Origin of the sequence: Stenotrophomonas rhizophila, from assembly GCF_003651185.1 — a bacterium.
Classification (GTDB): domain Bacteria; phylum Pseudomonadota; class Gammaproteobacteria; order Xanthomonadales; family Xanthomonadaceae; genus Stenotrophomonas; species Stenotrophomonas maltophilia_Z.
In genome coordinates this window covers 57,279-114,559 of record NZ_RCDC01000005.1, presented here as the reverse complement: position 1 = coordinate 114,559, position 57,281 = coordinate 57,279, and the positions used below count along the sequence as shown (strand labels likewise).

The 57,281-nt window shown below is 67.1% G+C and carries 53 protein-coding genes (2 of these 53 cut by a window edge); 35 read left to right on the top strand and 18 right to left on the bottom strand.

The annotated features are described in order from the left end of the window. On the bottom strand, positions 1-559 hold the start of the coding sequence (gene asnB / locus BCL79_RS12125) for an asparagine synthase B (RefSeq protein WP_121041515.1). Its footprint begins 1,133 nt before the window's first position; only the first 559 of its 1,692 coding nucleotides appear in the window; the start codon lies at positions 557-559; its stop codon lies off the left edge, out of view. Between the two features lie 368 nt (positions 560-927). Between asnB and BCL79_RS12120 the strand changes: the two genes are divergently transcribed. Beyond that, entirely contained in the window at positions 928-1,806 is an 879-nt protein-coding gene (locus BCL79_RS12120) for a tetratricopeptide repeat protein (RefSeq protein WP_121042191.1), read from the top strand. Positions 1,807-1,893: 87 nt separating this feature from the next. Further along, entirely contained in the window at positions 1,894-2,577 is a 684-nt protein-coding gene (locus BCL79_RS12115) for a pentapeptide repeat-containing protein (protein ID WP_121042189.1), read from the top strand. A 63-nt stretch (positions 2,578-2,640) separates the two neighbouring features. Here the strand turns inward: BCL79_RS12115 and dapE are convergent, their stop codons facing one another. From dapE to map, 6 genes are read right to left on the bottom strand one after another with little or no spacing between them, the layout of a single operon-like run. Then, on the bottom strand, positions 2,641-3,768 hold the full coding sequence (gene dapE / locus BCL79_RS12110; protein WP_121041513.1) for a succinyl-diaminopimelate desuccinylase: 1,128 nt from the start codon (positions 3,766-3,768) through the stop codon (positions 2,641-2,643). After that, positions 3,765-4,127, bottom strand: coding sequence for an arsenate reductase (locus tag BCL79_RS12105; protein ID WP_121041511.1), 363 nt, complete (start codon positions 4,125-4,127; stop codon positions 3,765-3,767). Before BCL79_RS12105 ends, dapE begins: the two co-directional genes overlap by 4 nt. Positions 4,128-4,170: 43 nt before the next feature. Next, entirely contained in the window at positions 4,171-5,040 is an 870-nt protein-coding gene (locus tag BCL79_RS12100) for a hypothetical protein (protein WP_121042187.1), read from the bottom strand. Further along, entirely contained in the window at positions 5,037-6,116 is a 1,080-nt protein-coding gene (dapD, locus tag BCL79_RS12095) for a 2,3,4,5-tetrahydropyridine-2,6-dicarboxylate N-succinyltransferase (RefSeq protein WP_121041509.1), read from the bottom strand. The genes BCL79_RS12100 and dapD overlap by 4 nt, the downstream gene beginning before the upstream one ends. Further along, positions 6,116-8,737, bottom strand: a complete 2,622-nt coding sequence (locus BCL79_RS12090; RefSeq protein ID WP_428999460.1) for a [protein-PII] uridylyltransferase — start codon at positions 8,735-8,737, stop codon at positions 6,116-6,118. The genes dapD and BCL79_RS12090 overlap by 1 nt, the downstream gene beginning before the upstream one ends. Before the next feature lie 20 nt (positions 8,738-8,757). Continuing rightward, entirely contained in the window at positions 8,758-9,531 is a 774-nt protein-coding gene (gene map, locus BCL79_RS12085) for a type I methionyl aminopeptidase (protein ID WP_121041504.1), read from the bottom strand. Between the two features lie 271 nt (positions 9,532-9,802). Between map and BCL79_RS12080 the strand changes: the two genes are divergently transcribed. The 24 genes from BCL79_RS12080 (at position 9,803) to BCL79_RS11965 (ending at position 38,141) form a co-directional block, all read left to right on the top strand. Next, on the top strand, positions 9,803-10,327 hold the full coding sequence (locus tag BCL79_RS12080; RefSeq protein WP_121041502.1) for a Csu type fimbrial protein: 525 nt from the start codon (positions 9,803-9,805) through the stop codon (positions 10,325-10,327). Positions 10,328-10,336: 9 nt separating this feature from the next. Continuing rightward, complete coding sequence (locus BCL79_RS12075; protein WP_121041500.1) at positions 10,337-11,077, top strand: fimbrial biogenesis chaperone; 741 nt, start codon at positions 10,337-10,339, stop codon at positions 11,075-11,077. 13 nt (positions 11,078-11,090) lie between these two features. Next, positions 11,091-13,436, top strand: a complete 2,346-nt coding sequence (locus tag BCL79_RS12070) for a fimbria/pilus outer membrane usher protein (protein WP_121041498.1) — start codon at positions 11,091-11,093, stop codon at positions 13,434-13,436. Beyond that, positions 13,436-14,482 carry a Csu type fimbrial protein gene (locus BCL79_RS12065; protein ID WP_428999459.1) on the top strand — a complete coding sequence of 349 codons (1,047 nt, stop codon included), beginning with the start codon at positions 13,436-13,438 and terminating at the stop codon, positions 14,480-14,482. The genes BCL79_RS12070 and BCL79_RS12065 overlap by 1 nt, the downstream gene beginning before the upstream one ends. Before the next feature lie 132 nt (positions 14,483-14,614). Then, on the top strand, positions 14,615-14,830 hold the full coding sequence (locus BCL79_RS12060; RefSeq protein WP_226956597.1) for a hypothetical protein: 216 nt from the start codon (positions 14,615-14,617) through the stop codon (positions 14,828-14,830). Then, positions 14,830-15,546 carry a fimbrial biogenesis chaperone gene (locus BCL79_RS12055; protein ID WP_121041492.1) on the top strand — a complete coding sequence of 239 codons (717 nt, stop codon included), beginning with the start codon at positions 14,830-14,832 and terminating at the stop codon, positions 15,544-15,546. Before BCL79_RS12060 ends, BCL79_RS12055 begins: the two co-directional genes overlap by 1 nt. A gap of 214 nt (positions 15,547-15,760) precedes the next feature. After that, the gene (rpsB, locus tag BCL79_RS12050) at positions 15,761-16,630 is read left to right on the top strand and encodes a 30S ribosomal protein S2 (RefSeq protein WP_121041490.1); all 870 of its coding nucleotides are present in this window, start codon (positions 15,761-15,763) and stop codon (positions 16,628-16,630) included. Positions 16,631-16,757: 127 nt separating this feature from the next. Next, complete coding sequence (gene tsf, locus BCL79_RS12045) at positions 16,758-17,636, top strand: translation elongation factor Ts (RefSeq protein WP_088433310.1); 879 nt, start codon at positions 16,758-16,760, stop codon at positions 17,634-17,636. Between the two features lie 192 nt (positions 17,637-17,828). Then, positions 17,829-19,328, top strand: a complete 1,500-nt coding sequence (locus BCL79_RS12040; protein WP_121041488.1) for a GGDEF domain-containing protein — start codon at positions 17,829-17,831, stop codon at positions 19,326-19,328. 133 nt (positions 19,329-19,461) lie between these two features. After that, complete coding sequence (gene pyrH, locus BCL79_RS12035) at positions 19,462-20,190, top strand: UMP kinase (protein ID WP_121041486.1); 729 nt, start codon at positions 19,462-19,464, stop codon at positions 20,188-20,190. Positions 20,191-20,289: 99 nt separating this feature from the next. Then, entirely contained in the window at positions 20,290-20,847 is a 558-nt protein-coding gene (gene frr / locus BCL79_RS12030; protein ID WP_121041484.1) for a ribosome recycling factor, read from the top strand. 5 nt (positions 20,848-20,852) lie between these two features. After that, positions 20,853-21,623 (top strand): polyprenyl diphosphate synthase, encoded by a 771-nt coding sequence (gene uppS / locus BCL79_RS12025; RefSeq protein WP_121041482.1) that lies wholly within the window; start codon positions 20,853-20,855, stop codon positions 21,621-21,623. Next, a complete protein-coding gene (locus BCL79_RS12020; protein WP_121041480.1) occupies positions 21,620-22,444 on the top strand; it encodes a phosphatidate cytidylyltransferase in 825 nt (274 codons plus the stop codon). Before uppS ends, BCL79_RS12020 begins: the two co-directional genes overlap by 4 nt. A gap of 2 nt (positions 22,445-22,446) precedes the next feature. Next, the gene (locus BCL79_RS12015; RefSeq protein ID WP_121041478.1) at positions 22,447-23,637 is read left to right on the top strand and encodes a 1-deoxy-D-xylulose-5-phosphate reductoisomerase; all 1,191 of its coding nucleotides are present in this window, start codon (positions 22,447-22,449) and stop codon (positions 23,635-23,637) included. Positions 23,638-23,671: 34 nt separating this feature from the next. Beyond that, positions 23,672-25,030 (top strand): RIP metalloprotease RseP, encoded by a 1,359-nt coding sequence (rseP, locus tag BCL79_RS12010; protein ID WP_102789229.1) that lies wholly within the window; start codon positions 23,672-23,674, stop codon positions 25,028-25,030. A gap of 73 nt (positions 25,031-25,103) precedes the next feature. Beyond that, complete coding sequence (gene bamA, locus BCL79_RS12005) at positions 25,104-27,470, top strand: outer membrane protein assembly factor BamA (RefSeq protein WP_121041476.1); 2,367 nt, start codon at positions 25,104-25,106, stop codon at positions 27,468-27,470. A gap of 343 nt (positions 27,471-27,813) precedes the next feature. Next, complete coding sequence (gene lpxD / locus BCL79_RS12000; RefSeq protein ID WP_121041474.1) at positions 27,814-28,836, top strand: UDP-3-O-(3-hydroxymyristoyl)glucosamine N-acyltransferase; 1,023 nt, start codon at positions 27,814-27,816, stop codon at positions 28,834-28,836. Further along, entirely contained in the window at positions 28,833-29,288 is a 456-nt protein-coding gene (gene fabZ / locus BCL79_RS11995; RefSeq protein WP_019184406.1) for a 3-hydroxyacyl-ACP dehydratase FabZ, read from the top strand. The genes lpxD and fabZ overlap by 4 nt, the downstream gene beginning before the upstream one ends. Before the next feature lie 19 nt (positions 29,289-29,307). Continuing rightward, positions 29,308-30,099 (top strand): acyl-ACP--UDP-N-acetylglucosamine O-acyltransferase, encoded by a 792-nt coding sequence (lpxA, locus tag BCL79_RS11990; protein WP_121041472.1) that lies wholly within the window; start codon positions 29,308-29,310, stop codon positions 30,097-30,099. A 59-nt stretch (positions 30,100-30,158) separates the two neighbouring features. Then, positions 30,159-31,376, top strand: a complete 1,218-nt coding sequence (gene lpxB / locus BCL79_RS11985) for a lipid-A-disaccharide synthase (protein ID WP_226956600.1) — start codon at positions 30,159-30,161, stop codon at positions 31,374-31,376. After that, positions 31,373-32,035: a ribonuclease HII gene (locus BCL79_RS11980; protein WP_121041468.1), complete on the top strand. Its 663-nt coding sequence runs from the start codon at positions 31,373-31,375 to the stop codon at positions 32,033-32,035. Before lpxB ends, BCL79_RS11980 begins: the two co-directional genes overlap by 4 nt. Before the next feature lie 547 nt (positions 32,036-32,582). Further along, a complete protein-coding gene (gene dnaE / locus BCL79_RS11975; protein ID WP_121041466.1) occupies positions 32,583-36,164 on the top strand; it encodes a DNA polymerase III subunit alpha in 3,582 nt (1,193 codons plus the stop codon). Between the two features lie 31 nt (positions 36,165-36,195). Further along, positions 36,196-37,068, top strand: coding sequence for a hypothetical protein (locus BCL79_RS11970; RefSeq protein WP_121041464.1), 873 nt, complete (start codon positions 36,196-36,198; stop codon positions 37,066-37,068). Positions 37,069-37,181: 113 nt separating this feature from the next. Then, positions 37,182-38,141, top strand: coding sequence for an acetyl-CoA carboxylase carboxyltransferase subunit alpha (locus BCL79_RS11965; protein ID WP_121041462.1), 960 nt, complete (start codon positions 37,182-37,184; stop codon positions 38,139-38,141). A 115-nt stretch (positions 38,142-38,256) separates the two neighbouring features. Here BCL79_RS11965 and BCL79_RS11960 read toward each other — a convergent pair whose 3' ends face one another. Then, on the bottom strand, positions 38,257-38,712 hold the full coding sequence (locus BCL79_RS11960) for a CopD family protein (RefSeq protein WP_121041460.1): 456 nt from the start codon (positions 38,710-38,712) through the stop codon (positions 38,257-38,259). 159 nt (positions 38,713-38,871) lie between these two features. On the opposite strand from BCL79_RS11960, the gene BCL79_RS11955 reads away from it, so the two are divergent. Beyond that, complete coding sequence (locus BCL79_RS11955; protein ID WP_121041458.1) at positions 38,872-39,468, top strand: class I SAM-dependent DNA methyltransferase; 597 nt, start codon at positions 38,872-38,874, stop codon at positions 39,466-39,468. Positions 39,469-39,525: 57 nt separating this feature from the next. Next, positions 39,526-40,881, top strand: a complete 1,356-nt coding sequence (locus BCL79_RS11950) for a polyhydroxyalkanoate depolymerase (protein WP_183073770.1) — start codon at positions 39,526-39,528, stop codon at positions 40,879-40,881. Positions 40,882-41,028: 147 nt separating this feature from the next. Here the strand turns inward: BCL79_RS11950 and BCL79_RS11945 are convergent, their stop codons facing one another. Then, a complete protein-coding gene (locus tag BCL79_RS11945) occupies positions 41,029-42,009 on the bottom strand; it encodes a sensor domain-containing protein (RefSeq protein WP_121041454.1) in 981 nt (326 codons plus the stop codon). Continuing rightward, positions 42,006-42,371 carry a PadR family transcriptional regulator gene (locus BCL79_RS11940; RefSeq protein WP_121041452.1) on the bottom strand — a complete coding sequence of 122 codons (366 nt, stop codon included), beginning with the start codon at positions 42,369-42,371 and terminating at the stop codon, positions 42,006-42,008. The genes BCL79_RS11945 and BCL79_RS11940 overlap by 4 nt, the downstream gene beginning before the upstream one ends. A gap of 150 nt (positions 42,372-42,521) precedes the next feature. Here BCL79_RS11940 and BCL79_RS11935 point away from each other — a divergent pair, with 150 nt between their 5' ends. Further along, positions 42,522-43,421: a peptidylprolyl isomerase gene (locus BCL79_RS11935; RefSeq protein ID WP_121041450.1), complete on the top strand. Its 900-nt coding sequence runs from the start codon at positions 42,522-42,524 to the stop codon at positions 43,419-43,421. Between the two features lie 98 nt (positions 43,422-43,519). On the opposite strand, the gene BCL79_RS11930 is transcribed toward BCL79_RS11935, so the two are convergent. Further along, positions 43,520-44,401: a DMT family transporter gene (locus tag BCL79_RS11930; RefSeq protein ID WP_121041448.1), complete on the bottom strand. Its 882-nt coding sequence runs from the start codon at positions 44,399-44,401 to the stop codon at positions 43,520-43,522. A gap of 160 nt (positions 44,402-44,561) precedes the next feature. Here BCL79_RS11930 and BCL79_RS11925 point away from each other — a divergent pair, with 160 nt between their 5' ends. Both BCL79_RS11925 and BCL79_RS11920 read left to right on the top strand, forming a co-directional pair. Further along, a complete protein-coding gene (locus BCL79_RS11925; protein ID WP_121042185.1) occupies positions 44,562-45,512 on the top strand; it encodes a LysR substrate-binding domain-containing protein in 951 nt (316 codons plus the stop codon). A gap of 88 nt (positions 45,513-45,600) precedes the next feature. Further along, complete coding sequence (locus BCL79_RS11920; protein ID WP_019184421.1) at positions 45,601-45,894, top strand: hypothetical protein; 294 nt, start codon at positions 45,601-45,603, stop codon at positions 45,892-45,894. A 45-nt stretch (positions 45,895-45,939) separates the two neighbouring features. Here BCL79_RS11920 and BCL79_RS11915 read toward each other — a convergent pair whose 3' ends face one another. Further along, positions 45,940-46,710: a DUF4349 domain-containing protein gene (locus BCL79_RS11915; RefSeq protein WP_121041446.1), complete on the bottom strand. Its 771-nt coding sequence runs from the start codon at positions 46,708-46,710 to the stop codon at positions 45,940-45,942. Positions 46,711-46,866: 156 nt separating this feature from the next. Here BCL79_RS11915 and BCL79_RS11910 point away from each other — a divergent pair, with 156 nt between their 5' ends. Further along, positions 46,867-48,675 carry a DUF885 domain-containing protein gene (locus BCL79_RS11910; protein WP_121041444.1) on the top strand — a complete coding sequence of 603 codons (1,809 nt, stop codon included), beginning with the start codon at positions 46,867-46,869 and terminating at the stop codon, positions 48,673-48,675. Between the two features lie 84 nt (positions 48,676-48,759). On the opposite strand, the gene smrA is transcribed toward BCL79_RS11910, so the two are convergent. Together smrA and BCL79_RS11900 are read right to left on the bottom strand one after the other, a co-directional pair. Further along, positions 48,760-50,592 carry a multidrug efflux ABC transporter SmrA gene (gene smrA / locus BCL79_RS11905; protein ID WP_121041442.1) on the bottom strand — a complete coding sequence of 611 codons (1,833 nt, stop codon included), beginning with the start codon at positions 50,590-50,592 and terminating at the stop codon, positions 48,760-48,762. A gap of 89 nt (positions 50,593-50,681) precedes the next feature. Continuing rightward, positions 50,682-52,259, bottom strand: a complete 1,578-nt coding sequence (locus BCL79_RS11900) for a serine hydrolase (protein ID WP_121041439.1) — start codon at positions 52,257-52,259, stop codon at positions 50,682-50,684. Positions 52,260-52,370: 111 nt separating this feature from the next. On the opposite strand from BCL79_RS11900, the gene BCL79_RS11895 reads away from it, so the two are divergent. Further along, complete coding sequence (locus tag BCL79_RS11895; protein WP_121041437.1) at positions 52,371-52,808, top strand: VOC family protein; 438 nt, start codon at positions 52,371-52,373, stop codon at positions 52,806-52,808. Further along, a complete protein-coding gene (locus BCL79_RS11890; protein ID WP_121041435.1) occupies positions 52,805-53,623 on the top strand; it encodes a DUF72 domain-containing protein in 819 nt (272 codons plus the stop codon). Before BCL79_RS11895 ends, BCL79_RS11890 begins: the two co-directional genes overlap by 4 nt. Before the next feature lie 4 nt (positions 53,624-53,627). On the opposite strand, the gene BCL79_RS11885 is transcribed toward BCL79_RS11890, so the two are convergent. Beyond that, the gene (locus BCL79_RS11885) at positions 53,628-54,284 is read right to left on the bottom strand and encodes a Pr6Pr family membrane protein (RefSeq protein WP_121041433.1); all 657 of its coding nucleotides are present in this window, start codon (positions 54,282-54,284) and stop codon (positions 53,628-53,630) included. A 78-nt stretch (positions 54,285-54,362) separates the two neighbouring features. On the opposite strand from BCL79_RS11885, the gene BCL79_RS11880 reads away from it, so the two are divergent. Beyond that, positions 54,363-55,310 (top strand): DMT family transporter, encoded by a 948-nt coding sequence (locus BCL79_RS11880; RefSeq protein ID WP_121041431.1) that lies wholly within the window; start codon positions 54,363-54,365, stop codon positions 55,308-55,310. A 52-nt stretch (positions 55,311-55,362) separates the two neighbouring features. On the opposite strand, the gene BCL79_RS11875 is transcribed toward BCL79_RS11880, so the two are convergent. From BCL79_RS11875 to BCL79_RS11865, 3 genes are all read right to left on the bottom strand, one after another. After that, positions 55,363-56,433, bottom strand: coding sequence for a GGDEF domain-containing protein (locus tag BCL79_RS11875; RefSeq protein WP_121041429.1), 1,071 nt, complete (start codon positions 56,431-56,433; stop codon positions 55,363-55,365). 68 nt (positions 56,434-56,501) lie between these two features. After that, positions 56,502-57,224 carry a pseudouridine synthase gene (locus tag BCL79_RS11870; RefSeq protein WP_121041427.1) on the bottom strand — a complete coding sequence of 241 codons (723 nt, stop codon included), beginning with the start codon at positions 57,222-57,224 and terminating at the stop codon, positions 56,502-56,504. Positions 57,225-57,280: 56 nt separating this feature from the next. After that, a protein-coding gene (locus BCL79_RS11865; RefSeq protein ID WP_121041425.1) for a sensor domain-containing diguanylate cyclase crosses the window boundary here: on the bottom strand, position 57,281 shows a 1-nt sliver of it. It continues 1,634 nt past the right edge of the window; a 1-nt sliver of its 1,635-nt coding sequence is all that appears in the window; its start codon lies beyond the right edge, outside the window; only part of the stop codon is in view: it crosses the right edge, with 1 base visible at position 57,281.

The window sequence follows — 57,281 nt, the reverse complement described above, 5'->3', positions numbered from 1 at the left end:
CGCTGTCATACCAGTGCCCCGGCGGGAACTGCGCGGCGTCGGCGCAGATGTCCACCAGCGACTTCAGTTCGGAGGCCACCACCAGGCGGCCATCCTTGTCGTGGCCCCAGTACAGCGGCACCACGCCGATCGGATCACGGGCGATCAGTACGCGCTGCTCGGCGCGGTCCCACAACGCAAAGGCGAAAATGCCGTTGAGGCGGTTCAGGAACGAGGCCGGGCTGTCTTCGCGGTACAGCGCATTGATCACCTCGCAGTCCGAGCCGGTCTGGAAGGCGTACGGCTGGGCCAGCTCGGCCTTCAGCTCGCGGTGGTTGTAGATCTCACCGTTCACCGCCAGCGCCAGCCCGCCGTCTTCGGAGAGCAGTGGCTGTGAACCACCGGCGGGATCGACGATGGCAAGGCGCTCGTGGACCAGGATCGCGCCGTCATCGACGTACACCCCGCTCCAGTCCGGGCCGCGATGGCGCTGGCGCTGCGACAGTTCCAGCGCATGGCGGCGCAATGCGGCGAGGTCGTCGCCCGCCTGGAGGCCGAAAATACCGAAGATCGAACACATGGGAACAGCTCCTGATGATGGGGGAATACACGTATTGCAGGCATTCGACCGGCCACCCAGGCCCGGAAGGGGTAAACCCGGGCCACAAAAAAACCCGCATCGGTCGATGCGGGTTTTCTGGGGTCCGGGCGTGTTGCTTGTACTAGCCCTGGTCGCAGTCCCGCATCGGCCGCGCACGATTATTCGCGCGCAGATTAGTGCGGTTGGTATTGCTGACAGCGGTGGCCGGGAACGAGGACATGGACCGACCGTAACCGGGTTTGGGCGGCGGTGCAACTGTTGCGATGGCAACCAAACCGACCGCCGCGGACAACCCGGGGCTGCTGGGCCGGGCGATAATCACCGCCCTTGTGTACCCCCTGGCTGGCATGACCCCTCGCATCGGACGCATCGCTTCACGCCTGGGCGGCATCGCCCTGCTCCTCTTCCTCATCGCCTGCAGCAGCGCCCCCTCGCGGACCCCGGCGAGCATCGTGCAGTCGCTCGAGACCAAGGCGGTCGATCGCAGCTTCGACAGTGCCTGGGACGCCGCGAGAACCTACGAAACCTTCAACGACCCGCGCGCGGTGACCTGGTACGAGCGTGCCGCCGCCGTCACTCCGTGGACGTTCCACAACCCCCAGGCCGAAGAGGCGCTGGGCCGGATCTGGACCCACGGTGAGCTGCTGCATGGCACCGGCCCGAACATCCTCCAGGGCCCTGCGCTGCGCGCGTCACCGCGCAAAGCAGAGCGCTGGTACCGCGCTGCCGCCGAGCACGGCAACCCGATGGCGATGCTGATGCTGGCCAAGTTCCATCGCGAACGCGGTGACACGGCCAGCGCGCTGCGCTGGGACCTGCGCGCGACGATCTACCACCACATGCCGTCCGAATCCTCGCGGCTGCCGCAGGCGATCGCGGCGCAAGCGGATGGCACCCTGCATCCGCTGGTCGTCGACATCCAGCGGCGTGCGCAGCGCGGCGATGCCGATGCCCAGGCGGATCTGGGGGCAATGTACGAACTGGGCATGGGTCTGCCGCGCGATGGCGTCGAGGCGCTGCGCTGGTATCGGCTGGCGGCGGACCAGGGCAATGTGTATGGCCAGTATTTCAGCGGCCTGCTGCTGGGCCGCGGCCGCGCTGGCGTGACGCGTGATCTGGAGGCGGCCGCCGATTGGTTCGCCAAGGCCTATGCGCAGAAGTTCTACCTGGCCGGGGAAACCTACTGGCGCAAGACCATCGAGCCGCCGTTCTGGACGTTCGAGTAGTGCCGGGCATCGGCGCGCCGTTTTGTACACATTCCGCAACACGCTTCAAGTCTGCCCATGGTCCGGAACATCACCCAGAATGACCGCATGAACACCGCCACGTTCCGCGATGAAACCCTCACCCGCGACCGCATGCAGGCCATCATCGCCGCGCATTCGCGGGGAGCCGTGTTCGAGAACTGCACGTTCGATCACGGCGACTTCTCGCGGCTGGACATGGATGGGTTCCAGTTCAACCAGTGCTCGGTCACCGGCGCGAGCTGGTTGGCGGCCTCGCTGGAAGAAAGCCAGTGGACGAAGTGCCGCGGCAGCCAGTGCGATTTCAGTTCGGCCCTGCTCAGCGATGCGCGCTTCTCGCACTGCGATCTCAACAACAGTCACTGGCGCCGCGCAACGCTCTCCTCGGTGCAGTTCCAGGATTGCAAGCTGACTGGCGCGCACCTGCAGGAAGTGACCGGCTGGGCGCTGGAATTCCGCGATTGCCTGCTGGTCAGCGCGGACCTGCGCGGGATGTCGTTCCGCAAGGCGCAGCTGGAGGGTATGGATTTCTCCGAGGCCGAGCTGTCCGGCTGCGACTTCCGCGATGCGGTCTTCAACGGCGGCAGCCTGCGCAACGCACAGACACGGCTGACGCGGTTTGAAGGCGCTGACCTGCGCGGCACCGACATCAGCGGGCTCAACGTGATGGACGCCAAGCTGTTCAAGAAGGCAGTGATTTCACAGCGCCAGGCAGCGGCCGCCTTGGCGTCGTTCGGGCTGATCGTGGCGTAAGGGCGAACCGGCCAGCGGCCGGCACTACCGTAATCGAGCGGCGGTAGATTCAACCCGATGGCGTCAGGCGAGCAAACGCTCGATCAGGCGCTGGTACAACGCCGGCAGCGCTTCCAGATCCGCCACGCGGACATTTTCGTCAACCTGATGGATGCTCGCGTTGACCGGCCCCACTTCGATGCACTGCGCGCCCAGCGGCGCGATGAAGCGCGCATCGGAGGTGCCACCGCCGGTGCTCTCCTCCGGCGGCGCACCGGCGAACGCACCGAGCACTTCGCGGGCAACCCGGCGCAGCGTGCCTTCCGGGGTATAGAACGGCTCGCCACTGCGATGCCACTTGAGCGTGTACTCGAGCGCATGACGCTGCAGCAGCGCGGCGATCTCCTGCTCCAGCGCCGGCGCATTCCAGTGCGGGTTGTAGCGCAGGTTGAACAGCACCTGCAGCTCACCCGGAATCACATTGTTCGCCCCGGTGCCGGCATGGATGTTGGAGACCTGCAAGCTGGTCGGCGGGAAGCTCTCGAAGCCATCATCCCAGTGCCGTGCGGTCAGTTCGGCCAGTGCCGCGGCGGCCAGATGGATCGGATTGCGCGCCTTGTCCGGATACGCGACATGGCCCTGCACGCCCTTCACCGTCAGCGTAGCCGAGAGACTGCCGCGGCGGCCCACACGCAGCAGATCGCCGAGCACCGCGGTGGAAGACGGTTCACCGGTGATGCACCAGTCGATGGCCTGGCCGCGTTCGCGGAAGATATCGGCCACACGACGCACACCATCGATGGCGTCGCCCTCCTCGTCGCTGGTCAGCAGCACGGCCAAGGTGCCGGGATGGTCCGGATGGGCAGCCACGAACTGCTCGGCGGCGACCACGAACGCGGCCACACTGCCTTTCATGTCGGCCGCGCCACGTCCGTAGAGCACGCCATCACGGATCTGCGGATCGAACGGATCACTGGCCCAGGCCGCGACCGGGCCGGTCGGCACCACATCGGTATGCCCGAGCAGCACCAGCACCGGTGCGCCCTGCCCGTGCGTGGCCCACAGGTTGTCGACCTCGCCCAGGCGCAGGTGTTCGCAGTGGAAGCCGGCGCGCTCAAGTCGGCCGGCCAGCAGCGCCTGGCAACCGGCATCCTCGGGCGTGACCGAGGCGCGCGCGATCAGGTCGCAGGTCAGGGCAACGACGTCGTTCACGCGCCCACTCCGAACCGCTGCTTGAAGCCGTTGTCCGAGAAGCCCTGGGTCATCACGCCATCGGCGCTCACCACCACCGGGCGCTTGATCAGCTGCGGGTACTCGCGCAGCAGCAGCTTCCACTCGGCCTCGGAGTCAGCCGCTTTGCGGTTCTCCGGCAGTTGCCGCCACGTGGTGGAGGACCGGTTGATCAACGCGGGGAAGCCGCCGGCCTGGGCCGCCCAGTCGATCAGGGTTTCCGGCGTTGGCGTGTGGTCGCGGTAGTCGACGAAGGTGTACGGCACCTGGAAACGGTCCAGCCACTTGGTGGCTTTCCTGCAGGTGTCGCAGTTCTTCAATCCGTACAGAGTGGTGGTCATGGCGCGGCGTGCAGCATCGATCAGGAAGGACGCCGTGAGGATGTCACAACAGGCGTTCGGACACGACCCGGAAGGGCACCTGCGGCACCCGGAAACAGAACGCATCGGCCAGATCGACGCCCATCGCGGCCAGGTGCGGGCAGCACACCGCCCCCTCCAGCCGCAGCGGCTGCACCTCGGCCAGGGTGATCGGCAGATCGATATGGGTCAGGACCAGCCGACCATCCGGGGCGACCGCGAACGCGGCCTCCTGGCAGGCCAGGAACGCCATGGCCTGCGCTGCATCGGTGAACGCCCCGGCCGCCCACGCCGCCGCCAAGGCCGTTGCCGGACGCACCTGCGCCTGCAGTGCGGGCGCACTGCCCTGCCCCGGCTCGATCACGGTGTGCCCGCCGTTGGCATCCACGGCATGCTCGAAACGCGCGGCCAGATGCGGCTGCATGGCGTCGCTCCACAGCCGTGCACCGACTGCGTACACCCCGCTGTCGATCACATTGCGGTCGAACAGGACCCGCGGCGTGGCGGCCCCGGCAGCTGCATCGTCCGCCACCACATACCAGCGCCAGTTGCTCTGCAGCGGCGACGGAAACAGGCCACGCGGCCCGGCCAGCGCCGGCCCGAAATGGCCGTGACGGTAGGTCAGGATCGTGTAGGGCGTGCGCCCGTCATGCACGAACAGGCGATGGCCTGGCGGTGGCGGCGGTGCATGACGCACGTCTACCCACCAGCTCAGGTACACCACCTCACGCACATCACTGATCAACGCCGGCACCGGCAGCACGCGGGTCAGCGCGCGCCGGGCGGCGGTCAGGTGCGCGCAGCCGAGCAGACGCTGCAGCGCGCGTCCCGGCCACCCCGCGAACGGGTGCCGGTAGCGCGCCGCCTGCGCCAGCGCGGGCTGCGGCGTGCTCAGTCGGCCAGGCCGCGCAGCAGCTCGTTGACGCTGGTCTTGCTGCGGGTCTTGGCATCGACCTGCTTGACGATCACGGCGCAGTACAGCGAGTGCGAGCCGTCCTTGGACGGCAGCTGCCCGGACACCACCACGCTGTACGGCGGTACCGAACCGTAACTGATCTCGCCGGTGGCGCGGTTGTAGACGCGCGTGCTCTGGCCAAGGAACACGCCCATGCCGATCACACTGTGATGGCCGACCACGAAGCCTTCCACCACTTCCGAACGCGCACCGATAAAGCAATGGTCTTCGATGATGGTCGGGCTGGCCTGCAGCGGCTCCAGCACGCCACCGATACCGGCGCCGCCGGACAGGTGGCAGTGCTTGCCGATCTGCGCGCACGAACCCACCGTGGCCCAGGTATCGACCATGGTGCCCTCGCCCACGTAGGCGCCGATGTTGGTGAAGCTCGGCATCAGCACCACGTCCTTGCCGAAGTAGCTGCCGCGGCGTGCGATCGCACCGGGCACCACGCGCACGCCGGCGCGGCGGAACTTGGCTTCATCGAAGCCGGCAAAACGCGATTCGACCTTGTCCCAGAACGGCGCCGGGCGCGCATCGACGACGGCCATGTCGTTGACGCGGAAGTACAGCAGCACGGCCTTCTTCAGCCATTCGTTGACCTTCCAGCCACCGTGGCCGTCGGGCTCGGCAACGCGGAATTCACCGGTTTCCAGGCCATCGATGACGCGGCCGACCAGCGGCTTGGTCGAGCCTTCGATCTCGTGCAGGGTCAGCGTGGCACGGCGCTCGAACGCGCTCTCGATGCCGAACTTGAGCTCTTCCACGCCCGGCGTGGCCGGCTTGCGCAGCGACTTGCGCGCGATGGTGGCATCACGGCTGGCACTGCGCTTGGCGGCGCTCTCGGCCGGCGTGGCGGCAACCTTGCGGGCCGGCGCCTTTTTCACGGCAGGCTTCTTCACTGCGGGTGCCGCCTTTTTCGCTGCGGCAGCAGTCTTCTTCACCGCAGGCGTGGCAGCAGGGGTCTTGGCCGCCGCGGTCTTCGCGGCAGTCTTCTTGGCAGGCTTGGTGGCCATCAGTGGGGGTCTCCGGCGTTTCGATCAGGGTCCAGGCAGGCGAGCATCGCGTCTTGCAGCTGCTGCCTGGCGGATTCGGTCAGGGCGTGATCATGCTCATCGCTGATCACGAACATATCTTCGGCGCGCTCGCCGAACGTGGCGATGCGCGCATCATGCACGCGCAGCCGCTGGTTGCGCAGCACGAACGCCACGTCGGCCAGCAGGCCGGGGCGGTCGGGTGCGACGAGGCTGAAACGGGTACTGGTGGTCTGGCCATCGGTGACATCGCGGAACTCGATGCGTGGGGCGAAACGGAAGTGCCGCAGCTGGCGCGGAATGACACGGCGCGACGGGCGCAGCCGGGTCAGATCGCCGGCCAGCGCCTCACGCAGGCCAGCCTCCAGGCGCAGCGCATCGCCATCAGCAAAGCTGTCGGCCGGGGTCACTTCGAAGGTATCGAAAATGGTGTCGACCGGGCCGTCCAGCACGCGCGCGCGATGGATCCCGTAGCCCTTGCGGTCCAGCGTCATCACGATCGCCGCGAACAGGCCGTCGCGATCCGGCGAGTGCACGAACACCTCCAGCGCGTGGTCGTCCGGGGTGATCCGGCGCACCTTGACCAGGGTCTGGCCCTGCTTGATCGGCACCAGCGCGGCCGCCTGCCAGGCGAGCTGTTCGGGCCGCAGCCGGATGAAGCTCTCATCGGGCATCACGGTGAACTGGCGCTCGATGGTGGCATCGTCATAGCCGCGCTCGCGCACCAGCTGGCGCACCGATTCGCGCGCTTCGGCGACCCGCTCGGCGGCCGGCATCTGGTTCTCCAGCCCGTCGCGCAGCGCGCGGCGCGCGGCGAAATACAGGTCGGCCAGCAAACGGTCCTTCCACGCATTCCACAGCTTGGGGCTGGTCCCGGCGATATCCGCACAGGTCAGCAGATACAGGTAATCGAGCCGGTCGCGGCTGCCCACCAGGGTGGCGAAGCGATGGATCACGTCCGGATCGGAAATGTCCTGCTTCTGCGCGGTAACCGACATGCGCAGATGCTGCTCGACCAGCCAGGCCACCAGCTCCGTATCGGAGCTGCTCAACGCCAGCGCCTGGCAGAATTCGCGGGCGTCCACCGCACCGAGTTCGGAGTGATCGCCGCCGCGGCCCTTGGCGATGTCATGGAACAGGCCTGCCAGCAGCAGCAGCTCCGGCTTGCGCAGGCGCGGCCACACTTCATGCGCGATCGAGAAGCGCTCATCCGCGCGGCTGCTGGCGAACAGGCCGATGTTCCGCAGCACCATCAGCGTGTGCTGGTCCACGGTGTAGACATGGAACAGATCGAACTGCATGCGCCCGGAGACCTGCGCGAACGCGGGGATCCACTGGCCGAGCACGCCCAGGCGTGCCATCCGCGCCAGGGTATCGACCGCGCGCGGGCTGCGCAGCAGCGCCAGGAACTGTTCGCGTGCCGCGGCACTGGCCTCGGTATACGCTGCCAGCTCCGGCAACGCCTCGGCCAGCGCGCGGGCGGTCAGCGAATGCAGGCCGCGCACATCCGGGTTGTAGGCCCAGCTGGAGAACAGCGCGAATACCTGCTCGATGTCGCCCTGCGGCCACACGGGGTCATTGGCGGCCAGGTAACCGCGGCGCAGCGAGAAACCGACACTCACCGGCTCGGGCACCGCTTCGCCATCGAACTGTTCCTCGAAGCGCTGCAGCAGGCGGTCACTGATCCGGCGCACCACGGTGGCGCTGCGGTAGAACCCCTGCATCATTTTTTCCACGGCCAGGCTTTCGATGTCGTCTTCGAAACCCAGGCGCGCAGCGAGTGTTTTCTGGTAATCGAAGCGCAGGCGCTCTTCGGGCCGGTTGGCGACCAGGTGCAGGCCGAAACGCAGCCGTGCCAGCGCGCAGCGTTCTCGCTTGAGCGCGGCCGCTTCATCCGGGCCGAGATGGCCGAGGCCGACCAGCGCTTCCAGATCGCGCACGCCGAACGCACGCAGTGCCATCCAGCCCAGCGTATTGAGATCGCGCAGCCCGCCGGGGCCGTCCTTGATGTCCGGCTCGAGATTGTCCGCCGTGTCGCCAAAGCGCTGATGGCGGGCCAGCAGCTCTTCGCGCTTGGCGAGGAAGAACTCGCGTGGCGGCCACAGGCCATCCACGTTCACGGCTGCCTTCAATGCCTGGCGGGCCGTGTCATCGGCAACGACCGGGCGCGACTCGATCAGCGCGGTCAGCACCGTCTGATCGGCGCTGGCCTGGGTGCATTCGGCCGCCGATCGCACCGCGTGGCTGACCGGCAGGCCGCAATCCCAGAGCAGGGCGAAGAAGCGTGCCAGCCCTGACTCGTGCCGACGCTGCTGCTCGGGCGCACCGAGCACCAGCACGTCGATATCCGAGCGCGGGAACAACTCGCCGCGCCCGTAGCCGCCCACCGCGAACAGCGCCATTCCCGAACCGGCGGGCAGGCAGCGATGCCAGGCCAGCCGGATCAGGTGATCGGCCGCGCGTGCGCGCAGGGCGAGCAGGCGTTCGATGTTGTCGCCCTGGTCGAAGCGGCGGTACAGCCGCGCGTCGGTCTGTTGCAGCGACTGGCGCGCCAACGCCGCCCAGTCCGGGTCGGCGACGGAATCGGCCGGCGCGTCCAGCATCGGGCTCGCCGGCAGCATGCTCAGACCTGCGATTCGCCGGGCGAAAGGGTCAGCACGTCGACGCCGGTCTCGGTGACCGCGACCATGTGCTCCCACTGCGCCGACAACTTGCGGTCCTTGGTGACCACGGTCCAGCCATCGGGCAGCACCTTGTTGTAGCGGGTGCCCTCGTTGATCATCGGCTCGATGGTGAAGGTCATGCCGGGCTGCAGCACCAGGCCTTGGCCGGGGCGACCGTAATGCACCACCTGCGGTTCGTCGTGGTAGACCTTGCCGATGCCATGGCCGCAGTACTCGCGCACCACGCTGAAGCGCTCGGCTTCGGCATAGCTCTGGATCGCATGGCCGATGTCACCCAGCGTCGCGCCCGGCTTGACCGCGCGGATGCCGCGCCACATCGCTTCGTAGGTCGCATCGACCAGCCGCTTGGCCATGACCGACGGCGTGCCGACGTAGTACATGCGGCTGGTATCGCCGTGCCAGCCATCCTTGATCACGGTCACATCGATGTTGACGATGTCGCCGTCCTTGAGGACCTTGGCTTCGCTGGGGATGCCGTGGCAGATCACGTTGTTGACCGACGTGCAGACCGTCTTGGGGAAGCCGCGGTAGCCGACATTGGCCGGCGTCGCCTTCTGCACATTGATGATGTGGTCATGGCAGATGCGGTCCAGCTCTTCGGTCGTCACGCCCGGCTTGACGTGGGGGGTGACGATGTCGAGCACTTCGCTGGCCAGACGGCCGGCGATGCGCATCAGTTCGATTTCCTCGGGGGTTTTCAGATTCACGCTCATGGGGCCCATTATCGCCGATCCGGGGCCAATCTGAACGGGATCGGGTGGAACACCGACAGCCGCGGTTTGGGCGCAAGTTCAGTCAGGTCGTTGAATGAATGAGATGGACGTCTCAAATCGCATGTTCATGCCGAAAACGGCCATCGAATCGCCCAAATCTCACGGGTTACCTACAAGACCAAACCTATAACCGGATCAACACCGTTCCATCGCGTCACCGTTCGGCAGCATCGTGTTGTTCAGCAAGGACCCGCGTCCAAGGAGCATGCCCATGCGATTTCTCCGTCCTGCCCTGTTGAGCCTGGCCCTTGCCAGCCTCGCTGCGCCCGCCCTGGCGGCCGATACCACCACCTTCAACGTCAAGATCATCATCACCAAGGCCTGCACGATCACCGCTGCAGCCGCCACGGACGTCGACTTCGGTTCGGCCCTGTCCACGGCCACTACCCCGTCCAACGCGCAGGGCACCATCACCGCGCAATGCTCGGCGCTGACCCCCTACACGATCGCCTTGAACGCCGGCTCCAACGCTGGCACCGCCAACGACGTGACCACCCGGCGCATGAAGAACACCAACGCCGCGGTCACCGCCAACAACTTCGTGGGCTACCAGCTCTACCAGGATGCCGGCCACGCCAACGTCTGGGGCGCCACGACCGGCACCAACACGGTGGCCGGGATCGGCACTGGCTTGGCCGTGCCCTACACGGTGTACGGCCAGATCGCCAACCCGAGCGTCAACAATGCCGCGACGGGTAATTACCAGGATACGGTCACCGCTACCATTTCCTACTGAGGGCAGCCCATGCCAATGACCGCACGGGCCCGCCTCCGGCGGCGCCTGGGACTGGCCTGCGTCCTGTCTGCCCTCTCCATCGGCACCGTCCCGGCCGCCAGCCTTCAGGTGGCACCGACCGGGCTGCAGCTGGGGCCCCGACAGAACGCCGACGCGCTGTGGATCAGCAACAGCGGCACCGCACCGGTGCAGGTGCAGGTGCGGGTCTACCGATGGAGCCAGCAAGGAGGCCAGGACCAGCTGACCCCGACCGACGACCTGCAGGTCAGCCCGCCGATGCAGTCCCTTGCCGCTGGCCAACAGCAGCTGGTGCGGGTGGTGCGCAGCGACTCGCAGGCCCCGGCAGGACAGCTGGCCTACCGGGTGATTGTCGACGAACTGCCGACGCTGGATCCGAACCGGACCGGCATGCAGTTCGTGCTGCGCTACTCGCTGCCGGTCTTCGTCCAACCCGTCCAGGCCGCCCCTGCCAAGCTGCGGGCACGGCAGATCACCCTGGATGATGGCCGCCCGGCACTGGAAGTAAGCAACGACGGCGGCGCGTACGCGCAGTTGGCCGACCTCGCCATCGGCACTCCGGAGCGCCCGCAGACCGTACATCCGGGCCTGCTGGGCTACGTCCTTGGCGGCCAGACCATGCGCTGGCCGCTGGAGCTTTCGGCAACCCGCCTGGCGGGAGCCACCTTCATGGCCAGGATCAATGGTGAGTCGGCCCAGACACCACTGCCCGTCGCGCCACCGGCTCGCTGAGGCCTGCGCGCGGATGCTGCTCAGCGCCAGCCTGCTGCCTTGGACGATGCACGCCGCGGAGATCGGCCTGGAGGCCTCGGGCGCGTCGGGCGACGCCGTGCTGCCGGCACCGACCCCGTTGACCGCGCCGCAGACCCTGTACCTGGACGTGACCCTCAATCGCGCGCCGCGTGGCCTGCTTCCCTTCACCCAGGAACTGGGGCGGCTGTTCGCCGCGCCGGCCACGCTGCGCCAGCTCGGCTTCCCCGCGCAGGGCGACGCGGCGGTGCCACTGGACCGTCTGGCCGGCGTGGTGCTGCGCTACGACGCCTCCCTGCAGACCCTCGCGCTGGACGTGCCACTGGACCAGCTCGCACTGCCGACCACCCGGCTCGAGCGGGCACAGGAAACTACCCCGCATGCCTCCGCCTCACCCGGAGCACTCCTCAACTACGACGTTTATGGCAGCCACAGTGAGGCCGGCGGCAACCTGGCACTCACAAGCGAACTGCGGCTGTTCGGGCTCGGCAATGGCGTGCTGGAGAACAGCACCGTGCAGCGCATCTACGAGGTTCCCCGGCAAGGCTGGCGGACCGACAGCGTGCGCCTGGACACCCATTGGCAACTGGATTTCCCCGACGCAGCGCTGACCCTGACCGTCGGCGATTTCTACAGTGGCTTCGTCGACTGGAGCCGGCCGGTGCGGATGGGCGGCATCCAGATTGGACGCAACTATGGCCTGCAGCCGTATCGCCTGCTGACCCCGACCCCGACCTTCCTCGGCGAAGCGGTGGTGCCTTCCAACGTCGAGCTGTATGTCGACGGATTGCGCCAGTACAACGGCCAGGTGCCGGTCGGACCGTTCCAGCTGGCCGCACAGCCGGGCATCAACGGCACCGGCAATGCCCAGGTGGTGATCACCGATGCATTCGGCCGCATGCAGACACTGGACTTCGCCTTCTACGGCACCCAGCAGTTGCTGGCGCAGGGCCTGTCGGACTGGTCGGCGGGCGTGGGACGCATGCGCCGGGACTATGGCATCCGCTCGTTCGCCTACGAGGCGCAGACCGTGGGAAGCGGCACTTGGCGTTACGGCGTCAGCGACCGGTTCACCGCCGAACTGCATGCCGAGGGCGGTGGCGGCGTGCGCAATGCCGGCGCCGGCGGCTGGTGGCTGCTGGGCGCCGCCGGGGTGTTCAATGCCGCCTACGTTCACAGCCGCCAGGACGGCCGCGACGGCGGCCAGTACGGGCTGGGGTACAGCTGGAACAACCGCCGATTCAACGTCAACCTGTCCAGCCGACGCACCCACGGCGACTATCGTGACCTGGGTGCGCTGCAAGACAGCCTGCCTGCGCAGATCAGCGAACAGGCCACGCTGGGCGTGAACCTGGACGCGGCCGGGGCGATCAGTGCCAGCTACCTGCGCCTGCGCTACCGCGATGGTGAGGACAACCGCTACGCCAGCCTGTTCTGGTCGGCCAACCTCGGACGCCGCTGGTCCACGTACCTGTCGGTCAACCAGAACCTGGACGAGAGCAACGATCGCAGCATCTACCTGTCGCTGTCGGCCGCGCTTGGGCGCAACCGCCAGGCCAGCCTGTCCACCCAGCGCAACGGCGAGAACACCACCTACGTGGCCGACGTGTCCCAGCCGGTGCCCGGCGACGGCAGCCAGGGCGGGGTCGGTTGGCGCCTGCAGGCGCGCGGCGGCGACGATGGCGGCGGCGGCCTGGGTGAAGTGGGCTGGCTCAACCGGGTCGGACGCTACGCACTGGGGTACTCGCGCCAGGGCGACACCGATTACGGCTATGCCAGCGCCAGCGGCAGCCTGGTCTGGATGGGGGGGCACGTGTTCGCCGCACGCGAAGTGCCCGATGCGTTCGCCGTGGTCTCCACCGGCAGGTTCGCCGGGGTACCGGTACGGCTGGAAAACCGCCTGATCGGCAGCACCGACCACAACGGCCTGCTGCTGGTGACGCCGTTGCTGTCCTGGCAGCGCAACCGGCTCTCGATCGACACCCTGGACCTGCCGGCAGACATCCGCGCCGCCGAGGTCGACCGCTGGGTCACGCCGCGCCAGAGCGCCGGAATCGGCGTGGATTTCGGCCTGCGCCGCACCCACCCCCTCACCCTTGTACTGCACGATGACAGCGGCCAGCCGCTGGCACCCGGCAGCGTGGTCCATCTGGCCGGGGCGCGCACGGCGATCATCGGTTACGACGGCCAGACCTACCTGGAGGACGTGACCCTACCGCTCACCCTGCGGATCGACACCGCGCGCGGCCCATGCACGGTGGCCCTGGAGCCCCCCAGCCCCAGCGAGCCGCATCCGCGCCGACTGGGGCCGCTGCGCTGCATCGCCGGGCCATCGCCGTGATCCGCGCGCTCGCCCTGCTGCTGGTGGCCGCGCTGGCCCTGTTCGGCAGCCGCTCCGCGCATGCCGACACCAACTGCGTGGTCACCACCCCGGTCACCCTCGCGTTCGGAACCATCACCAACGGGTCTGCCAGCGTCACCAACACCACCACTACTTTCACCATCACCTGCAGCACGGCCGCCCTGAGCCTGCTGGCGACCGCGTCGGTGCGCGCCTGCCTGGGCATCGGCAACGGCAGCGGCGGCAGCGCCACCCAGCCCACGCGCAGCCTGCGCAACGCCACGACCGACACCATGGCGTTCCAGCTGTATACCAATGCCACCCGCAGCACGATCTGGGGGCTGACCCCGGGCAGCAACCCGGGCGCGCAGGTGATCGACCTCAACTACAACGTGCCGTTGCTGACCGGCGGCAGCGGCACGGTCACCGTCACCATCTATGGCCAGGTTCCGGCCGGGCAGACGCTCTCCGCAGGAAGCTTCAGCAGCAGCTTCGCCGCCGCCGACACCACGGTTCGCTTCGCCTACAACGAAGTACTGCTCGGTACCGCCTCCCCACCGCCCGCCTGCACGACCCCGGCCGGCGGCGGCGCGACCGGCAACAAGACCGTTGCCTCCGGCTTCCCGTTCACGGTCACTGCCAACGTCCTGCCGCAATGCAGTACGTATGTCACCACCGATATGGACTTCGGCAGCAATGCCGGCGCCATTACCGGCAACATCGACCGCACCTCGACCATCGGCCTGACCTGCATCAACCGCACCGCGTACACCATCGGCCTGGACAACGGCCAGCACGTGCTCGGAACGACCACCCGGCGCATGCAGCACGCCACCAATCCGAGCTACTTCATTGCCTACGAGCTGTACCGCGACAGTGGCCGCAGCCAGCGCTGGGGCAACACCATCGGGGTGGACACCGTCCCCGGCACCGGCACCGGCGGCACCCAGACGCTGACGGTGTACGGGCGGGCGCCGCCCACCTCCGGCAGCCTGCCGGCCCAGGGCAGCTACAACGATGTGATCACGGTGAACATTACCTACTGATCCCGCCTCGCCCTCAAGACCGGCGGCAGTCTGGCCGATAATGGGCAGGCCCCTTTCCTGCGATGTTCGATGATCCTGAGACGGCTCCCCCCCGCCCCGGCCTGCCTGCTCCTGCTCGCCGGATTCACGGCATTGCCCGCCACCGCGCAGTCGCAGGGCGGCCTGCGCATCCAGCTCCGCATCGTGGCCGACTGCACGACCACGGCCCTGCGCGGGGCGCGGCCGGACTGCGCGATGCCGCACCAGCGCAGCGATGCTCCCACGCCGGTGCCCATGCAGGTGCAGGCGTTGACCCCGGTGGAACTGCTCCGCGGCGACCGGCCTGACCGGGCTACGGTGACCTACTGATGCGCGGGCTTGCCGCACTTGCCCTGGCCCTGGCCCTGCCTGCAGCCGATGCGAGGGCCGTGCAGCTTTCCACCACCCGCGTGCTGCTGCCTGCCGAGCAGGCCGACGTCGATCTGTGGCTGGACAACCCCGATCCGGTGCGATGGTCCGGCCAGGCCCGGCTGTATCGCTGGGAACAGGAAGAAAACGACGAGCGCCTGCAGCCGGCCGAGGACGTGGCGCTGAGCCCGTCCGTACTGGACATCGCGCCCGGCCAGCGGCAGCGCCTGCGCGTGGTCCGGCTCGGCGCCGCCCCCGAACAGGTCCAACAGGCGTATCGGCTGGTCATCAGCCCGGATCCGGCGCTGCCTGCGGCGACGGCCCCGCGCTACTCGTTGCCGGTGTTCCTGGACCCGCTTCAAGCACCCGCAGTGGCACCGGCACTGCAGGCACGGCTCCAGCCGGGCTTGGCCGCGCACGTGCAGCTTTACAATGGTGGCGCGCGCCACGCCCACGTGGCCGACCTGGTGTTCGTCGACCGCACTGGGGCCCGCCAGGTCGTGATAGCGGGCCTTGCCGGCTATGTGCTGCCCCGCCAGACGCGGACCTGGGCGCTTCCCTTCCGGCCCGATCAGTATGTTGGCGGCCACTTCCAGGCCCGCCTGGACCACGCAGCAGAGGCTGCCCTGCCCGCCGCCGCGCCCGAGATTGCAGCCCCGGCCCAGGCCGGGCTATAATCGACCGGATCTCCTGCCTCATCGAAGCAGGGAACACGTCAACACCGGACGTCACCGGTGAATCCACACCTGCCGCCCATATCCGTGCCGGGGTGCTCCGCAAGGAGTTCGGTCACGGAAGCGACAGGGAAGCCAAACCCCGGAACCTCCCGCCTCACGGCGGACCGCCCAACTATTACCCGTGGCGGCCGGTTCCCTATCAGGAGTTACTGCAATGCCCCAGGTCACCATGCGTCAGATGCTGGAAGCCGGCGTCCATTTCGGCCACCAGACCCGTTACTGGAACCCCAAGATGGGCCAGTACATCTTCGGCGCCCGCGGCAAGATCCACATCATCAACCTGGAAAAGACCGTTCCGCTCTTCAATGACGCGATGAACTTCATTTCCAGCGTTGCGCAGAAGCGCGGCACCATCCTGTTCCTGGGCACCAAGCGCAGCGCCCGCGAGTCGATCCGTGAAGAAGCCGAGCGTTGCGGCATGCCCTTCATGAACCAGCGTTGGCTGGGCGGCACCCTGACCAACTTCCGTACCGTGAAGCAGTCGGTTGCCCGCCTGAAGGAACTGGAAGCCGGTGAGACCGACGGCAGCTTCGACAAGCTGGTCAAGCACGAAGTGCTGGGCCTGCGTCGCGAGCGCGACAAGCTGGAAGCCTCGCTGGGCGGCATCAAGGACATGAACCGCCTGCCCGACGCGATCTTCGTCATCGATATCGGCCACGAAGACATCGCCATCAAGGAAGCCAAGAAGCTCGGCATCCCGGTGATCGCTGTTGTCGATACCAACTACAACCCGGAACTGGTCGATTACGCGATCCCGGGCAACGACGACGCCATCCGCGCTGTGCAGCTGTACGCCCGCGCCGCTGCCGACGCCGTGCTGGAAGGCAAGGCTGCTGCGCCGCACGCCGCCACCGTCCGCGAAGAAGAGTTCAGCGAAGCCGCTGCTGGCGAAGAAGCCAAGCCGGCCCGCCGCGCGCCGGCCAAGAAGGCTGCTGCTCCGGCTGCTGCCGCTCCGACCGCTGAAGCCCCGGCCGCTGAAGCCCCGGCGGCCGACGCTCCGGCCGCTGGCGAAGCCCAGGCCTGATCCAGGCCCGCGGTGGGCGCAGCGCGCCCACCGCTCCTGTCCGCTGCCGTTGGCGCGACGACAGGACACCTGTCACACGGGCCGGCCACCATGCCGGCCCAACCCCTTTCTTTCGTGAGGAAATCCCGTGGAAATCACTGCTTCCCTGGTCAAGGAACTGCGCGAGCGCACTGGCGCCGGCATGATGGAGTGCAAGAAGGCACTCGTCGAAAACGGCGGCAACATCGACGCCTCGGCCGAATGGCTGCGCAAGTCCGGCCTGGCCAAGGCCGACAAGAAGGCTGACCGCGTGGCTGCCGAAGGCATCATCGTGGCGGCTCAGGACGGCGGCAAGGCCGTGCTGGTCGAAGTCAACTCGGAAACCGACTTCGTCGCCAAGGACAGCAACTTCCTGGACTTCACCAAGGCGGTTGCTGCCACCGCGCTGAGCTCGGGCGCTGCCGACATCGACACCCTGAAGGCCGCCAAGCTGCCGTCCGGCGAGACGATCGAAGAAGCCCGCGCTGCCGTCATCGCCAAGGTCGGCGAGAAGGTCGACGTGCGTCGCATCGTGCGCCTGGAATCGACCAACAACGTCGCTGCCTACGTGCACGGCGGCCGCATCGGCGTGCTGGTTGAACTGGCCGGCGGCAACGAAGAGCTGGCCCGTGGCCTGGCCATGCACGTGGCTGCCATGAACCCGCCGCACAACAAGGCCGCCGATGTGCCGGCCGAGTTCGTTGCCAAGGAAAAGGAAATCGAACTGGCCAAGATGTCCGACAAGGACAAGTCCAAGCCGGCCGATATCCTGGAAAAGATCATCAGCGGCAAGATCGCCAAGATCGTCAACGAAGTGACCCTGTACGGCCAGCCGTACGTGCTGGACACCAACCAGTCGGTCGAGCAGGTCCTCAAGGCCGCCGGTGCCGATGTGGTCGGCTTCCAGCGCCTGGCGGTCGGCGAAGGCATCGAGAAGGTGGTGGAAGATTACGCCGCCGAAGTGATGAAGCAGGCCGGTCTGGCCTGATCTTCACCGCTTGAATGTGTTACGAAAGAAGCCGCGGACTCCGCGGCTTCTTTTTTTTGTCCATTGGCTTTGCTTTGTGTGCCGGATCAGGGCAATACTCCCAAACCGATCTGCCGCGTCAACGCAAGAAATCAAGGACGAAACTGTGATGCACCTCAGGTATTCTTGCCCCAACACACTGAAAAGCCCGCCATGCCTCCCGAGCTGACAGCCGCCCTGGCGCTCTGCCGCAACCTGCCCTCCCCGCCCGGTATTGCCCTGCGCATCATCGAACTGGCGCAGGATCCGGAAGCGGACATCACCACCGCCGCCGACATCATCGCCATCGACATGGCGCTGAGTGCCCGCATGCTGCGCATCGCCAATTCACCGCTGTATGCCAGCCGCCGGCGCATCGAGAACCTCGGCCAGGCACTGACCATGCTCGGCCTGAATGCCACCGTCAGCCTGGCACTGGGCTTCACCGTCACCCAGAACCTGACCGCGGCCGGCGACGGCCAGGACCTGCGCGAGCGCGCGTGGCGCCGCAGCATCCTCAGCGCGCTGGCAGCCAGCCTGCTCGGCCAGGCCCGCGGCCTGCGCAAAGCCGAGGAACTGATGCTGGCCGGCCTGCTGCAGGACATCGGCGTGCTCGCCCTCGCCCAGGCGCAGCCGGAAACCTATCTCCCGCTGCTGCGCCAGGCGGCCGACAACGACGCCCTGGTCGCACTGGAGCGCGAACACCTGCAGTGCAGCCATGCCGATGTCGGGGCGTGGGTGGCCGAGGAATGGGGCCTGCCCCGCTACCTGGTGGACAGCATCGCGCACAGCGAATCGCCCGCCACCGGCGACGACAATTTCCAGAACTGCGTCGCCCTGTCCGGCGCCGTGGCCGATATCTGGCTCGGCACCGATGCCGATGCCGCCCGCGAACACGCCCTGCAGCGCGTGCACGACACCCTCGGCCTGGACAGCGCCCAGTTCGACCAGGTGCTGGCCCGCATCGGCGAATCGCTGCCGGATATCAGCACCCTGTTCGAGACCCCGCTGTTCTCGCCCTCGCGCGTGCAGCAGCTGATCGACCATGCCCAGGAGCTGGCCACGCTGCGCAACCTGCGCGAGATGCAGGACGCCGCCCTGGCCCGCCAGCGTGCGGATGAATTCGAGGCGCGCGCCAATCGGCTGGCCGAGCAGGCCCACCGCGATGCACTGACCGGGGTGCTCAACCGCCGCCAGCTCGAAGCCGTGCTCGAACAGGAATTCCTGCGCGCCTCCCGTCATGGCTGGCCACTCTCGGTCGCCTTCATCGACCTGGACGATTTCAAGAAGATCAACGATGCCCACGGCCACCTCATGGGTGACCAGGTGCTGCGCATGTTCGCCACCAAGCTGCAGGAGCAGTTGCGCAACAGCGATACGGTGGCCCGTTTCGGCGGCGAGGAATTCATCGCGCTGCTGCCCAATACCACCGAGCCGGTCGCACTGGAAGTGGTCCGGCGGGTACTGGCCACGATCGTCAACACACCGATGGCCGAAGCGGCCGGTGGCCCACTGTTCGTGACCTTCTCCGCCGGCGTGGCCACCCAGGGGGGCTACGAGCGTTTCGCCGATGTTCAGGACCTGCTGAAAGCCGCCGACGACGTGCTGTACCGCTCCAAGAACCTGGGCCGCAACCGCGTCATCGCGCGCTCGCCCAGTACCGCGCCGGCCTGAGCCCGACCGGCGCGCGGCGCCGTGATCGCGGCCGTCGCAGCGCCTGCCTACGCCGCAGTGCAGCAAATTTATGCTGCCCGATGGCCCGGCTTCCAGTAGAATCCGGGCGTTTTCCACGCATCCAGAGATCGCCATGTCAAAGCTCGCCTATCGCCGCATCCTGTTGAAAGTTTCCGGGGAGGCGCTGATGGGAGACGAGGACTACGGCATCGACCCCAAGGTGATCCACCGCCTCGCCCGTGAGGTGATGGAAGCGCAGGCCGCCGGTGCCGAAGTGGCCCTGGTGATCGGCGGCGGCAACATCTTCCGCGGTGCCGGCCTGGCGGCAGGCGGCATGGACCGGGTGACCGGCGACCAGATGGGCATGCTCGCCACCGTGATCAACGCGCTGGCCATGCAGGACGCCCTGGAGAAGCTGGGCGCCAAGGCCCGCGTGATGAGCGCGATCAAGATCAACGACGTCTGCGAGGATTACATCCGTCGCCGCGCCATCCGCCATCTGGAAAAGGGCCGCCTGGTGATCTTTGCCGCCGGCGTCGGCAGCCCGTTCTTCACCACCGATTCCGGCGCGGCCCTGCGTGCGATCGAGATCGGCGCGGACCTGCTGCTGAAGGCCACCAAGGTGGACGGCGTGTACGACAAGGATCCGAACAAGTACAGCGATGCGGTCCGTTTCGACAGCCTGACCTACGACGAAGTGATCCGTCGCGGGCTGGAAGTGATGGATACCGCCGCCTTCGCGCTGGCCCGTGACAGCGATCTGCCGCTGCGCGTGTTCGACATGGGCCAGCCGGGCGAGCTGCTCAAGATCCTGCACGGCGACAACATCGGCACCCTGGTGCAGGGCCGCGACAACACCTGAGCCTGAGCGGCGCCCCACACCGGGCGCCCTGAACGGCCCGGCGAAGCCCCTTCTTCGCCTATAATCGCCCGATTCCCAGTTACATCCAGGATTCGGGCGATGCTCAACGAAATCAAGCAGGACGCGCAGACGCGCATGGCAAAGAGCATCGATGCTCTGAAGCACACCCTCACCTCCATCCGCACCGGCCGTGCTTCCCCGGCCCTGCTGGATCGCATCACCGTCAAGGCCTACGGCACCGACACCCCCTTGAACCAGGTCGCCTCGATCAGCGTCTCCGAGGGCCATTCGCTGGTCATCACGCTGTTCGACAAGGGCATGATCAAGGACGTGGAAAAGGCGATCTATGCCTCCGACCTCGGCCTGACCCCGAACGTGGCCGGCACCGTCATCCGCCTGAACCTGCCGCCGCCGACCGAAGAGCGCCGCAAGGAGCTGGGCAAGCAGGTGCAGAAGGAAGGCGAAGGCGCCAAGATCGCCATCCGCAACATCCGCCAGGACGCCAACAAGGCGATCGCCACCCTGATCAAGGACAAGGCGATCAGCGAAGACGACAAGAAGCGCGGCGAAGACGACATCCAGAAGCTGACCGACAAGTCCATCAAGGACGTCGATAGTGTTGTCGCCGAGAAAGAAAAGGAACTGATGGCGGTCTGAGCCCTATGTCCCAGGCCCCGACCAGCAGTTCCGACGCGCCCGTGCCGCGCCACGTTGCCATCATCATGGATGGCAACGGGCGTTGGGCGCAGAAGCGTCGTCGCCCGCGCGTGATCGGCCATCGTGCCGGTGCGCGCGCGGTCAACCGCACCATCGATTTCTGCCTCGACCACGGCATCGCCGCGCTGACCCTGTTCGCCTTCTCCAGTGAAAACTGGGGCCGGCCGAGCGATGAGGTCGACGCGCTGATGAAGCTGTTCCTCAATGCGCTCGACCGCGAAGTGGACGAGCTGCATCGCCGTGGCGTGCGCGTACGTTTCATCGGCGAGCGTGAGCGCTTCGGCGCCGGGCTGGTCAGCCGCATGCAGCTGGCCGAACAGCGCACCGCCGGCAACCGTGCGATGACCCTGAGCATCGCCGCCAGCTACGGCGGCCGCCAGGACATCGCCCGCGCCGCGCGCGAGCTCGCTGCCGAGGTCGCGGCCGGTCGCCTGCTGCCCGAGCAGATCGACGAAGCGATGCTCAGCAGCCGCGTGGCCCTGGCCGACCTGCCACCGCCGGACCTGTTCATCCGCACCGGTGGCGATACCCGCATCAGCAATTTCCTGCTCTGGCAGCTGGCCTATACCGAACTGTGGTTCACCGACGTACTGTGGCCCGAGTTCGACGCCGCCGTCCTGCAGCAGGCGTTCGACGCCTATGCCGCGCGTGAACGCCGTTTCGGCCTGACCAGCGCCCAGATCGCCGCCTTGGCCACCGAGACCTCTTCCCCATGACCAAGACCCGAGTCATCGCCGCGCTGATCATGGCGCCGGTCGCCATTCTCGCCATCCTGATGCTGCCCACCCAGTGGCTGGCCGCCGCGGCGGCCGCCGTGTTCCTGATTGGCCTGTGGGAATGGCTGAAGCTGGCCGACGTGGAAGACACCCTCGCCCGCACCGTGCTGCTGGTGCTGAATCTGGTGCTGATGGTGCTGATCGTGTGGGCCGATGCCGGCTCGCTGGTGCTGTACCAGATCGCCGCACTGATCGGCATCGGCTGGTGGTTGATGGCGCTGCTGTGGCTGCGCTTCTTCAACTTCGGCGCCAGCCCGAGCAGCCCGGCACGTGCGCTCAAGCTGCTGGCCGGCACCCTGGCGATCGTTCCGGCCTGGACCTCGCTGGTGCTCATCCATGCCAGCGGTGACAACGGTCACCTGTGGCTGCTGACCGCGCTGGCCGTGGTCTGGGCCGCCGATTCGGGCGCCTACTTCGCCGGCCGCACCTTCGGGCGCACCAAGCTGGCCCCGCGGATCAGCCCCAACAAGACCTGGGAAGGCCTGGGGGGCGGCATGGTCGCCGGCCTGATCGTGGCGCTGGGCTTCGGCTGGCTGGCCGGGATCGACAGCGGCCATCTGGTCGGCCTGGTGATCACCGCCGTGGTCACCGTGTTTGCCTCGGTGCTGGGCGATCTCTATGAGAGCCTGATCAAGCGCCACGCCGGTGCCAAGGATTCGGGCCATATCATCCCGGGCCATGGCGGCGTGCTCGATCGTATCGACGGCGTTCTCGCCGCCCTGCCGGTGTTCGCACTCGGCAAGGAAATCTTCGGGTTCTAACCATGGCCAGCGCTTCCGCCCCCCGCCAGGTCGCCGTCTTCGGCGCCACCGGTTCGATCGGCGCATCCGCGCTGGACGTGATCGCGCGCCATCCGGACCGCTACCAGGTCACTGTGCTGGCCGCCGGCCGCCAGGTCGATGCGCTGGTCGCGCTGTGCGCCGTGCACCGCCCGGCGCATGCCGTGATTGCCGATGAATCGCGGTATGCCGCCCTGCGCGACGGCCTGCGTGACGCCGGCCTGGCCACCCGGGCCCATGCGGGCGCTGCGGCGCTGGATCAGCTGGCCGCCAGTGATGCCTGCGACACCCTGGTCGCCGCCATCGTGGGGGCCGCCGGGCTGTCCTCGACCCTGGCCGCCGCGGCGGCCGGCAAGCGGATCCTGCTGGCCAACAAGGAGTCGCTGGTGCTGGCCGGCGAGCTGCTGATGCGCCAGGCCGCGGCCGGCGGGGCGGAGATCATCCCGATCGACAGCGAGCACAGCGCGATCTTCCAGTGCCTGCGCTCCCGCGACGCGAGTCTCGATGGGGCCGGCGTGCGCCGGATCATCCTGACCGCCTCCGGCGGCCCGTTCCGTGGCCGCACCCGCGAGCAGCTGGCACAGGTCACTCCGGCCCAGGCCGTGGCCCACCCGAAGTGGTCCATGGGCCCGAAGATCTCGGTCGATTCGGCGACGTTGATGAACAAAGGGCTCGAAGTCATCGAAGCCCATCATCTGTTCGGCGTGCCCGGCGAGCGCATCGACGTGCTGGTCCACCCGCAGAGCCTGGTGCATTCGCTGGTCGAATTCGTCGATGGCTCCACCCTGGCCCAGATGGGCCTGCCGGACATGCGCACCACCCTGGCCGTCGGCCTGGGCTGGCCGCAACGGATCGAATCCGGGGTCGGCGGGCTGGATCTGCTGACCCAGGGGCGGCTGGATTTCGAAGCCCCGGACACCGAGGCCTTCCCGTGCCTGAAGCTCGCCTGGCAGGCGATGGCCGCCGGTGGCACCGCCCCGGCGATCCTCAATGCAGCCAATGAAGTCGCGGTTTCAGCGTTTCTTCAGGGGCGGGCAGCTTTCCTTGCCATTCCAGCGCTGGTCGCTAACGCTCTGTCAACACTGTCGAGCGAGTCCGCCGATACACTGGAGGGCCTGCTGACCGCCGATCAGCGCGCCCGCCAGATCACCCAAGCCGCCATCGACCACGCCTGAATGCCCCATACGCCCCCTTACAGTGCTGATCACCATGGGTGATTTCATCGGATCCGTCTGGTGGATGATCGTCAGCCTTGGCCTGCTGGTGACATTCCACGAGTTCGGCCATTACTGGGTAGCCCGCCGTTGCGGGATCAAGGTGCTGCGCTTCTCTGTCGGATTTGGCAAGCCGCTGTGGTCGCGCCGCAACCGCGCCGGCACCGAATTCGCGATCGCCGCCATTCCGCTGGGCGGCTACGTGAAGATGCTGGACGAGCGCGAGGTGGAAGTGCACCCGGCCGAGCGCGGCCAGGCCTTCAACCACAAGACCGTGTGGCAGCGGATCGCGGTGGTCGCCGCCGGTCCGGCCGCCAACCTGATCCTGTGCATCGCCCTGCTGTGGGCGATGTTCGTGATCGGGAAACAGGATTATTCGGCCACCATCGGCCGCACCACCGGGATGGCCCAGACCGCCGGGCTGCAGGCCGGCGACCGCGTGGTGAAAGTCGATGGCCGCAGCGTGGCCACCGCCGGCGAGGCCAGCATGGCGCTGACCACTGCGGCGATGGATCGTCACGATGCCAAGGTCGAGGTCCTCGACGGCCTGGACCAGGTGCGCACCCGCACCCTGCCGCTGTCGCAGCTGCCGGCCGGCTTCGATGAACGCCGCGTGCCCCAGCTGACCGGGTTGAGCTGGCAGTTCTGGCTGCAGCCGGCGCTGGTGGACAAGGTACTGCCCGACGCGGCTGCCCAGGGCGTGCTGGTGCCGGGCGACCTGATCGTGGCCGTGGACGGCCAGCGCATCGAAGGCGCCGACCAGGTGCCGGCGCAGATCGCCGCGCTCGGCCAGCGTGGCGGCCCCGGCATGATCGACGTCCTGCGCGGCGGCGAGCGGCTGGCGCTGGAGATCACCCCCCGCCAGGGCGTGGACGGCCGTGGCCAGCCGACCTGGCAGATCGGCATCGGTTTCCCGGAGACCCACGCCCCGGCCTACGATGCCGAACTCAAGTTCGGGCCGTTTGCGGCAGTGCCGGTAGCCCTGCGCGAAACCGCCCGGATGGCGGGCGATTCCCTGGGGATGATGCGCCGCATCGTCACCGGCAACGCCTCGCTGCAGAACATCTCCGGCCCGGTCACCATTGCCCGGGTCGCCAATGTCTCGGCCAAACGCGGCCTGGATTGGTTCCTGTATTTCCTGGCCCTGCTGTCGCTGAGCCTGTGCATCATCAACCTGTTGCCCATCCCCATCTTGGACGGCGGGCACCTGCTGTATTACCTTATCGAGTTGGTCAAGGGCAGCCCGCTGAGCGAGCGCGCCATGGCTGCCGGGCAGTATGTGGGCCTGGCGCTGCTGGCCGGGCTGATGGGATTGGCGTTCTACAACGACATCCTCGGCCTGGTCCCGCGATGAACTTTTTTCCTTTTGTCGTCGTCTTATGCGCCGGCATCCCGCAATGTTGAAATCGACTCCAACCGGACGTGACATGACGCGACTCCCCAATCGCCGCCTGCTGGCCCTCGCACTCGTTGCCGGTTTCGGCGCGCCCGCCCTGGCGCAGGCAGCCGAGCCCTTCACCGTCAGCGACATCCGCGTGGATGGTCTCCAGCGCATCACCTCCGGTACCGTGTTCACCTACCTGCCGGTGGAACGTGGCGACACGATCACCGACAACAAGGTCGGTGAGACCATCCGTGCGCTGTACAAGACCGGCTTCTTCGAAGACGTCCAGCTCAACCGCCAGGGCGACATCCTCGTGGTCACGGTCAAGGAACGCCCGGCGATCAACAAGTTGACCGTCACCGGCAACAAGGACATCAAGAGCGACCAGCTGCTCAAGGGCCTGAGCGACATCGGCCTGACCGAGGGCGGCACCTTCGACCGCCTGAGCCTGGACCGGGTGACCCAGGAACTGCGCCGCCAGTACAACGACCGTGGCAAGTACAACGTGGACATCACCCCGACGGTGAGCCCGCTGGACCGCAACCGCGTGGACATCGCCATCGCGATCAAGGAAGGCAAGGCCGCCAAGATCCAGCACGTCAACCTGGTCGGCACCGAGAAGTTCCCGGCCAAGGACATCCTGGAAACCTGGGAATCCAAGGAGCACAACTGGGCCTCGTGGTACCGCCGCGATGACCAGTACTCCAAGGAAAAGCTGTCCGGCGATCTGGAAAAGCTCAACGGCTGGTACCTGGACCGCGGCTACGTGGATTTCAGCATCGATTCCACCCAGGTCTCGATCAGTCCCGACAAGCGCGACATGTTCATCACCGCCGGCGTGACCGAGGGTGAGCAGTACAAGATCTCCGAGATCAAGGTCACCGGCGACACCATCCTGCCGCAGGAAGATGTCGAGCGCATGGTGATCCAGAAATCCGGCGACACGTTCTCGCGTGCGCTGCTGGAGTTCAGCTCGGACCAGATCACCAATTCGCTGTCCAACATCGGTTACGCCTTCGCCAAGGTGAACCCGATCCCGACCAGCAACCGTGCCGACCGCACGGTGGCCATCAACATGCAGGTCGTTCCCGGCCCGCGCGTGTCGGTGCGCCGCATCACCTTCAAGGGCAACACCCGCACCTCCGACGAAGTGCTGCGTCGTGAAATGCGCCAGTTCGAGAACAGCTGGTACTCGCAGGCCGCGATCGACCGCTCCAAGATCCGTCTGCAGCGCCTGGGCTACTTCGAATCGGTCGACGTGGAAACGCCGCCGGTCACCGGCAGCAACGACCAGGTCGACGTGGTCTACAACGTCAAGGAAACCACCTCGGGCAGCTTCGTGTTCGGCCTGGGCTATTCGCAGTCCTACGGCATGACCACCTCGGTGCAGCTGTCGCAGAACAACTTCCTCGGCGGCGGCAACCGTGTGTCGGTCGAAGCGTCGCGCAGCAGCTACCTGCAGCGTTACGGCTTCAGCTATACCAACCCGTACTTCACCGATGACGGCGTCTCGCTGGGCTACAACCTGTCCTGGCGCGAACTGGATTACTCCGACTTCAACACCGCGCAGTACAACAGCACCAATGGTGCCGCGCAGGTGGTGTTCGGCGTGCCGATCACCGAGAACGACACCGTCTCGCTGATGGTGGGCATCGACAGCAACCAGATCACCACGTACCAGGGGTCGACCCCGCAGGCGATCATCGATTACATCGATGCCATCGGCCAGCGCACGTTCCATTCCTGGCGTACCGAGCTGGGCTGGGCGCGCGATACCCGCAACGACTACTTCATGCCGACCCGCGGTACCTACCAGCGCGTCGGCCTGGAAACCACGCTGCCGGGTTCGACCGTGGAGTACTACAAGCTGAACTATCAGTTCTCCAAGTACTGGCCGATCATCCCGCAGCTGGTCATCAACACCCGCGCCGAAGTCGGCTACGGCGACAGCTACGGCAATGACACCACCCGCGTGATCACCAACCCGGATGGCAGCACCCGCGTGGTGACCGCCGCTGGCCTGCCGTTCTACGAGAACTTCTACGCCGGTGGTACCAACTCGGTGCGTGGTTTCGAGGACAACACCCTCGGCCCGCGTTCGGAACCGACCCTGAGCTACAACCGCGGCCAGCCGCTGGGCGGCTCGCTGAAGACCGTTGGTTCGGTGGAAGCCTACTTCCCGCGCCTGTTCGACAGCCCCTCGGCCCGCATCTCGGCCTTCGTGGACTTCGGCAACGTGTACACCGGCGTGGACAACTTCAAGGCCAACGAACTGCGCGTGTCCACCGGTGTGGCCCTGCTGTGGCGCGCCCCGGTCGGCCCGATCTCGATCAGCTACGCCTTCCCGCTCAAGAAGGAAGACGGCGACGAAGTCGAGCGTCTGCAATTCACGTTCGGCGGTCAGTTCTGACCGCCTAACGTGAATTGCCCAAGGTTTGCGCAGCAAACCTTGGGGCCCAACGATTCCTCCTATCCCCCGCGCCGTCGGCGCGGCCCCCTTAACAGAAGGGGGCCTCTCCACCAGACGCGGTACGCATTCGCCGGGCTTTGCCCGGCGTTTTCGTTTCTGGGTCAGGCCAGCGGCCGGCACTACCCTGCCGCGCTCGCGCTGAACCGTCGGGGGGCGTGGCGGGCTGCCCGCCATGACCCCGCGCGATGGCAACCAAGGCGCCGGAGCCACAGCAAACCGACACACCCACCCCAAAACCCCCGCCCCGCATGACCGTTTCGGCATCACACGGTAAACTCCCCCGGTGAACACTCCTACCTATACCGCCCAGCAACTCGCCGAGCAGTTTGGCCTGCAGGTCCATGGTGATGGCAGCACCGCCATCCATGGCGTGGCTACGCTCGCCCATGCCGGCCCCGGCCAGCTCACCTTCCTGGCCAATCCGCGCTACCGCGCGCAGCTGGCCGACAGCCAGGCGGCCATCGTCGTGCTGCGCGCCGAGGATGCCGAGGCCGCGCCCGGCGCCGCCCTGGTCGCCAAGGACCCGTACACCACCTTCGCCAAGATCGCCGCCCTGTTCGATATCGCACCGCCGCGCGCCCCGGGCATCCACCCCAGCGCCTGCATCGATCCGGACGCCCAGGTCGCCGCCAGTGCCCACATCGGGCCGTTCGTCACCATCGGCGCGCGCAGCGTCGTCGGTGAGAACTGCATCGTCGGCCCCGGCAGCATCATCGGCGAAGACTGCACCCTGGAAAACGGCTGCGAACTGATCGCCCGCGTGACCCTGGTCACCCGCGTCAAGCTCGGCAAGCGCGTGCGCATCCATCCCGGCGCCGTGCTCGGTGCCGATGGCTTCGGCCTGGCCATGGATGCCGGCCACTGGATCAAAGTGCCCCAGCTCGGCGGCGTGCGCATCGGTGACGACTGCGAAATCGGCGCCAATACCTGCGTTGATCGCGGCGCGCTGGAAGACACCGTGCTGGAGAACGACGTGCGCCTGGACAACCTCGTGCAGGTCGCCCACAACGTCCAGATCGGCGCCCACTCGGCCATCGCCGGCTGCACCGGCATCGCCGGCAGCGCCAAGATCGGCCGCTACTGCCTGCTGGGCGGCGCCGTCGGCGTCGTCGGTCACCTCGAAATCTGCGACAAGGTCGTCATCACCGGCAAATCGGTGGTGCGCAACTCCATTCATGAGCCGGGCGAGTATTCCTCCGGCACCCCACTGACCGACAACCGCACGTGGCGTAAAAATGCCGCGCGCTTCAAGCAGCTCGATGCGCTCGCCCGGCGCATCCTGTCTGTGAGCAAGGAGAAAGAATGAGCAACAACCAGAATCTGCCGGACATCAACCAGATCCAGCAGTTGATCCCGCACCGCTACCCGTTCCTGCTGGTGGACAAGGTGATCTCGCTCGATTTCGAGAACCGGAAGATCGTCGCCACCAAGAACGTCAGCATCAACGAGCCATTCTTCCAGGGCCACTTCCCGGGCCAGCCGATCATGCCCGGCGTGCTGATCATCGAAGCCATGGCCCAGGCCGGCGGCGTGCTGACCCAGCTCACCCTGGGCCGCGATGCGCAGTCCAAGCTGTTCTACATGGTGAAGGTCGACAAAGCCCGCTTCAGCAAGCAGGTCGTGCCCGGCGATGTGCTGGAAATGCACGTGGAGATCAAGCGCGTGATCCGCAACATGGCGGTGTACGACTGCGTGGCCAAGGTCGATGGCGAAATCGTCGCCTGCGCCGAAGTGCTGTGCGCCGGCACCCGCGAATGATCCAGGCAGGAGATCTGCAATGAGTGACAACGCCCCTCTCATCCACCCCACCGCGGTCATCGACCCGTCGGCGACGCTGGCTGCGGATGTGCGCGTGGGTGCGTTCTGCCTGATCGGTGCGGACGTGGAAATCGGTGCCGGTACCGAGATCGGTCCGCACTGCTCGATCCACGGCCCGACCCGGATCGGCCGCAACAACCGTTTCATCGGCCATGCCGCGATCGGTGGCGAGCCGCAGGACAAGAAGTACAAAGGCGAGCGCACCGAGCTGGTGATCGGCGATGACAACGTCATCCGCGAGTTCGTCACCATCAACCGCGGCACCGCCGGTGGCGGCGGCATCACCACGGTCGGCAACGACAACTGGATGCTCGCCTACACCCACGTGGCGCATGACTGCCATGTCGGCGACCATTGCGTGTTCTCCAACAACACCACGCTGGCCGGCCACGTCACCGTGGGCGACTACGTGATCATCAGCGGCTTCGCCGGTGCCCACCAGTTCTGCCGCATCGGTGCCCACGCCTTCCTTGGCATGGGCGCGCTGACCAACGGCGACGTTCCGCCGTTCACCATGGTCGGCAGCGATACCCTGGGCCGCCCGCGCGGCATCAACAGCGAAGGCCTCAAGCGCCGCGGCTTCGATGCCGAGCGCATCGCCAGCATCAAGCGCGCCTACCGCACGCTGTACGTGGCCGGCCTGCCGCTGGCCGACGCCAAGGTGCAGCTGGCCGAGCAGGCCACCCACAGCGCCGACGTGAAGGACCTGCTGGACTTCATCGAAAGCGCCGAGAGGCCCCTGCTGCGATGACGGCTCCAGGCGGGCACACCCCGGGCATGACGACCGCCGAGATCATTCCACTCGCTGCGATGGCGACCAGCGTTGAACAGACGCTGGCCGTGCGCACCTCCGAGCGCCCTGTGCGGATCGCCCTGGTCGCCGGTGAAGCCTCCGGCGACCTGCTCGGGGCCGGCCTGATCCGCGAATTGCGCCTGCGCTTCCCGAATGCCGAGTTCGCCGGCATCGGCGGCGATGCCATGCGCAGCGCCGGCTGCCAGACCTGGTTCGACGCCAGCGAACTGGCGGTGATGGGCCTGACCGAAATCCTGCGCCACCTGCCGCGCCTGCTCAAACTACGCCGCGCGTTCCGCGCGCGTGCGCTGGAGTGGCAGCCGGACGTGTTCATCGGCATCGACGCGCCCGATTTCAACCTCGGCGTCGAGCGCTGGCTGAAGGAACGCGGCGTGCGCACCGTCCATTACGTCAGCCCCTCGGTCTGGGCCTGGCGTGAGAAGCGTGCCGAGAAGATCGGGGCCAGCGCCGATCTGGTCCTGTGCCTGTTCCCGATGGAACCGCCGATCTACGCCAAGCACGGCATCGACGCCCGCTTCGTCGGCCATCCGATGGCCGATGACATCCCGCTGCACAATGATCGCGAACAGGCGCGTGCCGCACTCGGCCTGCCCTCCAACGCGAAGGTACTGGCGGTACTGCCCGGCAGCCGCCTGGGGGAAATCAGCAAGCTCGGCGAACCGTTCTTCGAAGCCGCCTGGCAGGTTTCCGAACGCATCCCCGGCCTGCACGTGGTGGTTCCGGCCGCCAACGCCGCCTGCCGCACCCTGATCAGCGAGCAACTTTCCGCCTCGGCGTTGCCGGTTGCCCATTCGCACCTGCTCGACGGCAACGCGCGCACCGCGATGATCGCCGCCGACGTGGTCGTGCTCGCCTCCGGCACCGCCACCCTGGAGACGATGCTGGTCAAACGCCCGATGGTGGTCGGCTACCGCGTGGCCGAACTCACCTACCGCATCGTCAAGGCGCTGGGGCTGCTCAAGGTCGACCGCTTCGCCCTGCCCAACATCCTGGCCGGCAAGGACCTCGCGCCGGAGCTGATGCAGCACGACTGCACCCCGGACAAACTGGCCGCCGCCATCCTGCAGTGGTTCGATCGCCCCCAGCGCGTGACCGACCTGCAGGACACCTACCAGCGCCTGCACCTGCAGCTGCGGCGCGACGCCTCCGCACGGGCCGCCGACGCCGTCACCGAGCTGCTTGAACGCGGCCCCCACCACGGCCGCGCCGCATGAGCCGTCGCCACGCCGCCGCCGCTTCACTGGCCCTGTTCGACGGCGCCGCCCTGGCCACCGTCGCCCCGCGCTACGTGGCCGGGGTGGATGAAGCCGGCCGCGGCCCCCTGGCCGGGCCCGTCGCGGTGGCCGCCGTGGTGTTCTGCCCCGACCGACCGCGCCTCAACGGCCTGGACGACTCCAAGCAGCTCACCGCGGCACGCCGTGACCAGCTCTACGACAAGATCCTCGACCGCGCCCTGGCCTGGCACGTGGTGATGGTGGACGTCGGCGACATCGACGCCCTCAACATCTACCAGGCCACGATGCTCGGCATGCGCCGCGCCGTCGAAGGCGTCGCCCACGTCGCCCAGTTCGCCCGCATCGACGGCAACGTCGTCCCCAAAGGCCTGCCCTGCCCGGCCCAGGCCCTGATCGGTGGTGACGCCCTCGACCGCGCCATCATGGCCGCCTCGATCCTCGCCAAAGTCAGCCGCGACCGCTTCATGCAGACGCTGCACGACGCCCACCCCGAATACGGCTTCGACCAGCACAAAGGCTACGGCACCCCCGCCCACCTCGCCGCCCTGCGCAGCCACGGCCCCTGCCCCCAGCACCGCCGCAGCTTCGCCCCCGTCCGCGCGTGCCTGGAACCCGACCGCAGCAGCCTCCCCGCCTGAGCGCTGCACTTGTCGGGCCCTGCCCGGCACGGCACCAAAGAACACACGGCGATTGCTCGCCACCGGGCCTCAGCCACCGGTGGAAAGGTGGGCGGTTACTCGCGCCTGCCTACCTGATATCTGTCGAAGGCTGACTGGTGCCTGCCTCTGCGCACCCGCCATCTATCGAAGAATGGGCCGTTGCCAACCCCAACGCCCCCTCACCTATCGAAGGATCAGCTGTTGCTCGCCCCAACGCACCGGCCATCTGTCGAAGGGGTGGTGGGGGTAGAGGCGCGGGACCGTTAGGCAGCATGGATGCTGCCTACGAGCTTACAGGGATGTATTCACAGCGCGTCCCGCGACTCTGCCCCCGCCGCCCCAGCCCGCAGCACCACCGGGCCCACCGCTCCTGCACTTGCTTCACCACCGCCAACCCCCGCACCCGCTGGAACCGCCGAAGCAAACCTGAACCCCAGCGCCAACCCGCGCCCCCGCAACACCCCTGTCAAGCCTTGTTAGCGACCACCGCCACCGCTACCCTGACCGGGCATCACATTGGTTCGGCATGTCCACTTCCCGTTTCGTACATCTCCACGTCCACACCGAATTTTCGCTGGCGGATTCGACCATCCGTGTCCCGGCGAAGCCGGATCAGGCTGACCCGAAAAAAGCCAAGCAGGCCAACCTGCTCAGCCGCGCGGTCGAACTGAAGCTGCCCGCACTGGCAGTGACGGATCTCAACAATCTATTCGCGCTGGTCAAGTTCTACAAAGCCGCCGAAACCGTGGGCATCAAGCCCATCGCCGGCGCGGACATCATGATCGCCGAAGAAGGCATGACGCCCTGGCGCATGACCCTGCTCTGTCGCGACCGCGAAGGCTACCTCAGCCTCTCCAGGCTGCTGACCCGCGCCTGGATGGAAGGCCACCGCCCCGAAGGCGGCGTCGCCGTCCACCCGGACTGGCTCAAAGCCGGCTGCCACAACCTGTTCGCACTGGCCGGCCGCGACAGCCTCGCCGGCCGCCTCGCCGGTGACGGCCGCCATGACCTGGCCGAGCAGCAGCTCGCCGATTGGCAGCGCGTGTTCGGTGACGGCCTGCACCTGGAGCTGACCCGCACCGGCCGCGATGGCGAAGAAGCCTTCAACCAATTCGCCCTGCAGGCTGCCGGCCAGCGTGGCCTGCCGGTGATCGCCAGCAACGATGTGCGCTTCCTGCAGCCGGAAGACTTCAGCGCCCACGAAGCGCGCGTCTGCATTTCCTCCGGCCGCGTGCTGGACGATCCCAAACGCCCGCGCGATTACAGCGACCAGCAGTACCTCAAATCCGCCGAGGACATGTGCGCGCTGTTCGCCGACATTCCCGACGCGATCGACAACACCCTTGCGCTGGCCGAACGCTGCAACATCGAGATGCGGCTGGGCACCTACTTCCTGCCCAACTATCCGGTGCCCGAAGAGGAAACCCTCGACAGCTGGATCTGCAGCGAATCGCGCAAGGGGCTGGAAGCGCGCCTCGAAAAGAATCCGCTGGCACCGGGCAAGACCCGCGCCGATTATGTCGAGCGCCTCGAATTCGAACTGGCCACCATCATCAAGATGGGCTTCCCCGGCTACTTCCTGATCGTGGCCGACTTCATCCAGTGGGGAAAGAACCAGGGCATTCCGATCGGCCCCGGCCGCGGTTCCGGTGCCGGCTCGCTGGTGGCCTGGGCGCTGCAGATCACCGATCTGGATCCGATTCCGTACAACCTGCTGTTCGAGCGGTTCCTCAACCCCGAACGCGTGTCGATGCCCGACTTCGACATCGACTTCTGCATGGACCGCCGCGACGAAGTGATCGACTACGTCGCGCGCAAGTACGGCCGCGACCGCGTCAGCCAGATCATCACCTACGGCACCATGGCGGCCAAGGCCGTGGTGCGCGATTCCGGCCGCGTGCTCGGCTTCCCGTACGGTCTGGTCGATGGCGTCTCCAAGCTGATCCCCAACATCCTGGGCATCTCGCTCAAGGATGCGATGGGCGAAGGCAAGGATTCGGAAATGGCCTCGCCGGAGCTGATCCAGCGCTACCAGAACGAAGACGATGTCCGCGATCTGATCGACCTGGCGCGCCAGCTCGAAGACCTTACCCGCAACGCCGGCAAGCACGCCGGTGGCGTGGTGATCGCACCGGAGCCGTTGGCCGAGTTCTGCCCGCTGTTCGCCGAACATGACGAAGGCGGCCGCGGCCGCAACCCGGTCACCCAGTTCGACAAGAACGACGTCGAAGAAATCGGCCTGGTGAAGTTCGACTTCCTCGGCCTGCGCACGCTGACGATCATCGACTGGGCGGTCAAGGCGATCAACAAGCGCCATGAGCGCGCCGGCATTCCGCCGGTGGACATCACCGCGCTGCCGCTGGATGACGTACCCACCTACAAGGACATCTTCGCCAACGGCAATACCGGCGCGGTGTTCCAGTTCGAATCCTCGGGCATGCGCCGCCTGCTGAAAGACGCGCGTCCTGACCGCTTCGAAGATCTCATCGCGCTGGTGTCGCTGTATCGCCCCGGCCCGATGGACCTGATTCCCTCCTTCAACGCGCGTAAGCACGGGCAGGAAGAAATCATCTATCCCGATCCGCGCACCGAAGCGATCCTGAAAGACACCTACGGCATCATGGTGTACCAGGAGCAGGTGATGCAGATGGCGCAGATCGTCGGCGGTTACTCGCTCGGCGGTGCCGATCTGCTGCGCCGTGCGATGGGCAAGAAAGTGCCGGCCGAAATGGCCAAGCACCGCGAGATCTTCCGCGAAGGTGCGGCCAAGGACGGTGTCGTCGAAGCCAAGGCCGACGCGATCTTCGACCTGATGGAGAAGTTCGCCGGCTACGGCTTCAACAAGTCGCACGCCGCCGCCTACGCGCTGGTGAGTTACCAGACCGCCTGGCTCAAGCGGCATTACCCGGCCGAGTTCATGGCCGCGACGCTGTCCTCGGACATGGACAACACCGACAAGGTGGTCGGCTTCCTTGCCGAAGTGCGCAACCTCGGCCTGACCGTGCTGCCGCCGCGCGTGAACGAGTCGGCGTACATGTTCGAAGCCTCCAGCGCCGACACCATCGTGTACGGCCTGGGCGCGATCAAGGGCGTCGGCCAGGGTGCCTGCGAAGCGATCGTGGAGGAACGCCAGCGTGGCGGCCGTTACGCATCGCTGCTGGATTTCTGCATGCGTGCCGGATCGGGCAAGCTCAATCGCCGCACGCTGGAAGCGATGATCAACTGCGGCGCGATGGACGGGCTCGGCAAGAACCGCGCCTCGCTGATGCTGCAACTGCCCGAAGTGCTCAAGGCCACCGACCAGATGGCGCGCGAGAAGGCCTCCGGGCAGAACTCGCTGTTCGGCGCGCCCGATCCGGTCAGCACGGCGATGCAGCTGGAGTTGCCGGAAGCCAACGAGTGGGCGCTGGGCCAGTTGCTGGACGGCGAGCGCGAAACGCTGGGCTTCTACCTCAGTGGCCACCCGTTCGATCCCTACGCCGATGACGTCAAGGAACTGGTCGGCACCGACCTGGGCAAGCTGGAAAAGCTGATCCCGCCGGCCCGCCCGAGCAAGGACGGCGAGAAGCGTGCCTGGCGCCAGGAAACGCCGGTGATCCTGGCCGGCCTGGTGGTCGGCGTACGCCGCAAGGGCGAGAGCCAGATCTTCATGCAGCTCGAAGACGGCAAGGGCCGCGTGGAATGCAGCGCCTTCACCGATGGCCTGGCCGAGTTCGGCCACCTGATGACCAAGGACCGGATCCTGGTGGTCAAGGGCGGCCTGCGCGAAGACGAGTTCAACGGCGGCTATGCGCTGCGCATCCGTCAGGTCTGGGATTACGAAGACATCTGCGCCAACTACGCCACGCGGCTGTCACTGCGGGTGGACCTGCGCCATGACGGTGCGGTGTGGAACCGCGTCAACGCCCTGCTCGACCGGCATCGCCCCGGCCGCACACCGCTGCGGCTGGACCTGCTGCTCGGCTCGGAACAGGGCCCGGTGGCCGGCATGCTCGATGTCGCCGGTGACATCGCCGTGCGCGTGGACAGCCACCTGGTCGATGCGTTGCGCGCCGATCCCGCGGTCCGCACGGTGAAGGTGCGCTACAGCCCGCCCTGGGCGAACTGATTTTTTTCTGTTGCAACACAGGTATTTTGTTTTGATCAAGCGTTTTGCCGTGCTGCTGAGTGCAGCCGTCGCCCTCACCGGCTGTGCCGGCCCCGCCCAGACCTTCGAGATCGACAACCCGGGCGATACCCCGCTGACCCTGCGCATCGACGGCAACGAACTGCCGATCGCCGCGCACGCCTCGCGCCCGGTCAAGCTCAAGCCCGGTGAGCATCACCTGCAGACCGACCAGCTCGGCGACGTGCGCTTCATCGTCTACGCCAGCGGCAAGGGCGGGTTGATCAACCCGACCCTGGCCGAGTACGTGATCGCCAACGAGATCTACGTCACCAGCGAAGACAAGCTGCAGAACTTCGGCAGCCTGGACAAGCAGATCGAGCTGGGCGGGGTGACCTTCCAAGGGCCGTACCAGAGCACGCACGACCTGTTCATCGACAAGGCGTGGAGCTTCGGCGTCCGCGAGCCGTTCCCGGAGGTGCAGACCGTGGCCCACGTGGACGCCAGTGGCGGCCGGATCAACGCCAAGATCTTCACCGCCCCGGATTTCATCGCCTACGTCGAAGCAGGCATGGGCCAGCCCGGTGTTTACGCACGCCAGCAGCCCCACGGCTACGCCGCGCCCGCCTACGCGCTGGAAGCCGCCCCGACCGCACTGCCCGCGCTGGACCCGGCCTTCGAGGCCCATGCCGGCCCGCTGCGCGAGCTGTACACCCGCTACCTGCATGCCACCACCGCCGATGCGCAGCTGCAGCTCCAGCAGGAGGCCTTCCAGGCGCAGATGGCGTTCACCGCCGCCACCGCCCGGCTGGGCTCGGGCCTGCCCAAGGAAGCCAACGAGGGCTACAACACCTTCGTGAAGACCCGCAGCACGCTGATGGGCAGCGCGGCGCTGGTCGTCCCCTGAGCTGACTGGCGCGCCTGGCCCCGCTGCGCTAACGTCGGTTTCCAGACGACGGCGTACGGGGCTTTTCGGCGCATTCGGCTACACTTTCCCTCTTTTCTTCACGACGGTTTCCGATGAATCCGAACTACCTCGACTTCGAGCAACCCATCGCTGATCTGGAGGCGAAGATCCAGGAACTGCGCAGCGCCAGCGCCGGACCTGCGGTCAATGTCGAGGCCGAGGTCAATGCCCTGCAGGACAAGCTGCGGGTGCGCACTGCACAGATCTTCCGCAACCTGACCTCCTGGCAGGTGCTGCAGCTGGCCCGGCATCCGTCCCGCCCGTATACCGAGGACTACATCCGCATCATCTGCGATGAGTTCCAGGAACTGGCCGGCGACCGCGCCTTCGCCGACGACAAGGCGATCATCGGCGGCCTGGCCCGTATCGGTGGTCGCTCGGTGATGCTGATCGGCCATCAGAAGGGCCGCGACACCAAGGAAAAGATCAGGCGCAACTTCGGCATGCCCAAGCCGGAGGGCTACCGCAAGGCGCTGCGCCTGATGAAGATGGCCGAGCGCTTCGGCCTGCCGGTGTTGACCCTGATCGACACCGCCGGCGCCTGGCCGGGCATCGATGCCGAATCGCGCGGCCAGTCCGAAGCGATCGCACGCAACCTGATGGAAATGGCCGAACTGAAGGTGCCGGTGGTCTGCACGGTGATCGGTGAAGGCGGTTCGGGTGGCGCACTGGCACTGGGTGTGGGCGACCGCACCGTGATGCTGGAGTACAGCGTGTACTCGACCATCAGCCCGGAAGGCTGCGCCTCGATCCTGTGGAAGGACCCGGCCAAGGCCAAGGACGCCGCCGAACAGCTCGGCCTGACCGCCCCGCGCCTGAAGAGCCTGGGCCTGGTGGACAAGGTCCTGCGTGAGCCCACCGGTGGCGCCCACCGCAACCCGAACCAGATGGCCAAGCGCCTCAAGGCCGTGCTGCTCAACGAGCTGGACGTGCTGGAGAAGCTGCCGGTCGATGAGCTGCTGCAGAAGCGCTACGAGCGCCTGCGCAGCTACGGGACCTACGAAGTGGCCTGACCGGGCTGCGGCGGAAACGGAAAAGCCGGACGCGTGAGCGCCCGGCTTTTTTTTGTGCAGCACACCGGCGGCGTGGCCCGGCTATAGGGCCGGCCGCTGGCCGGTTTTGACTGACTCAGAACGGCTTGGCGATCACCAGCCAGACCACGCCGATGAACAGCACCAGCGGCAGTTCGTTGAACCAGCGCAGCGCACGCGAGGACGGCAGCAGCTTGCCCTTCACCGCGCCTTTCAGCAGCCGCCCGGTCCACGAGTAATACACCAGCAGCAGCACCACCAGGCCGAGCTTGGCATGCAGCCAGCCCGCCGCACCGGGCGCGACCATGGTCGGGAAATCGGGAATCACGCGGTAGCCCAGCCACAGCACCACGCCCAGGATCAGCGCGAGGCCGAACATCATGTGGCCGAACTTGTACAGGCGCAGGCCCATCAGCTGCAGCCGCTCGGTCACCGGCAGCTGGCCGGCGGTCTCGCTGAGGTTGACCAGGATCCGGGGCAGATAGAACACCGCCGCCATCCACGCCACCACGAACAACAGGTGGAAGGTCTTGACCCAGTAGTAGGACTGCATGTGCTTGCTCCGGCGGCTGGCATGGGTTGGCCGCCATTCTCGCATGCCCGGCAGGGCCGCCTCGTGCGTGGCGGGCGCGACCCATCGCCACACCTCAACTACGCATCCGCGCGCCCACGCCGTACGATAAGCGCCGCTTTCACCCACGTGCATATCCCCATGGACAAAACCTACGACGCCGCTTACTTCCAGCGCTGGTACCAGCCTGACCAGACCGGTGGCGCCGCGCGCCTGGCGCGCAAGGTGGCGCTCGCGGTGGCCAGCGCCGAGTACTACCTGGAACGCCCGATCCGCAGCGTGCTGGATATCGGCTGTGGCGAAGGCGCCTGGCGTGCCCCGCTGCTCAAACTGCGCCCCCGCGTGCAGTACCTGGGCTTCGACAGCAGCGATTACGCCGTGCACCGCTACGGCCGCAGCCGCAACCTGCACCCGGCCAAGGTCGGCGATTTCGCCTGGCTGCGCCCGTGCGCACCGGTGGATCTGCTGATCTGCTCGGACGTGATGCATTACGTGCCCAGCCGCGAGCTGCGCCCGGCACTGGAGGGCTTTGCCGAACTGACCGCCGGCGTGGCCTTCCTGGAGGCATTCACGGCCGAGGATGACTTCGATGGCGACAACGAAGGCTTCCAGCCGCGCCCGGCGCGCTGGTACCGCAGCCAGCTCAAGCGCGTGGGGTTCACAGCGCTGGGCTCGCACTGCTGGCTGTCGCCCGCACTGGCCGGGCACGCGGCTGCACTGGAACGCGGCACGCCCTGAGTCTCGATAACAACTGAGACAGCACCCGCATTAAGGCGCCCGCGCGACGGGTACGCTATGCTGCGCGGCAACATAAGACCATACATATTGGACGTCATGCTATATCAGCTGCATGAGTTGACCCGCAACCTGCTCGCCCCGTGGGTGCACCAGGCCCAGGCCAACGCGAAGTTCTTCGCCAATCAAGGTCATTGGTGGTCGCAGATGCCCGGCGCGGATCGCCTGGCCGCTGTGAATGAGCTGTTCCACCGCATCGGCAAGGATTACGAGAAGCCCGAATGGGGCATCAACGAAATCGACGTCGAGGGCGAGCGCGTGCCGATCGTCGTCCACGAAGAGATCAGCAAGCCGTTCTGCAAACTGCTGCGCTTCAAGCGCCACAGCAATGAAGCCGACCAGCTGCACACGATGCTCAACCAGCCGTTCGTGCTGGTGGTGGCGCCGTTGTCTGGCCACCACGCCACGCTGCTGCGCGATACCGTGCGCACCCTGCTGCGCGATCACCGCGTGTACGTGACCGACTGGGTCGATGCGCGCATGGTGCCGGGCAGTGAAGGCGAGTTCGGGCTGGATGACTACATTGCCTATGTGCAGGAATTCATCCGCCACCTTGGCGCGGAAAAGCTGCACGTGATCAGCGTCTGCCAGCCGACCGTGCCGGTGCTTGCCGCCGTCTCGCTGATGGCCAGCCGTGGCGAAACCACGCCGCGGTCGCTGGTGATGATGGGGGGCCCGATCGATGCGCGCTGCAGCCCGACCGCGGTCAACAACCTGGCCACGCAGAACCCGATGTCGTGGTTCGAGAACAACGTCATCCACACCGTGCCGGCGACCTTCCCCGGCGCCGGCCGCCGCGTGTACCCGGGCTTCCTGCAGCACGCCGGGTTCCTGTCGATGAACCCGAGCCGCCACTTCAGTTCGCACTGGGATTTCTATGCCGACCTGGTCAAGGGCGACATGGAAGATGCCGACGCCCACCGTCGTTTCTACGATGAGTACAACGCGGTGCTCGACATGCCGGCCAAGTACTACCTGGACACGATCCGCGTGGTCTTCCAGGAGTTCCTGCTGCCGCGCGGCGAGTGGTACGTACAGGGTGAACGCGTGGATCCCAGCGCGATCACCGGCACCGCACTGCTGAGCATCGAAGGCGAGCTGGACGATATCGCCGGCCTCGGCCAGACCGAAGCGGCGCAGGACCTGTGCACCGGCATTCCGGCCGCGCATCGCGAGCATTTCATCGTCGAAGGCGCCGGCCACTACGGCATTTTCAGCGGCCGCCGCTGGCGCGAAACGGTCTACCCCAAGGTGCGCGATTTCTTCGCGGCCCATGCGCAGAGCGTGGCCAGCAAGCCGAAAAAAGCCGCGAAGATCGCGAGCAACGTGACCCCGTTGCGCCGTAAAGCGGGCTGACGCCCGCTTGCCGACCGCCCCCCGACCAGGGGGCTTACGCTGTGGGTAGTGCCGGCCGCTGGCCGGCTGCGCTTTCATCCAGCAGCTTGGGGAGCCGGCCAGCGGCCGGCACTACCGGATCCTCGGGTTCCAACCTGTGGCCGTGGGTTACAGCCGCACCAGCAGATGCTTGGCCATCATCCCGTGCAGGTGACCGATGCCACGCGCCAGGTGCAGCGTGGCGAACAGCAGCAGCACACCGATGATCGCCAGCAGCGGTGTGACCCAGAGCGGCAGCATCTGGATGCCGTCGATGTGGATGCCCACGTAGTCACTGGAGAACAGCGCCGCCACCGGTGCCCAGATGAAGCCGATCGAGGTCGACAACAACGTGGTGGCGATCGTGAAGTAGACGATGCCCAGCGGCAGCATCAGCACGAAGTACAGCAGCGTCAGCCAGGTGCGGCCATCGGTGAACATGTCGCCGATGCGCTGCAGCCAGCTGCGGCTGCGGTCGGAATACGTCGGCCGGCGCGGCATGCGCTCGCCGAGCAGGGCTTCGACCAACCGCCCTTCCAGCAGCGACAGACCGCGCACCGAGCCGAAGAACAACACCGCCACCGGAATGCCGATGATCAGCACCATCAGGCCCAGCGACAGCGACAGGCCGGTAACCACCCAGGTGAAGAAGAACGTACCGGTGGCCAGCGACAGGAGCATGTAGAACAGCGCGCCATAGGTGCGTGCCTCCAGTGCGACACCGAAGAAGCGGGCCACGGCCGAGCGTGGCTTGGGCGGCGCCTGCGGCGGTGGTACCGAGGCGATGCCGGGGCTGCTGGCCGCTGCACGTCGGATCGGTGCAGCACCCGCGCTCGGCGTGCGCAGCGCACGGTTCACGGTGATTTCCGTTTCGCGGTAGATCTCGGCCACTTCTTCCGGCGCACCGTAGCTGCCGGCCACATCGGCGATCACCTCGGCCTCGCTGCGCCCCGGTTGGGCGGCCAGCTCCGAGCGCAGGTATTCCTCGGCGTCATACAGGGCGTCCTGCACCATCGCCGGATCGGCGTCGTGCAGCGCCGCGCGCAGCTGTGCCAGATACGCGGGAATGGTGGTCGGCAAGGCCCGACCGGCCACGGATTCGATGTTCATGCGGTTACCCCTTCCAGGACGGAATCGACGGAATCACGGGTGGCACGCCACGCGGCGGTCCATTGGCTGAGCACTTCACGCCCCGTGTCATTGATGCGGTAATAGCGGCGCGGTGGCCCGGCCACCGACGGTTCAACATGGCTTTCCAGCAACCCGGCCCCTTCCAGGTTGCGCAGCACCGGGTACAGCGCGCTCTGCTTGCCGCTCAGCACGCCCTCGCCGACCCGCTCCAGCTCCTTGGCGATCAGGTAGCCGTACAGCGGCTCGCCGGCCTTGGCCAGCACCGCCAGCAAGGCCAGGGAGACCGTGCCGGAGCTGAGCTCTTTCTGGAACTTCTTGAGGTGGACTTCGTGGTCGCTCATGGCGGTCTCCGCTAGCGTGGAGTCCACACTAGTCCGAACTTCGCTATAGCGGATGTGTCGTTAGTCACCGTGCCGCAGGACATCCCCTGGCTGGCCGTAGCCGGTGCGCTTCGCGCACAATCGGGCACTCCCTTCCTGAACGGGTCTGCCATGTCGCCACGTCGTCCTGCCCTGCTCACCCTCGCTCTGGCCTGCCTGCTGCCCAGCCTGGCCAGCGCGGCCACGCCTTACCGCAGCCCGCAGCAGATTCTGGACGCCTCGCCGGACAGTGACTGGCGCACGCCCGACCCGGCCAACCTGCTGTACATGAACCTGCCCGCCGGCCGCGTCATCATCGAGCTGGCCCCGGCGTTCGCGCCGCAGCACGTGGCCAACATCCAGACGCTTGCCCACGAGCATTTCTGGGATGGCGAGAGCATCTACCGCGCGCAGGACAATTTCGTGGTGCAGTTCGGCGATGCCGACGCCGATGATGCCGCCAAGGCGAAGCCGCTCGGCAGCGCCACGCGCAAGCTCCCGGCCGAGTTCCAGCGCGACAGCAAGGGGCTCAAGGTCAGCCCCCTGCCCGACCGTGACGGCTGGGCCGACCAGACCGGTTTCGTCAACGGCTTCCCGGTGGGCCAGGACCGCGAGGACGGCAAGACCTGGCTGGCGCATTGCTACGGTGCACTGGGCGCCGGCCGCAGCAACGAGGAAGACAGCAGCATCGGCGCGGAGCTGTACGTGGTGACCGGGCAGTCACCGCGTCAGCTGGACCGCAACATCACCGTGGTCGGCCGCGTGCTGCAGGGCATGGAGCTGCTCAGCGCGCTGCCGCGTGGACCGGCACCGATGGGCTTCTACGCCGATCCGGCGCAGCGCACCGCGATCCAGTCGATCCAGCGTGCCAGCGATGTACCGGCTGCGCAGCGACCCAAGCTGCAGGTGCTGCGCACCGACTCCAGGACCTTTGCCGATGCGACCGAAGCGCGCCGCAACCGCGTCGATGATTTCTACAAGCGGCCGGCCGGCCACATCGACCTGTGTAACATCCCGGTGCCGGTGCGATAAGGCCAAGCCACTGGCGCGTTGAACGTGCATGGGATTGGATATGCACGTCTCGGTCGTGCCGGCCGCTGGCCGGCCGATCGCCTCCGCAGAGGCGATCTCTATCGCTTCTGGGACACCGCCACACTCCCGAGAATGAGCACGCCCGCCACGACCATCGCGCCGGTCACGGGTTCGCCCAGGAACACCCACGCGAACAGCGCACCGAACATCGGCACCAGATAGGTCACGGTCGAGGCACGAGCCGGGCCGATGCGGGCGATCAGGCGGTAGAACATCAGGAACGCCAGGCCGGTGCAGACCACGCCCAAGGCGATCGCGCAGGCCCAGGACAGCATCGGGATCGGGGCGGTCGGCCAATGGGTCAGCGCCATCGGCAGCAGCAGGATCGCCGCGCAGCCGAGCGTGGCACCGGCAGAGGCCGCCGGCGGCAGGCCGGTCATGTGGCGCTTCACCAGATTGACGCCCAAGCCATACAACAGCGCGGCCAGGGCACCGGCCATCACCGCCGCACCGATGCTCAGACCGGACACTTTGGCGGTGGCCAGCACCACCACGCCGGCGAAGCCGACCAGCAGGGCGATCGCGCGGCGCATGCCGATCTTTTCGCCGAAGAACAGGAACGCGATCAGCGCGGCGAACAGCACGGTCATCGCATTGCAGATCGCCCCGATCGCGGCCGGGGCGCGTTGTGCGGCCCAGGCGAACAGGACGAACGGGATGGCCGAATTGATCAGGCCGATCGGTGCCAGCCACAGCCAGCGACGCGCCGGAAACTGCGCGCGCGCCTGCCACAGGAACGGCAGCAGCACGAGCGCGCCGAGCAGCAACCGCACCTCCACCAGTGCGTACGGTCCGAAGGCCGGCACGGCCACCCGCATGAACAGGAATGAGCAGCCCCAGATCGCGCCGAGTACGGTCAGTTCCAGCGGGGTACGCCAATCGCGCTCCACCGTACCTGCGGCCAGCGGCGCCCCGCTCACGGTGGGCCTCCGCAGGGAAGCTGACACGCAGGGCGAGCGGTAAGGGACGGCAACATGCGCGTGAATCCGGGGGAGGAAGGGCGACAGCATCCGCCTGCCGTCACGCGCCCACAAGCGCGTAGTATCCGTGCAAGCCACAAATATGATTTGGGTCTCGACCATGATCCTTCGCCCTGCCCTGCTGCCCGCGCTGGGGGTGTTCGCGGTTGCCGCACGCCACCAGAACTTCGCCCACGCCGCCCAGGAGCTGCACCTCACCGCCAGCGCGGTCAGCCACCACGTGCGACGGCTGGAAGACCTGCTTGGAACCATCCTCTTCCAGCGCCATGCGCGCGGCGTGCGGCTGACCGCCGAAGGCCGCCAGTTGGCCGACGCGGCGGCGGCCGCGCTCAGTGATCTCAACGCAGTGGCCGGCAACCTGCATCCCCAGGCGGACATCGTGCCGCTGCGGGTCACCACCATCCGCTCGCTGTCGTACTGCTGGCTGATCCCGCGGTTGCCGCGCTTCACCCAACAGCATCCGCGCATGCGTATCGAGCTGCAGACCAGCACCGAGCTGGTGCGCTTCGACGAGACGGGTCCGGAACTGGGCATCCGTTACGGTCTTGGCCAGTGGCCAGGCATGACCGCGCATCACCTGATGGACGATGAACTCTGCCCGGTGGCCTCACCTTCCCTGGCGGGCGTCTCGACGCTGCGCGAACCGGCACAGATCGCCACCTTGCCGCTGCTCAGCGACATGTCGCCGCAGGGTTGGCGCGACTGGTTCCAGGCGGCGGGTGTGCGCGGGCTGGACCTGCCCTCGCTGCACACCTTCAGCGACAGCACCGATGCGATGCGCGCCGCGGTCTACGGCATCGGCGCAGTGCTGGCGCGCAAGCACATCGCCCAGCCCTACCTGCAGCGCTATGAGCTGGTGCGCCTGCCCGGCCCCGCACTCAAGGCGCGCTACGCCTACTATGTGGTCCACGCCGAACACCGGCCGCTCAGCCCGACCGCGCAGGCGTTCATGGACTGGCTCAAGCGCGAAGCACTGGATGAGCGCACCCCGCTGCCCGCCCTGCCCGATGAACTGCTGGGCCTGCCGCCTGCGGACCGCACGCACGACTGAACCGGGCGCCACGACCCGGCGCGCATCCTCACCCGACCTTTTCCGCGTGCTGGCTAGGCTGGAGTCCCTTTCCCCCGAGGCTCGACCCATGGCCCTGTTGCGACTGCGAATCACCGGCACCGAAGACGATGCACGTGCCATCACCGACCTGCTGCAGAGCATCGAGGGGATCGAACACGTCGAGGAAACCGACGACCTGATGCCGCACATGGACGACGACGATTCCAGCTCGGCCGGCCTGTCCGATGACATCGGCCCGGGCACGCACGAACTGGAAGTGGAAGTAGGCAACGCACTCGGCGCCCAGCGCGTGCGTGACGCGGTGCAGGAACTGGCGCTGGAGCTGGATGTCTTCGTGGAATACGAGCAGGACGAAGGCTGAGTCAACCGTCGTGCCGCGCCTTGGCGCGCGGCACGACCGGCATGGTCAGCGCGCGGCCGCCGCGGCCTTGCGACGTTTGCGGCGGCGCCACAGCGCCAGGCCCACGGCACCGACCGCCCACGCCACCACGCCGACCGGCAGCAGTGCCGCCACCGCGCGGATCACGAACGCGATGCTGGTGGTGAAGATCGATCCGAACTCACTGAACGCCTTGCCGATGTCGCTGCGGCTGCGCTGCCCCGCCGGACCTTCGAAGTGCAGGGTGACCAGCTGTGTATCGATCCGGCGACGCTGCTGCGCAGCCTCCTTGTTGGCCTGCTCCAGCCCGGCCTCGATCTCCGCCATGCGCTGCGAGACCGCCAACAGGTCGGCCACCTTCATGTCACTGCGCTGCTGATAGGCCTGCAGCTGCGCATGCTCTTTCTGCAGCCGGGTCTGGGTCAGTGCGGTGTCGGCCACCTGCTGGGCCAGATCTTCGGCATGGGTATTGCGCGAGGCCACATCGCCGCCTTCACCGGCCAGCGCGATGATCGGCTCGACGCCCTTGGGCGCGATGCGCACGCGGATGGAGCCGGAGCGGGTTTCACCGCCTTCCTCGCCCACCTGCAGCACCGCGCAATCACCGAACCGGTTGCTCTGGCAGGCCGCGGACACGGCCTTGACCCGCTCACTGATGCGCTTGGCATCCAGCTGGATGCGGATGTCGTGTTCATACGCCAGGAACGCGCCCTCGGGAGATGCCACGGCCCCGGCGGCCGCGTCGGCGGCGTAGTTCGGCCCGCTGCGGCCACAGGCCACCAGGCCCAACAACAGCATCCCTGCCAGCCCGGCGCGGGCCCGTCCTGTCCATCCAGTCACAGTGCAACTCCAGTCAATACGGCGATCTTCACGGCGCATGGTAATCCAATGGCACGGGGACAACGGGGGCCATCGGCCCTATGCTCGGGGATTGTCCCCAGTACAGGAACACCGATGCGCCAGCATCTGCTTGCCCTCGCCCTGATCGCCGCCCTTGGTGGCTGCCAGCAGGCCGACTCCCCGACGCCCACCACCGGCACCGAAGCGGCCACCCCGGCTGGCGATGCCGCAGTCGATGCGGCCTTCGCCGACCTGTCCAAGCGCGCCCTGGACACCTGGATGCAGCTCTCCCCGATCAGCGCCACGCAGATCGGCGACCACCGCTACGACAGCGAGATCGACGACCTGAGCGCGGCCGGCCAGCAGAAGGTGCTCACCGCGTACAAGGCACTGCTGGGCGATCTGGACAAGATCGACGTCAGCAAGCTCTCGCGCGAGAACCAGGTGGACGCGGCGATCCTGCGCAACCAGCTGCAGTCCGAGGTCTGGACTGCGGAAGTGCTGCAGTCGCCCAAGTGGGACCCGCAGATGTACAACGGCATGGCCGGCAGCGCGCTCTACGGCCTGATGGCGCGTGAGTTCGCCCCGCTCCCCGACCGCCTGAAATCGGCGACCGCGCGCATGGAGAAGCTGCCGCAGATCTTCGCCCAGGCCCGCGAGAACCTGGACCCGGCCCGCGTGCCGAAGATCCATGCCGAAACCGTGGCCAAGCAGAACCGCGGCATCCTGAGCATCGTCGATACCTTCATCACCCCGCACATCGGTGAGTTGCCGGCCGAAGACCAGAAGCGCCTGCAGGCTGCGATCGAGGGCCTGAAGAAGGCCGTCGACGAACAGCAGACCTGGCTGGACAAGACCCTGGTGCCCAACGCCAAGGGTGACTTCCGCATCGGTGCGGAGCTGTACGACCAGAAGCTGAAGTTCGCGCTGAACTCCTCGCTCTCGCGCGCCGAGATCGGCGAGCGCGCGCGTGCCGAGCTCAAGCGAGTGCGCCAGGACATGTATGGCATCGCGCAGACCGTGCTCAAGGACAAGCCCGGCGCCCCGGCGCTGCCGGCCAACCCGAGCGACGAGCAGCAGCAGGCCGCGATCGAAGCCGCGCTGGAGCTGGCCTATGCCGACAAGCCGGCACGCGACAAGGTCGTTGAAGACGCCAAGGCCGCGCTGGAGCAGTCCACCGAATTCGTGCGCAAGCATGACCTGATGACCCTGCCCGATTCGCCGGTCGACATCATCCTGATGCCGGAATTCCAGCGTGGCGTGGCCGTGGCCTACTGCGATTCGCCGGGCCCGCTCGACAAGAACCTGAAGACCTTCTATGCGGTCTCGCCGATTCCGGACGACTGGACGGACAAGCAGGTCGATTCGTTCCTGCGCGAATACAACAGCCGCATGATCCACCTGCTGAGCATCCACGAAGGCACTCCGGGCCATTACCTGGAAGGCTGGCACTCGGGCAAGTTCCCCTCCACGCTGCGCGCGGTGCTGCGTTCGGGCCTGTTCGCCGAAGGCTGGGCGGTCTACACCGAGCGGATGATGCAGGAGCAGGGTTATCTGGACAACGATCCGCTGTTCCACCTGGTGCAGCTGAAGTTCTACCTGCGCACCATCTCCAACGCGATCCTGGACCAGGGCGTGCACGTGGACAACTGGACGCGTGAGCAGGCGATGCACCTGATGACCCACGACGCCTTCCAGCAGGAAAGCGAAGCCTCGGGCAAGTGGGTACGTGCGCAGCTGACCTCCGCGCAGCTGCCGACCTACTTCGTCGGCGCGCAGGAACACTTCGATACCCGCAAGGCCGTGCAGGACAAGCAGGGGGCCAAGTTCAACCTGAAGGCCTACCACGACCAGATGCTGTCCTACGGCGCCCCGCCGGTGCGCTTCGCGCGCCAGCTGATGCTGGACCAGCCGATCGAGTAAGCACTGCCTCGTTCCTCGTCAGACAGGCAAACGGCCCGGGGTGACCCGGGCCGTTTCTTTTCTGCGGGACGGGCATGACGCGACTTACGCGTCGGCAGCCACGAAGCCCCCGGTCTGCCGTGCCCACAGCCGCGCATACAACCCGCCGGCCGTGATCAGCTCGGCGTGCGTGCCGGTTTCCACGATGCGGCCCTGATCCATCACCACCAGCCGGTCCATGCGCGCGATCGTGGACAAGCGGTGCGCGATCGCGATCACCGTCTTGCCGGTCATCAATTCATCCAGGTTGTCCTGGATCGCCGCTTCCACTTCCGAATCCAGTGCAGAGGTTGCCTCGTCCAGTACCAGGATCGGAGCGTCCTTGAGCAGCACCCGCGCGATCGCGATGCGCTGGCGCTGGCCACCGGACAGCTTTACCCCGCGCTCGCCGACATGCGCGTCGTAACCACGGCGCCCTTCCCCATCGACCAGCGTATCGATGAAGGCCGAGGCGCGTGCCTTGGCCACCGCGGCATGCAGCTGCTCCTCAGTTGCATCCGGACGCCCGTACAGCAGGTTGTCGCGGATCGAGCGGTGCAGCAGCGAGGTGTCCTGGGTGACCACGCCGATCTGCCGGCGCAGGCTTTCCTGGGTGACCCCGGCGATGTCCTGCCCATCGATGCGGATCTGCCCGCTTTCCAGGTCGTACAGCCGCAGCAGCACATTGACCAGGGTCGACTTGCCGGCACCCGAGGGACCCACCAGACCGATCTTCTCACCGGGCTTCACCTGCAGGTCCAAGCCGGCGATCACGCCTCCGCGTTTGCCGTAATGGAAATGGATGTGATCGAAATGCACGCCGCCCTGGCTGACCACCAACGGCACGGCATCGGCGCGGTCCTGCACCGTCAGCGGCTGGGAGATGGTGGTGATGCCGTCCTGCACCGTGCCGATATCTTCGAAGATGCCGTTGATCGTCCACATGATCCAGCCGGACATGTTGTGGATGCGGATCACCAGGCCGGTGGCCAGGGTGATCGCACCGACGCTGATGTGGCCGCCGTTCCACAACCACAGCGCCAGGCCGCAGGTGCCCACGATCAGGAAGCCGTTGACGATGGCGATGGTGACTTCCAGCCCGGTGGTGACCCGGGTCTGGCCGCGGTGCTTGGTGGCCAGTTCGTCGATCGCCTCGGCCACGTAGGCCTGCTCGCGCCCGCCATGGGCGAACAGCTTCAGCGTGGGCACGTTGGTGTAACCATCCACGATGCGGCCCATCGCTTTGGAGCGCGCTTCGGAGGCGATCCACGCACGCTCTTTCGCCCGCGGCACGAAGTACCACATGATCACCGCGTACCCGGCCATCCACAGCCCCAGCGGGATCATCAGCCGCCAGTCCGCCTGCGCGAACAGGTACAGCGCAGTACCGGTGTAGACGATGATGTACCAGAGCGAATCGACCATCTGCACGGCCGATTCGCGCAGCGAGGTGCCGGTCTGCATCACCCGGTTGGCCATGCTGCCGGCGAAATCGTTCTGGAAGAAGCTCAGGCTCTGCCGCACCACATAGTTGTGCATCAACCAGCGCGAGCGGTTGCTCAGGCCCGGTACGATCGCCTGGTTCACCAGCAGGCTGTGCAGCGAGACCAGCAGCGGCCGCGCGATCAGGGTGATGCCGGCCATCCACATCAATGTATTCGCATGCCGGGCGAAGAAATCGCTGCCGGGCTGCTCGGCGACCATGTCCACGATGCGGCCAAGGAAATCGAACATCGCCACTTCGACCAGCGCCAACAGCAGGCCGGCGATCAGCGTGGCCAGCAGCACCGGCCACACCGGGCGTAGATAGTGGATATAGAACGGCACCACCTTGCGCGGTGGCATGCGCGCATCGATCGGCGGGAAAACCGGAATCAGCGATTCGAACCAGCGGAACATCGCAGTGCACCGAAAACAAAACAGGCCGCGATTATCCCACCGCGGCCTGCTGTTTTACTCTCACCTCCCTCACACGCCGGCGACGGGGTTCAGCCCTTGGCCTCCGGCGCGATCGGCGTCAGCAGCAGGTCCTGGAAATCGAAGCTGAAATCGGTCAGCGAAGATGCCGCCTGCATGCGGACCTCGCGGACCTTGCCGTCCGGATCGAGACTGAAATTCACGAACGCATCGGCGTTGAGTGACCGGTCGTCCCAGCGCACCAGGAAGGTATCGTGCTGCCAATGTTCCAGCGTGCCGATCAACTGCGCGGTCTTGCCAAAGCGCAGGCGCAGTTTGCCGCCCTGCTGCCCAACGAATACGTCGCCGTACCACGCGTCGCGGTAGCCGCCTGCATAGCGTGCCAGCGGCAGCGACGGCTTGGATGTCGCATCGCGTGCGGCCAGGTGCTTGGCCCAGCCCTCGTCCGCCTTCTCCTGCGACTTGGCCACGGCGGCCGCATAGGCGGCGACCCAGTCGGTGGCCGGTGCCTGCAGATAGGCATCCAGCGCTTCCATCGTGATCGCGTTGAAGGCCGCGCCCACTTCCTGGTTGGTCAACACCACGATGCCCAGCTTCTGCGCCGGCACCAGGGTCACGCGCGAGACCATCCCGGGCCAGCCGCCGGTGTGCCAGACCAGCTTCTGGCCCCGGTAATCGCTCAGGCTCCAGCCCTCGCCATAGCCGGCGAAGTTCGGCCGTGCCGCCGCCAGCTGCGGCACGCTCGGCTCAGGCACCACCTGCGGGGTGATCATCTGCCACATCGCCTGCTGGGCCTTGGCGGTGAACAGCGGCTTCCCGTTCTCCAGCGTGCCCTGGGCCAGCTGCACGTTCATCCAGCGCGCCATGTCGTGCACGCTGGAATAGATGCCGCCGGCGCCGGCGTTGTTGGACCAGGTCAGCGGCGCGACGGTGCGCAGCTGGCTGAAATCATACTTGGCGTGCCCCACTGCAGCGTTGTCGCCGGGCTGCAGATGATCGGCGTTGTAGCGGGTGCCTTGCATGCCCACCGGGGTGAAGATGTGCTGCTGCAGGAAGTCCGCATAGGTCTGCCCGGACACCTGTTCGATCACCTGCTGGGCGACCGCGTAGAGAATGTTGTCGTAGGCATAGCGATCACGGAAGCCCGCCTTCAACGGCACCTTGCCCAGCCGCTGCACCACCTCTTTGTTGCTGTAGGAGGTGGTCGGCCAGAACAGCAGGTCGCCCGCGCCCAGGCTCAGGCCACTGCGGTGCGACAGCAGATCGCGGATGCGCATTTCGCCGGTCACGTACGGATCGGACATGCGGAAGCCGGGCAGATGATCGATCACGCGATCGTCCATCTTCAGCTTGCCCTGCTCGGCCAGCAGATTCAGCGAGGTGGCGGTGAACGCCTTGGTATTGGAGGCGATCGCAAACAGCGTATCGGCCTGCACCGGGTCCGGCTTGCCCAGCTCGCGCACCCCGTAGCCGCGCTCCATCACCACCTTGCCATCCTTGACCACCGCCACGGCGATGCCGGGGATGTCGAACTCGCTGCGGGCGCGTTCGATGGTGGCGTCCAGCCGCTGCAGTTCGGCCGGCACGGCGGCCGATGCCAAGGGTGCGCATGCCAGCAGCACGGCGCCTCCGATCCAGGATGTATTCAAGCAGTGTCTCCGGTTGCGTGTGGCGGGGGCGTCGAGGGTGCCGATGCCCCGGTTTCGCACGATGGTAACGCGGCCCGGATCAGGCTCGCCTGTGCCAGAAGGAGGCCCGCCATGACCGCGCCCGCCGAGACCATCGCCACCGTCATTCCCTGCCTGCGCTACCGCGATGCGCACGCCGCCATTGCCTGGCTGCAGCGCGCGTTCGGCTTCCAGAAACAGGCGGTCTACGCCGATGGCGATACCGTTCACCACGCCCAGCTGGTCTACGGCCACGGCATGATCATGCTCGGCTCGGTCGACAACGACAGTGAGTGGGGCCGCTACAGCGTCCACCCGGACGAGGTCGGCGGTCGCCAGACCCAGAGCGCCTGCGTGATCGTCGCCGATCCGGATGCGCATCATGCGCGCGCCGTTGCCGCCGGCGCGCAGATCGTCATGGACATCGCCGACCAGCCCTATGGCGGCCGCGGCTATGCCTGCCGCGATCTGGAAGGCTACCTGTGGTGGTTCGGCAGCTACGACCCATGGGTCGACCCGGACGGCGCATGAGCGCTGCGGCCGGCTCCATCCGCACGGGTATCGGTGGCTGGGTCTTCCCGGCGTGGCGCGGCGGCACGTTCTATCCGGCTGGATTGCCGCAGCGCGAAGAACTGGCCTACGCCAGCCAGCAGTTGGGCTGCATCGAGATCAACAGCACGTTCTACCGCGCGCAGAAGCCGGCCATCTATGCCCAGTGGCGCGCGCAGACGCCCGAGGGCTTCCGTTTCTCGGCCAAGGCGCCACGCACGATCACCCAGACCCATGACCTGACCACGGTGGGCGAACGTGCCGAACGTTTCATCGAGGGCATCCGCGTTCTGGAGGACCGGCTGGGGCCACTGATCTGGCAGTTCGGCGACAGCCATCCCGCCGGTGCGGCCGAATTCGATCGGTTCCTGGGCATGCTGCCACGCAAGGTCGACGGCCACCGCCTGCAGCACGCACTGGAGGTGCGCAACCCCGCGGCGTGGACGCCGGCGCTGCTGACCGCTGCCCGTGCGCACGGTGCCGCGCTGGTGTTCAGTGGCTCGGATGAGCACCCCAGTTTCGCCGACCCCACCGCCGACTTCATCTATGCGCGATTGATGCACTCACGCGCGAACCTGCGTGCCGGCTACCCGGCACGGGCGCTGGAACAGTGGTGCCTGCGTGCGATGCGCTGGGCCCGCGGCGAAGACAATCCGGACCTGCCCCACCTGGCTGCCGAACTCCCCGCGCAGCCACCGCGCGAGGTATATGTGCTGTTCATCGGTGCGGCCAAACAGCGCAATCCCGGCGCGGCGATGGCGCTGCGCGATCAGCTGGAGCTGCTCGGCGGCAGCTGATGCGCTACCGGTTCCGGCGGCGCGCGGCCAAGGCTCCATCCAGCCACCACAGCAGCGCACCGCACACGACGAATACCACCCCCACGGACAGCGCATTGCGCGCGACCAGCGCGATGCCCAGCGCGCGCAGGTCCAGGAAGGGATACGGGTACTGCCCACTGAGCCGCCCGACCAGCAGGGCCCAGCCGAGGTAGACCGTCGGGAACGCCAGTGCGCTGAGCAACCCACGCCTATGCAGGCCGCCATGCGGCCCGGCCAGCCAGCCAAGCAGATACAGCACCGGCACCGCGTAATGCAGACCCGTATCGGCCCACCACTGTGCGCCCTGCGGGTCCCACAACGGAGCCAGGAGGGTCACGTAGATCAACCCGGTGATGCCGATGAACAGCGCCACCGCCGCGCGTGGGACCGGGCCGGCCAGCCCGTCACGGCGGCCGCGGGCCAGTGCCAGGCAGACGGCGGCAACGCCGATGTTGCTCAGGATGGTGAAGTAGCCCAGGTAGCGCAGCGTCGCGTCCGCAGCACCCAGGCCCGGTGTGTCGAGCAGCAACGTGTACTGCAGCAGCAGTGCCGCCACGGCGATCACCGCAGTGAGGCCGGCCAAGGTGCGAAGGGTGCGGGGCAGTCCGGCGGGGACAGGGGCGATAGGCAGGCGTGTCATCGCTGCAGAATGCCACGACCCCGCGCTGGATCGCGTGGAAAGCATCCTTCGCGGCGCGGCGTGTCGCACAATAGGCGGATGCCGATGACCGATACCCGCAGAGCCCTGCTGCAAATCCATTTCTGTGTGCTGCTGTGGGGCGTCACCGCCATCCTTGGCAAGCTGATCACCCTGCCCGCGCTACCGCTGGTGTGGTGGCGCATGTTGCTGGTGGTGGCGATGCTGGCCCTGGTGCCGCGCGTGTGGCGCGGGCTGCGCCAGCTGTCGCCGCGGCTGGTGGCCGGCTACTGCGGTGTGGGCGCGCTGGTCGCGCTGCACTGGCTCACGTTCTATGGCGCGGTCAAGCTGGCCAATGCCTCGGTGGCGGCCACCTGCATCGCGCTGGCGCCGGTGTTCACCGCGGTGATCGAGCCCTGGGTGGCCAAGCGCCCCTTCCAGTTCCGTGAGCTGGCCTTCGGGATCCTGGTCCTGCCGGGCGTCGCGCTGGTGGTGGGCGGCGTGCCCGATGGCATGCGCCTGGGCGTGCTGATCGGCGCGCTGTCGGCGCTGCTGGTGGCGATCTTCGGCTCACTCAACAAGCGCCTGGTCAGCCATGCCGACCCGCTCACCGTGACCGCGCTGGAACTCGGTGCGGGCACGCTCACCCTGACCCTGCTGGCGCCGGTACTGCCCTTCCTGCTGCCCGCCCTGGCCAGCGACCTGTGGGTGATCCCGGACCTGCACGACGGCCTGCTGCTGTTGACCCTGGCCGGGCTGTGCACGCTGCTGCCGTTCGCGCTCGCGCTGGTCGCGCTGCGCCACATCAGCGCCTACACGTCGCAGCTGGTGACCAATCTTGAGCCGGTCTACGCCATCCTGCTGGCGATGGTGCTGCTCAGCGAGCAACGGGAGCTGACCCCGCTGTTCTATGCCGGCGTGGCGATCATCGTCGGGGCGGTGTTCCTGCACCCGCTGCTCAACCGCCGCCGGAAGGTGCAGCACCCGGAACTGATGGCGACGTCCGAGGCACGCAACATCGCCGATTGAGCGGGCGTACCCGCCAACACCCGGTCCCTGCCGCGGATACGACCCGTGCACATCAGTCGGCGCGGATGACCCGGTTGCGCCCCTCGCCCTTTGCCCGGTACAGCGCCGCATCGGCGCGGGCCAGGGTCTGCTCGATAGCATCACCGGGACGGTGCGCGGCCACCCCGATGCTGATCGTCAACGGCAGGCCCAGCGGCAGATCGGCTACCGCCATGCGCAGGAAATCGCACTGCAGCTCTGCCGTGGCCAACGGCGTGTCGGGCATCAGCACCACGAACTCTTCGCCGCCATAGCGCGCGGCCAGGCCATGCCCGGCGAAATGCGCGCGCAGCAGGCGGGCCAGTTCGGCCAGCACGTGATCGCCGGTGGCATGACCGTACAGATCGTTGACGGTCTTGAAGTGGTCGATGTCGAGCAGCGCCACCGCGGTCGCGCGCGGGTGACCCTCGGCATCCACCACCGCCGCCTCCAGCGCGGTGCTCATCGCGCGGCGGTTGGGCAGGCCGGTGAGCGGATCGGTGCGGCTCTGTTCGGCCAGATCGGCGTTCTGCTGTTCCAGCAGTTCGTTGTACTCGGCCAGACGCTGCTCGTACCAGGCGCGATCGGTCATGTGCTGCTGTATTTCATGCGCGTACCGGCGCAGCTCCATCACCAGCGAAACCTGCCGCGACAGCGCCGACAGGGCATCGCGCTGGCCGGGGCTGAGCTGCCCGGGGGCGGCATCGAACACGCACAGCGTGCCCAAGGGCAGGCCGTCACTGCTCAGCAGCGGCGCGCCCGCATAAAAACGGATATGCGGCTCATCGACCACGATCGGGTTGTCGACAAAGCGTGGGTCGGTTCGCGCATCCTCGACCACCATCACCTGGTCCGGCTGCAGGATGGCGTGACCGCAGAAGGAGATGTCCCGGGTGGTTTCGGGTGCGTCCAGCAGCTGCCGCGCCTTGAACCACTGGCGGTCCTGGTCGACCAGGGTCACCGCGCCCATGTGGGTGCCGCACAGCGCGGTGGCGATCGTGACCAGATCATCAAAGGACCGCTCGCGCGGCGTATCCAGGATCTGATACCGCTGCAGCGCCAGCAGGCGCTGTGCTTCGTTGTCCGGCTTGGACGGCTTGATCATCGTGGCAGGCGGTGGCGTGTGCCGGATCAGTCTAGCCCGGGTACGGCGTCACGGCGTGACGCACAGCATCACCAGTCCAGCTGTTTGGGCAGCAGGCCGTTGAGCTCGGCATCGGTGAGATTGCGCCACTGCCCCGGCTTGAGCGCACCGAGTTTGATGTTGTCGATGCGCACGCGGCGCAGCTGGGTGACCCGGAAGCCGAACGCGGCCGCCATCAGGCGGATCTGCCGGTTCAAGCCCTGCTGCAGCGTGATCCGGAACCCGAACTTGGCCAGCTTGCTGGTCCGGCACGGCAGCGTGACCTCATCGCGGATGCGCACGCCGCGGGCCATGCCACGCAGGAACTCGTCGGTGACGGCCTTGTTGACCGCCACCATGTATTCCTTCTGGTGCCCGTTCTCGGCGCGCAGGATCTGGTTGACGATGTTGCCGTTGCTGGTCAGCAGGATCAGGCCTTCGGAATCCTTGTCCAGGCGGCCGATCGGGAAGATGCGCTGTTCGTGGCCGACGAACTCCACGATGTTGCCCTTGACCGAACTTTCGGTGGTGCAGGTGATGCCCACCGGCTTGTTCAGCGCGATATAGACATGCTTGCGGCCGCCGGCCTTCTTCGCTTCGCGCGCGCGCAGCGGCTGGCCGTCGACCAGCACCACGTCCTGTTCGCCCACCACCGCACCGGTACCGGCCGGATGGCCATTGACGGTGACGCGGCGTTCGCCGATCAGGCGGTCGGCTTCGCGCCGGGAACAGAAGCCGGTGTCGGCGATATGCTTGTTGAGTCGGGTTGTCATCGGCCCATTATCGGGCAAAAGGCGGTCGCTGCTGCGTTTTTCCGCGTGCCGGCGGTT

Bases quoted from the DNA above. Each gene is read 5' to 3' on its own strand.
- BCL79_RS12120 (WP_121042191.1), top strand. From the start codon at position 928: ATGACCCCTCGCATCGGACGCATCGCTTCACGCCTGGGCGGCATCGCC.
- BCL79_RS12115 (WP_121042189.1), top strand. From the start codon at position 1,894: ATGAACACCGCCACGTTCCGCGATGAAACCCTCACCCGCGACCGCATG.
- BCL79_RS12105 (WP_121041511.1), bottom strand. From the start codon at position 4,127: ATGACCACCACTCTGTACGGATTGAAGAACTGCGACACCTGCAGGAAA.
- dapD (WP_121041509.1), bottom strand. From the start codon at position 6,116: ATGGCCACCAAGCCTGCCAAGAAGACTGCCGCGAAGACCGCGGCGGCC.
- BCL79_RS12090 (WP_428999460.1), bottom strand. From the start codon at position 8,737: ATGCTGGACGCGCCGGCCGATTCCGTCGCCGACCCGGACTGGGCGGCG.
- map (WP_121041504.1), bottom strand. From the start codon at position 9,531: ATGAGCGTGAATCTGAAAACCCCCGAGGAAATCGAACTGATGCGCATC.
- BCL79_RS12080 (WP_121041502.1), top strand. From the start codon at position 9,803: ATGCGATTTCTCCGTCCTGCCCTGTTGAGCCTGGCCCTTGCCAGCCTC.
- BCL79_RS12075 (WP_121041500.1), top strand. From the start codon at position 10,337: ATGCCAATGACCGCACGGGCCCGCCTCCGGCGGCGCCTGGGACTGGCC.
- BCL79_RS12070 (WP_121041498.1), top strand. From the start codon at position 11,091: ATGCTGCTCAGCGCCAGCCTGCTGCCTTGGACGATGCACGCCGCGGAG.
- BCL79_RS12055 (WP_121041492.1), top strand. From the start codon at position 14,830: ATGCGCGGGCTTGCCGCACTTGCCCTGGCCCTGGCCCTGCCTGCAGCC.
- rpsB (WP_121041490.1), top strand. From the start codon at position 15,761: ATGCCCCAGGTCACCATGCGTCAGATGCTGGAAGCCGGCGTCCATTTC.
- BCL79_RS12040 (WP_121041488.1), top strand. From the start codon at position 17,829: ATGCCTCCCGAGCTGACAGCCGCCCTGGCGCTCTGCCGCAACCTGCCC.
- pyrH (WP_121041486.1), top strand. From the start codon at position 19,462: ATGTCAAAGCTCGCCTATCGCCGCATCCTGTTGAAAGTTTCCGGGGAG.
- frr (WP_121041484.1), top strand. From the start codon at position 20,290: ATGCTCAACGAAATCAAGCAGGACGCGCAGACGCGCATGGCAAAGAGC.
- uppS (WP_121041482.1), top strand. From the start codon at position 20,853: ATGTCCCAGGCCCCGACCAGCAGTTCCGACGCGCCCGTGCCGCGCCAC.
- BCL79_RS12020 (WP_121041480.1), top strand. From the start codon at position 21,620: ATGACCAAGACCCGAGTCATCGCCGCGCTGATCATGGCGCCGGTCGCC.
- BCL79_RS12015 (WP_121041478.1), top strand. From the start codon at position 22,447: ATGGCCAGCGCTTCCGCCCCCCGCCAGGTCGCCGTCTTCGGCGCCACC.
- rseP (WP_102789229.1), top strand. From the start codon at position 23,672: ATGGGTGATTTCATCGGATCCGTCTGGTGGATGATCGTCAGCCTTGGC.
- bamA (WP_121041476.1), top strand. From the start codon at position 25,104: ATGACGCGACTCCCCAATCGCCGCCTGCTGGCCCTCGCACTCGTTGCC.
- fabZ (WP_019184406.1), top strand. From the start codon at position 28,833: ATGAGCAACAACCAGAATCTGCCGGACATCAACCAGATCCAGCAGTTG.
- lpxA (WP_121041472.1), top strand. From the start codon at position 29,308: ATGAGTGACAACGCCCCTCTCATCCACCCCACCGCGGTCATCGACCCG.
- lpxB (WP_226956600.1), top strand. From the start codon at position 30,159: ATGGCGACCAGCGTTGAACAGACGCTGGCCGTGCGCACCTCCGAGCGC.
- BCL79_RS11980 (WP_121041468.1), top strand. From the start codon at position 31,373: ATGAGCCGTCGCCACGCCGCCGCCGCTTCACTGGCCCTGTTCGACGGC.
- dnaE (WP_121041466.1), top strand. From the start codon at position 32,583: ATGTCCACTTCCCGTTTCGTACATCTCCACGTCCACACCGAATTTTCG.
- BCL79_RS11965 (WP_121041462.1), top strand. From the start codon at position 37,182: ATGAATCCGAACTACCTCGACTTCGAGCAACCCATCGCTGATCTGGAG.
- BCL79_RS11960 (WP_121041460.1), bottom strand. From the start codon at position 38,712: ATGCAGTCCTACTACTGGGTCAAGACCTTCCACCTGTTGTTCGTGGTG.
- BCL79_RS11955 (WP_121041458.1), top strand. From the start codon at position 38,872: ATGGACAAAACCTACGACGCCGCTTACTTCCAGCGCTGGTACCAGCCT.
- BCL79_RS11950 (WP_183073770.1), top strand. From the start codon at position 39,526: ATGCTGCGCGGCAACATAAGACCATACATATTGGACGTCATGCTATAT.
- BCL79_RS11945 (WP_121041454.1), bottom strand. From the start codon at position 42,009: ATGAACATCGAATCCGTGGCCGGTCGGGCCTTGCCGACCACCATTCCC.
- BCL79_RS11940 (WP_121041452.1), bottom strand. From the start codon at position 42,371: ATGAGCGACCACGAAGTCCACCTCAAGAAGTTCCAGAAAGAGCTCAGC.
- BCL79_RS11935 (WP_121041450.1), top strand. From the start codon at position 42,522: ATGTCGCCACGTCGTCCTGCCCTGCTCACCCTCGCTCTGGCCTGCCTG.
- BCL79_RS11925 (WP_121042185.1), top strand. From the start codon at position 44,562: ATGATCCTTCGCCCTGCCCTGCTGCCCGCGCTGGGGGTGTTCGCGGTT.
- BCL79_RS11920 (WP_019184421.1), top strand. From the start codon at position 45,601: ATGGCCCTGTTGCGACTGCGAATCACCGGCACCGAAGACGATGCACGT.
- BCL79_RS11915 (WP_121041446.1), bottom strand. From the start codon at position 46,710: ATGCTGTTGTTGGGCCTGGTGGCCTGTGGCCGCAGCGGGCCGAACTAC.
- BCL79_RS11910 (WP_121041444.1), top strand. From the start codon at position 46,867: ATGCGCCAGCATCTGCTTGCCCTCGCCCTGATCGCCGCCCTTGGTGGC.
- smrA (WP_121041442.1), bottom strand. From the start codon at position 50,592: ATGTTCCGCTGGTTCGAATCGCTGATTCCGGTTTTCCCGCCGATCGAT.
- BCL79_RS11895 (WP_121041437.1), top strand. From the start codon at position 52,371: ATGACCGCGCCCGCCGAGACCATCGCCACCGTCATTCCCTGCCTGCGC.
- BCL79_RS11890 (WP_121041435.1), top strand. From the start codon at position 52,805: ATGAGCGCTGCGGCCGGCTCCATCCGCACGGGTATCGGTGGCTGGGTC.
- BCL79_RS11885 (WP_121041433.1), bottom strand. From the start codon at position 54,284: ATGACACGCCTGCCTATCGCCCCTGTCCCCGCCGGACTGCCCCGCACC.
- BCL79_RS11880 (WP_121041431.1), top strand. From the start codon at position 54,363: ATGCCGATGACCGATACCCGCAGAGCCCTGCTGCAAATCCATTTCTGT.
- BCL79_RS11875 (WP_121041429.1), bottom strand. From the start codon at position 56,433: ATGATCAAGCCGTCCAAGCCGGACAACGAAGCACAGCGCCTGCTGGCG.
- BCL79_RS11870 (WP_121041427.1), bottom strand. From the start codon at position 57,224: ATGACAACCCGACTCAACAAGCATATCGCCGACACCGGCTTCTGTTCC.